Here is a 56,814-nt window from a genome sequence, read left to right as displayed (position 1 = left end):
TCGGCCCGATCGTCAAAACCGTCGAAGTGAGCCTTGTCAACCGGGACAACATGAACGTCAGGATGCTCGTCGGGCGCTCCGCGCTCGACGGGTCCTTCACCGTCGATCCCGAGCTTTCCTATGTCCAAGGCAAGGTCGGCCGATGAGGATCGCCGTCCTGTCCCGGGCGCCCCGGTCGTACAGCACGTGCCGGATCCGTGAAGCGGCCCGCCTGCGAGGACACCGGTGCCTCGTCCTCGATACGCACCGGTTTTCGATCCTCCTCGAAAAGGGATCGCCCGAACTCTTCTATTCCGGCCGAAGGATCGGACACTACGACGCCGTCATCCCACGGATCGGAGCGTCGATCACGTTCTTCGGATCGAGCGTCGTCCGTCAGTTCCAGCAGATGAACGTGTTCGTCGCGAACACGGCCAACGCGATCAACAACTCGCGGGACAAGCTGCGCTCGCTCCAGATCCTGAGCAAGTACGACATCGGCCTGGCTCCGACGTCGTTCGTGCGGGGACGGGAGGACATCTTGCCCGCGATCGAGCGGGTCGGCGGCGCGCCTGTGATCATCAAGGTCCTCGAAGGGACGCAAGGCGTCGGGGTGATCCTCGCCGAGAGCCAAAAGGTCGCAGAAGCCATCATCGAGACCCTCCAAGGCGCGAAGCAGAACGTCTTGATCCAGAAGTTCGTCGCCGAAAGCAAAGGCAAGGACATCCGGGCCATCGTCGTCGGCGACCAAGTCGTGGCCGCGATGAGACGGACCGCTACCGGCCAAGAGTTCCGGGCCAACGTCCACCGGGGAGGCAAGGCCGAAGCGGTCCAATTGGAGCGGTCCTACGAGCGGACGGCGGTCCGTGCCGCCCAGATCTTGGGACTCAGGATCGCCGGCGTCGACATCCTTGAGGCTCAGGACGGGCCCCAGGTGATCGAAGTGAACTCTTCGCCCGGTTTGGAAGGGATCGAGACGTCGACAGGCATCGACGTCGCCGGCGCGATCGTCGACTACGTGTCCGAACAGGTCGAGTTCCCCGAGCTCGACATCCGAGAGCGGCTCATGGTCACGAAGGGCTACGGCGTATCGGAACTGACCGTAGGATCGGACTCGCCCCTCGCGTCGAAGGCCATTCGAGACACGGGGCTGCGCGAAGAGGACGTGGTCGTCTTGACGCTCGAACACGGGAGCGAGACGATCCCGAACCCTCCCGAGACCCGGATCCTTCAGCCGGGCGACAAGCTCCTCTGTTTCGGCAATCTCTCTGCGGTCAAGGGCCTTGTCCCGCAGCGCAAGCGCCGCCGTAAGAAGCGCTCGTCCGACAAGCCGTGATCCGACCCATCGTCCTTGGACGCGCCGCTCCCCCGGTATGCTCCGCCCTGCATGAAGCTGCACGAGTACCAGTCGAAGGACCTCCTTGAGAAGTACGGCGTGGTCGTCCCCAAGGGCCAAGTCGCGACCGATGGGCCGGGTGCCCGAGCGATCGCGGAGACCTTCGGTGGAAAGTGCGTCGTCAAAGCACAGGTCCTGATGGGCGGCCGAGGCAAAGCGGGCGGCGTCAAGCTGTTCGAGTCCTCCGAGGAGGCGGGCCGGTTCGCAGGGGCCCTGATCGGACAGAAGCTCGTGAGCGTCCAGAACCCGCAAGGCATGGTCGTCGAGAAAGTCCTCGTCGGCGAGCTCGTCGATATCGCGGAGGAGTACTACCTCTCGGTCCTTCTCGACCGGGCGGCGCAAAAGCTCATCGTGATGATCAGCCGCGAAGGCGGGATGGACATCGAGCAGGTCGCTCACGACCGGCCAAACGCGATCGTCCGCCTTGAGGTCGACCCGGCCTGGGGTCTCGCCGACTTCGAAGTCCGCAAGGCCCTCGCGGACGCCGACATCCCCGATAAAGCGAGAAGGCAAATGGGCTCGATGGTCAAGGCCCTCGTAAAGGCGTATTTGGAGTCCGACGCCGATCTGGTCGAGATCAATCCCGTCGCCCTGACCCCAGATGGAAAACTGATCGCCGCCGACGCGAAGGTCGCGATCGACGACAACGCGTTGTTCCGGCACACGCAATATGAAGCGACCAAGGACGATGCGGCCGAGGACCCGATCGAAGCGGAAGCGTCACGGCGGGGCATCGCTTACGTCCGGCTCGGCGGCGATATCGGGATCATCGGCAACGGCGCCGGACTCGTGATGTGCTCGATGGACGAAGTCAAGGCGGCAGGCGGACAGCCCGCAAACTTCCTCGACGTCGGAGGTGGAGCCCAAGCAGACCGGGTCAAGTCCTGCGTGGAGCTCGTCCTCATGGACAGTGACATCAGGGGCCTCCTGATCAATATCTTTGGAGGCATCACCCGCGGCGACGAAGTCGCCAAGGGCATTCTTGAGGCCTTCGACACGATCGACGTGTCCATTCCGGTCGTCGCCCGGGTCGAAGGGACGGCGGCCGAAGCCGCGCTCAAACTCCTTGAAGGGACGAAGATCGTCGGCGCGTCCACCATGCAAGAAGCCGCCGCGAAGATCGTCGAACTGACGTCGGCCTAACGGCCGGGCCGAAAGCCGGGCCTGCCTCAGTGGCTGGGGCAGGCTTTACCGCACCGGCAGTCGTTCCGGTAGCACTCCATGAGCGCCCGGAGCTGCTTATGGGCCCGATGAAGCCGGGATCGGACGGTTCCTACGGGCGCATTGATCTTCTCGGCGATCTCGCGGTACGGGACGCCTTCGACGTCGGCCATCCACACGAGCTCGCGCTGTTCGCGCGTCAGTCTGTCCAGCGACCATTCCAGGTCTTCGCTGACGAAGCGGGACACGAAGGCGTCTTCCGGACTGGCCTTGGGGTCGGACGACTCGAAGTACACCGGGTCGTCGCTACCGTCCGCGTTGAGAGGCGCATCGTAGGACACGGTCTTCACGCGACGGTTCCGCGTCCGCTTCAAGTCCAAGTAGAGCCGCGTGACGATCCGGAACACCCAGTTTTCGAACGGCCTGTCGCCTTCGAACTGGCCGAAACCGCGGTAGGCGCGGAAGAACGCTTCTTGGGCCAGGTCGGCCGCGTCCGTCCGGTCTCCCGAAAGGCGGTACGCCAGGTTGAAGACCTTCTTGTACGTCCGGGCCATCAGTTCGGTGAACCGGCCCGCATCACCCTGATCAATGAGACTTTGTCGTGCTTGAACCACTGTACATAACTGTAAAGTCGGTTCAGCCCCCGAAAGGTTCCTGGCCCTAAGCCCTTCCTACGCCGCTTGGAGCAGGTTCCGTGGCAAGAGCCTTGACGAAAGGACGTTTTCGTCTTTGGCCGCCAAGACGACCGCCCGCTCCATCGTGTTCTCGAGTTCCCGCACGTTGCCCGGCCACGAGTAGTTTCGCAAAAGCAGCAAGGCGTCGTCGCCGACATGGGTCAGGTTGCGGGCGTTTTCGGCGCTCGACCGGGCCAAGAAGTGTTCGGCCAGCGGAAGGATGTCTTCCCTGCGCTCCCGTAGCGGAGGGATGTGGATTTCGACGACTTGCAGCCTGTAGAGCAGGTCCAACCGGAAATCGCCCGTTTCGACGGCATGGTGGAGGTCCCTGTTCGTCGCGGTCACCAGACGGACGTCGACTTTGACAGGTTTCGTACCTCCCAGCCTCTCGAACTCGCGCTCTTGGAGGACCCGAAGGAGCTTGACTTGGATCGTCGCCGGAATCTCGCCGATCTCATCGAGGAACAACGTGCCCTTGTCGGCCAGTTCGAAACGGCCCGGTTTGGCCCCTTGAGCGCCCGTGAACGCCCCTTTCTCGTAGCCGAAGAGTTCGCTCTCGAGGAGCGATTCGGGCAGCGCCGCGCAGGAAACAGGCACGAAGGCTTCGCCGGCGCGCGGGGACAGTTCGTGGATCAGCCTCGCGACGACCTCCTTTCCTGTCCCGCTTTCACCCGTGACGAGGACGGTCGCCCGCGAATCGGACACTCTTTCGATGGTCGCGTACACCTCTTGCATCGCCGACGATTCGGCGATGAACGGCGTGCGCTTCGGAGACGACTTTGCCGGACGTTTGGCCTTGGCCCCGACTTCTTCGTCCATCGCAGCGGCAAGGATGCGCTTCAAATTCTCGAGGTCGAACGGCTTGGTCACGAACTCGAACGCGCCGTTCCGGATGGCTTGGACAGCCTGTGGGATCGTGCCGAACGCGGTCATGATCACGACAGGAACGTCCGGCCACGATTGGGCGACGGTCGTCTGGAGTTCATAACCGTTCATGCCCGGCATGGTGACGTCGGTCAAGACGCAGTCAAACGACGACTCTTTAAGCTTAGCCAGGGCTTCTTCGGCACTGGCCGCCGTGGACGGGCTCCAGCCGTGACGGTCGAGGGCCGCCTCTAGGATCCGACGGATGTTCAGCTCGTCGTCGACGATCAAAACCTTCTTCTTCGCACTCATGCCGCACTCTTTCTCAAACTGATTTCGAACCGTGTTCCCTTACCGGGCTCGGACCGGACGTTGACCGAACCACCGTGGGCGTCCACGATCCGTCTGACGTTGCACAGTCCGAGACCCGTCCCTCCGGCCTTTGTCGTGAAGAACGGGGCGAAGAGCTTCGCCACGGTCTCGCCGTCCATACCGGTCCCGTCGTCGCACACCGTCACGACTCCGCCACGGATCTGGACTTGGACCTCTCCCTTACCGCTACAGGCTTGAAGCGCGTTGCGGACAAGGTTATGGAGGACTTGCTCGATCCGGCGGACGTCCATGGGAATTGTCGGCTCGTCGGCACCGGAATCTAAAGTCAGCTTCACTTTCGACTGTTCGAATTCTGGCGTCCAAAGGTCGACGACGCGCCGCACGACGTCCTTCAGGGACGTCTCGACGAACTCCAACTTGAGCGGTCGGGAGATCTCGAGGAAGTCCTCGCACAGCCGGTTCAGTTTGTCCGCTTCGTCCTCGATGACCTTGGCGTAGTCTTGGGCGAACGAAGCGTCGAGCCCGATCAACTGGGCCGCGCCCCGGATGCCCGTCAGAGGGTTCCGGATCTCGTGGGCGATCGCCGCCGTCATCTGACCGATCTCGGCGAGCCTTCGCAGCCGCGCCGTCTCGACCTGGGCCCGTTGGAAATCGCTGACGTCCTGGACCGTCACCACCGATCCGCCTTGGCTCAAGGGCACGGCATCGAGGATCCACGTCCGGTCGCTCGCATCGTCGTACGCCCGCTCGCTGCCTCGACCTCCGGACGCCATTAACCTTCCAACGGCTTCTCGGACAGACTTCGGAGAAATCTCCGAAGTCGCGACGTCGTTCGCCCCGTTGATGACGTACACCTTGCCCGAGACGCTGCCGAGGACGGCTTCGAGCTGCTCGACCTTGTAGTTCTGGGCGTCCAGGGAATCCTTGAGAAGGCTGACCAGCTTCGCGTTGCCGACAGCGAGGGCGACGAAGGCGCCGAGACGCACGGCCAGTTTGAGGTCGCGGTCCTGAAAGGCGGGTTCTCCTGCCGATCGACTGAGGTTCAGCACGCCCACCCGTTCGTCCGAGAACCCGAGCAACGGCACGACCATCGAACTCGCGATGGCGTCGTTCCGGACCGCTCCGCGCCCCGAAAGGACGGGATCGTCGGAAGGGTCGCCGATGATCCTCGGCTTGCCTTCGAGAAGGACGGTGCCCGCGATACCGTGCCCGATTTCGATGCGTGCATCCGCGCGGAGACCTTCTTGGCTTCCGGCCTTGGCTTTGAGCCGGATCGCCCCGTCGTCGTCCATCAGGAAGACCGAGCCGCCCGACGCGCCGAACCACCCCGCGCACCGCTCAAGGGTATGTGCGATCCAAGCCTGCAACCCCGTGCGGGTCAGCAGGCCGATGTCGAACAGCTCAAAAAACTCGGCTTCACGGAACCGGTCCGATTGGGGCATACTACGAAAATGATCGGCATGCCGCGAGCCTGGACCAAGGCCTAGCCTCCCGACATGATGTTGGGGCTCCACCGGACGTCGGGCTCATGGGCGCAGACCGACAACTGGTTGAAAAAGGTCCCGAGCGCGTCGCCCGCCTGACGGGCGGTAACGGTCTCGGAGGGCCCGGTAACGATGAAGCCGACGGGAGCCAAGAAACCCCATTTCGCCAATCGTTCGGCGGGTCCGCGCACTTCGGGACCGTTGTGGGCAGCGATGTGCCCGCTCCGGAGGGGGTGGGGCCTCGGCGTGCACTGGAAGCGGGGGCGATAAGCCTTGAAAAGGGCGTCCAAGGTCAAGATGACCTCAGAGCGTTTCAAGGGTCGGGACGGATCGGCGACCTTCGGCGCTTCAGGCTCCTTCATTCCAAGGACGCGGTTAGCGGCCCGTTCGAGCTTCCAAGCGGCGGTCAAAAACTCCTGCCTCGTGACGGGTCGTGCGGAGGCGGCGGTCTGCGGGATTGCGGTCGAAGCGGCCAGCCCGAGGGCGAGAACGGCGAACCCTTTCATAGGCGCGTCACGGCCCCGCTTTTCTCGATCAACGGCAGTTCCTCAAGGGCGCGCCCTGTCCCGATCGCGACCGAATGGAGGGCGTTGTCCGCCACTTTGACCGGGATGTCCGTGACACTACTCAGCAGACGGTCGAGCCCTCTCAAAAGTGCCCCGCCCCCTGTCAGGGTGATCCCCGACTGGATGATGTCGCTCGCCAGTTCCGGAGGCGTCTCTTCGAGCACGGAACAGAGCTTTTCAGCGATCTGCCGGACCGGCTCCGTCAGGGCTTCGCGCACTTCCTCGCTCGAAACCTCGACCGTTTTGGGCAGTCCGGCGACCAGGTCCCGGCCCCGGATCGGCATCCGAAGCTCGGTCTCCATCGGGTAGGCCGATCCGATCCGGATCTTGACTTCCTCCGCCGTCTGATCGCCGATCGCAAGGCTATAGGCGTTGCGGATGTGCCGGACGATCGCCTCGTCCATCTTGTTGCCGCCGATGCGCAGGCTCTGGCTGATCACGATGCCGCCGAGCGAAATCACGGCGATGTCCGTGGTCCCGCCCCCGATATCGATCACCATGTTGCCGGACGCCGAAGCGATCGGGAGGCCGCATCCGATCGCAGCCGCCATCGGCTCCTCGATCGTCATGGCTTTTCCGAACCCGGCGGCGTGGGCGGCTTTGATGACGGCCCGGCGCTCGACGTTCGTGACCCCGCTGGGAACACAGAGAAGGACGGTGGGTTTGAAGAACTGACCACGGGTCGTGACCTTCTTCCGAAGGAACTCGAGCATCTTATGCGTCGTGGTGTAGTCCGCAATGACACCGTCCTTGAGCGGGCGGATCGCTTGGATGTTGCCGGGCGTACGACCGATCATCTCCCGGGCGGCGTTGCCGACGGCGAGGACCTTCTTGTTGGTCGTGCTCATGGCCACGACAGTGGGCTCCATGAGCACGATCCCTTTCCCGCGGCGGTAGACCAGGATATTGGCGGTCCCGAGGTCGATACCGATTTCTTGGACGATACGCAAACTTCAGACCAGTTTACGGCCCGCGGCCGTGTCCGTTGCTTCCGGTTGGCCTATCCGTTCGATATCGGCGCCGAGGGAGGTCAGGCGCTCTTCCAAGCCTTCATATCCACGATCGATGAAGTGGACGTTCTTAACGATCGTTTCGCCGTCCGCGGCAAGGCCCGCCAGGCAGAGGGCGGCCCCTGCCCGCAGGTCGGAGGCTTCGACCGTCGCTCCGGTCAGTTTGTCGACACCGTTGATGATCGTCAGGCGACCACGGTCGGAGAGGTCCGCCCCCATCCGGTTGAGTTGGGGGACGTGGCCCGTCCGGCTCTCGTACAGCGTCTCCTCGATGACGCTTTGACCTTCGGCCAGCGCGAGAAGCGCGGACATCGGCTGCTGGATGTCCGTCGGGAACCCAGGATAAGGCATCGTCCGGATCGAGACGGCCCGGGGGCGTCCCGATTGTCGGATACGGATCCAGTCCTCGCCTTCGGCGATGTCCGCTCCGGCCTCGCGAAGCTTGCTGACCAGCGCCGTCTGCGGCTCGGGCCAAATCCCGGTCACGGTCACTTCGCCGCCCGTGATCGCTCCGGCCAGCATATAGGTGCCCGCCTGCAACCGGTCCTCCGGGATGCGGAACTCGCCACCCGTCAGCTCCTTGACGCCCGTCACCGTGATCGTGCTCGTACCGGCGCCTTCGATCCGTGCGCCGAGGCGGTTCAAGAAGTCGGCAAGGGCGACGACTTCAGGCTCCATCGCCGCGTTGCTGATCGTGAACGACCCTTCTGCCAAGGTCGCCGTCGCCATCAGGTGTTGGGTCGCGCCGGCACTTGGGATCTCGAAATGGATCTCGCCACCGTGAAGGGACGGCGCTTCAGCGACGTACCGACCGCTTTCCATCCGGATGTTCGCACCCATGATGGACAGGCCCTTCAGATGGAAATCGACCGGACGCGAACCGATGTTGCAGCCTCCCGGCATCGGAATGTCCGCGTGGCCGATCCGGGCCAGAAGCGGCCCCAGAAGATAGAAGCCCGTGCGGATCGGGCGCATCCGTTCCTCGTCCGCGCGCCAGAACCGGAGTTCGCTGCAATCGATGAAAAGCGATCCTTCGCGCCACTCGACGACGGCGCCGAACTCTCGCAAGAGTCCGATCTTGATCGCGACGTCGCTGACTTCGGGAACGTTGTGAAGGACGATCGGCCCGCGTGAAAGCACGACGGACGACAAGATGGCCAAGGCTGCGTTTTTGCTTCCTGGAACCGTGACCTGGCCGCTCAGGGCACGTCCGCCCCGAATTCGCAAAACTGTCATGCTCAAAAGTACACCCCTCCGTGGGTCTGCGGCATTTTACCGTCTTCTAACCCAAGGCCGAAGCTGTAAAGATTTCTACCAGGAATGCTTCGGCGCGCTCCTTTTCGGCCCCCTGGACAGTTTAGAATATCAGATGGTGACCCTTTTCGGTTGTGACCGGTGCGGAGGGACGTGGCCCCCGATGTGGGACGACACGATACCTGCGACGTGCCCGGATAAGCCCTTCAGAGGCCTGCACGCCGTGTCGTGCGGGCCTCTGTCGCTTTTGGGGGGACGGGCCGATGGCTGAAGTGCTGTTGCTCAACGCCAATTACGAACCCCTCAACGTGTGCCACGTCCGCCGGGCCGTCACCCTCGTGCTGCTAGGTAAAGCCGATGTCCTCGAGAACTCGGGCCGCGAACTGAGAACGTCCGGTGGCCGATTGGACGCGCCGTCGATCGTGAAGATGCGCTATCAGGTCCGGCGACCGATCCCACAGCTCAGGCTCTCGCGCCACTCCATCCTGGCCCGGGACAACTATAGCTGCCAGTACTGCGGCACGAAGAAAGAACTCACCATCGACCACGTCGTCCCACGGTGGTGCGGCGGGCCCCATACGTGGGACAACCTTGTCGCCTGTTGTCGGAAATGCAACCTTAAGAAAGGGGACAAAACGCCGCAACAAGCGAATATGAAACTGAGGACAAAACCGAAGCGGCCGCACTACGTGCCTTACCTTTCGCTACCAAAGTACTTGAAAGCGATCCAAAAGGAAGAGTGGCAGTTCTATCTTCCCGTCTTCGACGAGTTCGTGACGCCATTGGTCAGTTAACGGCCTCACGCTCCGTCACACCGTGACTTCGAAGACGTTCCTGGCCGTCTCGTGCAGCCGGATCCGGACGAGTCGGCCCGGAACTTGGCCTTTCAGCCTTTCAAAGATCGCACCCGCGACCACTTCGCTCGTCGTGTTCAGTCCCGACAGTTCGGGGACGTCCAGTCCCAAGTTCCGATGGTCGTAGCGGTCGATGATTTCGGCCTGGACGACCGCGTCCAAATGCTCGAGGTCGACCAAGAACCCCGACTTGGGATCGGGCGTGCCCGTGACCGTGACCTCAAGGACATAGTTGTGCCCGTGTCCGTTCGGGTTGTGGCACTTCCCGAACAGCTTCTCGTTCTCGGCGTCGGTCAACGTCGGAACGTGGAGGCGGTGCGAAGCTGCGAACTCGTAGACCCTCGTGATCGTCGTCATGTCGTCTTCCTTGGCCCACTCCCCATAAAGGAGCGGCGTCTCTTCGAGCTTGAGCCTCGATAGGGCCGCTCTGCCGTGCAGTCCATCGAGTTCACGGGCGAAATACACGAGGAGGTTCTCCAGACTCGGCACGCGGCTCGAGAACTCTTGGACTTCGTCGTTGATGCTCTTCTGGTCGAAACGTTCGACGACACGCTCTTGAAGGACGTCGTCGATGCGCTTGATGTTGACCACCATCCCGGTCTGCGGGTCGACCGTGCCCTGCGCGGACACCCAAAGGACGTAGTTGTGGCCGTGGTTGAAACGCGAGGCCCAACGGCCGAACAACCGGAAGTTCCCACCCTCGTCCAGATCCGGATCCCAGTACCGATGACCCGAACTGAAGGCCACTCTCCGCGTCAGCGTCACCGTCTGGGGCACACCGTCAGCATACGCTACCGGAACGGCTCGCCCAAGGCTGCCGGCGCCGATGCCCCCTTGCCGGCGAACACCAAGACGCCCAAAGCCAACACGTACGGGAGGGCGAGGAAGAACTGCGGGGGCATCGCCGATCCCTGGGCCTGAAGCGTGTACTGGTAAGCGTCCGCCGCACCGATCAAGACGGAGGCTGCGAACACCCACCAAGGTTTCCAACGTCCGAACGTCACCATGGCAAGCGCGACGAACCCTCGGCCTGACGTCATGTTCTCCGCGAACGACCCGGCCACGCCAAGACAAAGATAGGCCCCCGCGAGCCCGGCGAAGGCGCCGCTCACGACCGCGCCCAGCCACCGGAACGTTTCGGGCGAGTAGCCCGCCGCGACGACCGCTGGAGGGTATTCGCCCGTCGCCCTTAAGGCCAGACCCCTCTTCGTCCTGAAGAGCCAATAAGCAGCGGCGACCACGGCCAAGATCCAGATCAGGAGGACGAGATCCGCGCCCCACGGCGCCCTCGGCACGGTCGGAACGCTCAGGAGCTGCCCGGACGCGCCGTACTTCGAGCGGTAAAGCGTCCCCGTCAATCCCAAGCCTAAGAGGTTGACGGCCGTGCCGCAGACGACTTGGTCCGCCGCCGACTTAAGGGTGAACCATCCCTGGAAGAGAGCGAGGCCGGTTCCGGCAACGACCCCTGCGGCAAGGCCGACATAGGGCGAACCCGTCGCCTGGGACACCGCCATTCCGGCATAGGCGGCGGTCAGCATCATGCCTTCGAGGCCGATGTTGAGGACACCCGACTTCTGTCCGACCGTTTCGCCGAGAGCGGCCAATCCGACCGGTGCCGACGTCCTCAGGACGAGGAACACGGCGTCAAGCAACGGAGGCCTCCCGAGGGCGCGTGCGGGCCGTCACCGCCACGACGCCGAGTACGGCCACCGCCTGGATCACGAAAACGAGCGTCGTTCCCGCCGACTGGAACCGGGCCAGACCCTCGCAGCCCGCCATCAGAGCGCCGAAGTAAAGCGCCGCCAGGAGCACGCCCGGTGCTTCAAGCCCACCGATCAGCGCGACGGGAATGGCCAGAAACCCCCAGTTCTGGGCAAAACCGTCCCTCAACTGACCGATGAGTCCGGCGTAGTCGACCGCTCCGGCCATACCGCACAGCAGTCCGGAGAGCGCCATGGCGAGCATCTTGATCTTGTCCGGGTCGTAACGGTTGGCTCTTGCGACGCGTGGACTTTCTCCGACCAGCTTCATGAGGAACCCCGGGGCCGTGCGGGCCAAGACCACCCAGACGACGGACCAAGCGGCCAGAGCGAGGAACACGCCCGCGTGGAGGTCGGTCCGTGCATCCGGGCGGAACAACATCGCTGCGTGGGGTAAGGCGTCCGTTTGCGGCAGTTGACGTTTGGCTTCCTGCAACGGTCCACGGACGCTCCACGCCAACGCCTGTAGGGCGATGAAGTTGAGGAGGATCGTACTGATCACACACTGGACGCCTCTACGGACCTGAAGCCACCCGGCGAAGAGCGCGGCCGCCGCACCAACGAGCGGACCGGTGACGAGAACGAGTGCGCTCAAAGCTGGCCCACCCGCGAACGAGCAAACCTTTGCGACGGCCGCGCCGCCGATTCCGGCGGCCACGTACTGGCTCTCGCCCCCGATGTTGTACATTCCGGCCCTCCATGCGAACGTCACGCCTAAGCTGCACAGCAACAACGGCGTCGTCCGGACGAAAGTACGGGACAGAGCGAACGAATCTCCGAACGCGCTCTCGACGATGAGGCGTACCCCCTCGCGGACGTCCACCTGGAACACGGCGAGGGTCAACACCAGGGCCAACGGTAGCCCGACGACCGTAACGACGACGCGCTTCAGGACGTCGCCTCCCTGAGCGTCCCGAAAAGCTTCCCGCGCCCTAGAAAGGCCGTCGTGGTGCAAAGAGCGGACAACTCGTCCGTATCCGTGGAGACCAAGACGACGGCTGCACCGTCCTTCGCCGCCTCCAGGATCTTCGCGTGGACGAACGCCGACGCCCGGATGTCGAGCCCCCGGGTCGGATTGACGACGATCAGGAGTCTCGGCTTCCGACTGAACACCCTTGCGAGAAGGACTTTTTGACGGTTGCCGCCGCTCAGGCTCGCGACGGGCGACTCTTCCGACGCTGCTCGGACGTCGAACTCCTTCATGAGCGATCTCGCCCGAGTGCGGAACGCCCTTAAGTCCAGGAACGGACCTCTTCGGGCCTCGGGCAGGTCCAGCGCACCGACCATCGTGTTCGCCATGACCGAGAGATTGGCGGCTAAGCCGTCCGTTTGACGGTCTTGCGGGACGTATCCGATCTGACGCGGGTCGGGCCCCTCGACAGATCCCGTTCGGACGGTTCTGATTCCGGCCAAGGCCTCGGCCAGTTCGACTTGGCCGTTACCGTCCACGCCGCCGATCCCGAACACTTCGCCGGACCGGACGTCGAAGGTGACACCTTGGACGGACTCTTGTCCCTGGTCGCCCGACACCCGCACGTCCCTGACGGAGAGGACGACGGGACCGGAAGATCCCTGGTCCCGGGAAGGTGGCGTCAACGTCTCTCCGACCATCCACTCAGCGATCCTGTCGACGTCGGCCTGCTCCCTGAGGGTCGATCCGACCTTTCGACCGTGCCTGAGGACCGTGATCCGGTCGGCGACGGCCATGACTTCGCTCAACTTGTGGGCGACGAGGACGACGGCGACGCCGTCTGCGGACAGATTCCGGACAAGGTCCAATAGCTCGTCGACTTCGCGTTCGGAAAGGACGGCCGTGGGCTCGTCGAGAATGAGGAGCTTCGCCTCACCGGACAGCGTCTTGAGCAGTTCAAGCCGTTGCCGGGCGCCTACGGACAAGTCTCCAGCCCGGGCATGCGGATCGACCTCCCAGCCGAGTCGGCGGGCCCGGTCGAACGAACTCCGCCCCTCTTCGACCAGGTCGACCGTGCCACGCAGACCGTCCATCGTCGCGAGGGCCAGGTTTTCAGCGACCGAGAACGCCGGGACCAGCATGAAATGCTGGTGGACCGTCCGGATCCCCGCCGAGCGCGCTGCTGCCGGATCCCCCTCGACGGAACGGCCCTCGGCGTCAGTGACCGCACCCGCGTCTGTCCGGACGAAGCCTCCCATGACTCCGACGAGCGTGCTTTTTCCCGCCCCGTTTTCGCCAAGGACGGCGTGCACTTCACCAGGCCAAACCTGAAGACTGACGTCCTCGAGGGCTTGGACGCCTCCATAGCGCTTTGAGACGTTCTGGAGGATTAGGACAGGACGGTCGGGGTGGGCCAGGTCCGATTCATACCCGGTCCCCACGGCTTGCACGAGCCGCGGTTCGGCCGTCAGAATCCAGTCCATGAACGGCGAGACGGTCCACTTCGACGGCAACGGGCAGACGTATTCGGGCTACTTGTCCCGAAGCGCCGCAGGCACGGGGCCTGGCGTCATCGTGATCCAAGAGTGGTGGGGTCTCGTCGGACACGTCCGCGACGTGGCCGACCGGTTCGCCGAAGCCGGCTTCACGGCGCTCGCGCCGGACTTTTATCACGGCAAGACGACGGCCGAGCCGGACGAGGCGGGATCATTGATGATGGCTCTGGAAATCGACGAAGCGGCCCGTGTGATCCGGGGCGCGGTCGACAGGTTGTTGGAGGACGACGGGACGACGGGCCACAAGGTCGGCGTGGTCGGGTTCTGCATGGGCGGCCAACTGAGCATGTTCGCCGCCTGTATCGACGAACGGATCGGGGCGTGCGTCAATTTCTACGGCATCCATCCAAGCGTCAGTCCCGACTTTTCCCGCCTGCAATCCCCGCTTCTCGGTTTTTTCGCCGAGCATGACGACTATGCGTCTCCGGCTGCCGTGGCCGGACTCCAGCGGGAACTGGAAGAGAAGGGACGGGTCTTCGAGTTCAAGACGTTCCCAGACACGCACCACGCTTTCTTCAACAGCGACCGCCCGGAAGTCTATAATCCTCAGGCGGCGGGAGAAGCGTGGCAAGAGACGCTCAAGTTCTTCCGGACCCACCTGAAGGAGAGCTGAATCAACCGCGGACCCATCGGACCATCACCGCGCGGACCAGGAGGCCGCCGACGAACGTCAGCGTTCCCCAGACGACCGTGCCGAAGGTCAACCCCATGATCAGGAACATCCCGGCGTCCTCCCTGGCCCCGCGCACGAGCATCGAGATTCCGACGACGTTGAAGATCCAGACGAGCAACGACGCTAGGGCGACGGTCGGCACGCTGGGAGCTATGAAAAGCTTCACAAACTTCCGACCTTGCTCCGAGGCCAAACCGCTTTCGTGACCCGCCTTGACCCTTCTCTCGGCGTAGGCCAACACGATGTAGATCCCGACCGCCGCAACGATCGCGATCGGCCAACCCGTCTGGACGCCGCGAGTCAGCATTCTGCCCGCGGGCGAGACCGGATAGCCCGGCCAATTGGCCGCCAGTCGGCCCAAGAGGAGAAGGGCCGATTCCTGGCAAACGGCGATGACGACCGAGCGGACGACCCCGTTCCTGAACCCCAAGGCTCCCGTCGGCGCCAGGGCCTCGGCCGTCTCCGGCGTCATACCGTCCTCAGCGGCTCCAAGGCCCGCTTCGAACCCTCTGGCGGTTCGGCCCAGCGACCGTCCTCCTTCAAGAGCCGGACAAGCTCGGCGACCCCTTGCTCCTGAGGGATGCCGTGCTTCACCGCCTCCCGCTTTCGGTAAAGCGTGATCTTGCCCCCCGCCGCGCCCACATAGCCGTAATCAGCGTCGGCCATTTCGCCAGGGCCGTTCACGATGCACCCCATGACGGCGATGTCGAGCCCGACGAGGTGCTTCGTGGCGTCACGGACTTCCCGAAGGACGGTCGGAAGGTCGAATTTGGTCCGCCCGCACGACGGGCACGCGATGTACTCCACTTGCGTCTTGCGGAGCCCGCAAGCCTGAAGGATCTCGTAGCAGACAGGGATTTCGTTGACCGGGTCCTCGGACAGTGAGACCCGGATGGTGTCGCCGATCCCCTCCATCAGGAGCGTCGCGATTCCGGCCGTCGATTTGACCCTCGCATAGGGCCCGTCGCCCGCCTCGGTGACTCCAAGGTGGAGCGGGTAGTTCAGACCTTCCTCGTCCATCCGGCGAGCCATGAGCCGGTTGGCAGCGATCTTCACCGGGACGCGGCTCGCTTTGGCGCTGACGTTCAGGTTTTCGAAGCCGTGCTTTTCGCAGATTCGAAGGTATTCGAGCGCGCTCTCCACCATTCCTTCCGGCGTGTCCCCGTAAGTGACCAGGAGCCGCTCGCTCAAAGAACCATGGTTGACCCCGACCCGCATCGCCCGGTCATGCGTCTTGCACGCTTCGATGACGGGGACGAAGCTCTCTTCGATCGCGGCAAGCTCGTCGGCCCATTCCTCCCGGCCATAGGCCAATTCGGCCCGCAGGCGGTCGATCTCGCCTTGACCTCGGCCACGAAGGTCTGCCGCTTCTCCCGACTCTTGAGGCGAGACCTCTTGAGACCGCGTCCCATGGCGCTTGAACACGAACAAGCCGGGGTTGACCCGGATCTCGTCGACGTATTTCGCCGCCTCGACCGCGATCGCAGAACCTTGATGATGGACGTCGGCCGTCATCGGTACGTCCTGATACTTCTCACGGACCCGCGCTTTGATCTCTTCCAAGCATTGGGCCTCTCCTAGGGTCGGGGTCGTCACCCGGACGATCTCCGATCCGGCTTGGTGAAGGGCGATGATCTGTTCGACGCACGCCGCGACGTTGCGCGTCTCTTCGGTGATCATGCTTTGGACGACCACCGGGTGACCGTCGCCCATCGTGACCCGGCCGACGCGGCAGGGCCTCGTGACCCGACGGGGAAGGAAGGGTTCGGGCACCATGAGCACTTCGATTCTACAAGGCTCCTGTCGCCGCTGCCGTGGGCCGTTGGGATTCGGCACGGATGCTCGCCTCCGCCGCGATCCGGCCCGCGATTTCGCGGAAGGCCGTAGCCTGCGGACTTTCGGGATCGGCGACGATCGAGGGCAGGCCCCGCTCTGAAGCGGAACTGACGGCCGGGTCAATGGGCACGGAACCTAGGAAGGCGGTGTCCAGGCTCGAAGCCAGTTCCTGGCCGGACGTTCCGGCGAAGATCCGGGCCTCTGTTCCGCACCCGGGGCAGACGAACGTCGCCATGTTCTCTACGACGCCGAGCAGAGGCCTCTGGAGGGCAATGAACAATTGGGCGGCCTTGCCCGCGATGTTGGCCGCCACACTGTGGGGCGTCGTCACGAGCACGACTCCGGACGACGGAACGAGCTGTGCCAAAGACATCGGCGCGTCGCCCGTACCGGGCGGCAGGTCGACGAGAAGGTAATCGAGTTCGCCCCAGTCGACGTCCTGCAACAGTTGGGCGACCGTCTTGTGCACCATCGGCCCGCGCCAAAGCACGGCCTGGCCCTCGTCCAAAAGGAAGCCGATCGACATCATCTTGACCCCGAACCGTTCGATCGGCACGATCTTCTGGTCTCGGGTGAACGGCCGTTCGTTCTGGACGCCCATCATGAGGGGGATGCTCGGGCCGTACACGTCGGCGTCCAAAAGGCCGACCCTGGCTCCCTGTCCGGCCAAAGCGACCGCGAGATTCACGGTAACGGTGCTCTTGCCCACTCCGCCCTTACCGCTTCCGATCGCGATGCACTGACGGACCCCTGGGATCAGGTCTTCGGCATCGGTGGGCTTTTGACGGACTTGCGCCGTCATTTCGACTTCGACGTTCTCCACTCCCGGAAGCGCGCTCACGGCTTCCAAGCACTGGTCGCGAAGGATGTCCTTGACCGGACAGGCCGGCGTCGTCAGTTCGACTTTGAACCGGACGTCTGCGCCGTCAATGGTCACGTCCTTGACGAAACCCAGGGCCACGATGTCGCGGTGAAGGTCGGGGTCTTCGACGGCACGCAGGGCTTCGAGCACCTGGTCCGGAGTGACGCTCATAGACCGATTATGAGGCGATCGATGCGAGGGACTTCGGGATGACGAAACGGTTCAGACCGTGGTCTCTCCACCGGAACGGCTCTGGTCCGGTGTCGACCGGGTGGCCTGCAGGTTCATGCCGCGAACGCGACCTGCAGGTCTTTCTTCAACAAAGCCCTGGCCCGGAACAGCCACGACTTGACGGTGCCTTCCGGCTTCTTCAGCGCCTCGGCGATCTCCATGACCTCCATGTGGCGGTAATGGCGCATGACGATGATCTCGCGGTAGCGGTCGGGCAGGCGCGTGATCGCTTGCTGGACCGTTTCGCTTTCCTGCCGGGACTCGACGCCCCACTCGACGTCCGCACTCTCGTCGAAGAGGGCGTGTTCGTGCTTGTCGATGCTTTCTAAGGACCGTCGGCGGTCCCGGATCAGGTCGACGCAGCAGTTCGAACAGATCCTCATAAGCCAGGGAAGGAACGGCCGTTCGGGGTCGAAGGAGCCGATCGCCCGGAAGGCCTTGACGAAGCTCTCCTGGGTCGCGTCGTTCGCGTCTTCGGGATCCCGCAGCATCCGGAGCGCGTGCGACCGCACCGCCCGGCGGTGGGCTTCGGCCAGCGCTTCCATCGCCGTCCGGTCTCCCTGCTGGGCGCGGCGGACGAGCTGCTCTTCCAATTTCGGAACCTCGGATATTCGATTTGTGCTTGGCACGCCTGTACTATAATGCGAAATTCTGAAGTCCTAGGTCAGAAATCCTAAAAAACTAGGACCGAAATGTCACAGGCCCTATTGCCGGCTTTGCCAGGCGACCCCTGATGGTTCTGCCGGTCTCCTGCCGATCATCCGACTATGTGGCTGAAAAGGGGCGTCCGTTGGGCCGCCGTGGGCGGGCCGCTCGCTCTGATCGTGGCGATCGCTGTGAACGGACGGTACGGCACGCCCTCCTTCGACGACGTCAGTTTTGGGCCTGAGGCCCAAGCCCGGCTCTTGAAGTACGCGCCTTTGGTCGCGGCGTCCGAGGCGCTGGATTCCGACGACCGACAGCCCGAGGAACGGCAGATCGTGGCCGTGGCCGACGCGTGGATCGCCGAAGCCGAGTCAGGGAGCCTGCGGCCCGTCAAACCGGTCGAATACGACGATCCGAACCAGGACTCCGTGCTGTCCCAATTGAAGGACGCGAAAGCGAGCGTCCTCTTCCATTTGGAGCACCTTGCCAAGTCCGAGCCGTCTCCGGACAAAGCCGCGTCCTACCGGCTGAAGGCCCTGAAGATCGCGTCGGTCTCGAAATACATCGATTTCGCCTCCGTCCAGGAGTTCGGAACTTGGCAAGCCCGACTCCTAGCCGAGTTGCGCCGTCAGAAGCCGTCGCTCTCGGCTCGGACGGTGTCCGAAGTCCAGACCGTGGTCCGGCCGTTGCACGTCGACAAGGACGCCTTGATGGACATCCTCGTCAATTTGCGGAACCTGCACCGTCGCTATATGGACCGGACGGAGACCGAGAACCTACCGATCGAAATCGGTTCAGGGTACGGCCTGATGGTCGCGGCAGTGGACACGGGCCCCGGAGCAGGGAGCGAACAGCTCCGCGAATCGATCTCTGAGCGCAAGATCCCTTCAAAGATCCTGGGGACGGCGAACATCACGCGCGTCGCCATGACGGCCGAGCAAAAGTTCGAGAACGAGCGCGCCGCGGCCGTTCGTGAGTTTCAGTCCGTCAAGTAGACGAGTCCGTTCCGTCGTTCGAACGTGAACTCGCCGCTCTTCGCGACCGTCTTCACCGGGTCCGAGTCGTCCAGCTTCCAAGTCGCTTTAGCCCGCAGGTCTTTGACCTTGATCTGCACGGGCAAGCCGTAGTGGTCGGCGGCATCGAGAGCCAGATCAAGGAGCGTGCCCTCGTCGGCGACGTCGTTCTTTGCACGCCCAGGAAGGGCGACCCAGACCGACTCCGAATCGCCTTCGATCCGGAGCACGGTGCCGGCGGCACCGTCGTTCCTCAAGGGGAAATCGAGCTTTTTGCCGCCTTGGTCGATCTTGCCGACCAGGCGGCCGGTGGACTCTTCTTTGATGAAGACCGAGCCGTCCGAAGCGCCGCGAGTCACGTGGACGCCTCCTTCTTTCGCCGAAATGGCCAGCGGCTCGACGGTATGGCCACCGACGAGTTCGGCCGTGCCCACCGTACCGCGGGACCGAAGCGAGACCACGGTCGCGGTCACAGCGACGACGGCTGCGGCGCCATAAAACGCCAGGCGCAACGAGCCGAACCGACCGGCCTTGGCTTCCCGCTTCGCGTCGAAGACGCTCTTGTCGACCCGGGCCATGATCTTGTCGTGCAGGCCGTACGGGACCTCGATCTCCTCTTTCGAGAGGGTACCGACCTCGTCCCAGGTTTCTTTGAACCTGGCGTATTCGGCCTTCAGTGCCGGATCCGCCTCCATCGCGCGCTCGAGGGACGAGCGAAGCGACGGGCTCAGGGCTCCTTCCGAATAGTCTGAGAACAGCTCTTGGGCCTTGTCCGCGTTCATAAAAGTTCTGGATGGTTCGACTTCAGCCCACGTTGAAAAGTTCCACGTCTTTCGCCAAGTGGTCCCGAAGGGCGATCCGGGCCCGGTTCAAACGGCTCTTGACGGTCCCGATGGGAAGGTCGAGGGCTTCGGCGATGTCCTCGTAGGACAGGTTCTCGACGTGGTACATGACCAGCATCGCCTTTTGATACTCGGGCATTTTGCCGAGCGCTCCTTGGACGGCAGCCTCGCGCGCCGTCTTCTCGGCTTCTTCGTCAGGCCCGGCGGCATCGTCCTGAATCTGGCGTTCGACTTCGCCGGACTCGAGTTGCATGGAACTTTCAAGGCTCGTGTTGAACCGGCTCTTGTCCCGTTTGCGGTGGTCAAGGTAACAGTTGGTCAGGATCCGGTAGAGCCACGTCCCGAACGCGCTCTGGCTCCGGAACTTACCGATCGAATTGAAGACCCTGACGAACGCTTCTGCCACGACGTCGGCGGCTTCGTCCGGGTCACGGGTGAGCCGGAACGCATATTGGTAGGCCTTGGTCTCGTACTGCCGCACGAGGGCGTCGAAAGCGGACCTGTCCCCGCTTTGGCACTGTCGGATCAAAAGGGCGTCGTCGTAAGCCTGACTCATGGACTGATGCGCGGACGTGACTTCGGCGACGTCGCCTGGTCGAGGGCCCGCTCTTCTTCTGCACTCAAATGCCGGTCGGGAGTACCGTTGACCAAGGCCTTCCCGTAGACCCGGCAACCTTCCCGTCCGACCTGGCTCGTCACGACCGCACCGTTGCCTTCCTCGTCGTACAGCGCCATGCTGAAGCTCTGGCTGCCTCCGACGTCGTCAAAGGCGTCGTAGTTCACGAGTCCAAGGTACCTTTTCGACGTCCGCATTTTGCGCTCCAGGACGTCGATCCGCTCCCCGGCATCGTTCAGACGCGCCAAGAGGTCCGACCGTTCGTGCAGGTGCTCCTGAAGTAGGGACTCCAAGTTCTCGGATCCTGAACCTTGCATCAGGGCCGCCCACCGTCTCTCCGCCTTCTTTTGACGCATCACCGTCCAAACGAGCACGGCCGTCTGAGCCAGTACGATCACCGACAGGCCCGCGACCCAGGCTCCCGGGGATTTGTCGAGTGAACGAAGGAGGTTCTCCATGCGCGCCGGCCAGGTCCGACCGATACTTGAAGTATAACCGCTATGTTGGCCGAGCCCACCTTCAGACCGAGAACCCGGCGTCGAGTGATTCTCACCGGGTTCGGAGCCTTCTTGATCGGGATCCTGGCCTTCGTCGTCTTCTTCTTCTTCAATTTCAGGACGGTCGAAGTCAAAGGGGAGTCGATGGAGCCCACCTTTTCCCAGGGCGACCGGCTCCTCATGTCGACCGCCTACTGGCTCGTGGGCGACATCAAGCGCGGCGAGATCGTCGTGATCAAGACCGAAGACACGGGTGAGACCCTGATCAAGCGCGTCAAAGGGCTCCCTGGCGACACGATCGACTTCCTCCTCATGCCTTACAGTTGGAAACTGAGCATGGGCGAGTACAAAGTGCCGGCAAGTTCGCTCTACGTTCTCGGGGACAACAGGCCCGTTTCGCAAGACAGTCGGGACTTCGGAGCCGTCCAAAAGTCGGACGTGCTCGGCAAAGTGGTCGTCTTCGGGAACGAGCCGTGGCTCTTCGGAGTCGTCGGCGTGGCCGTCCTGTCGCTCGTGGCATCGGGCGTCGCCGCCATGACCGACAAAAAGACGGCCAAGAAGGAGGATCCTTGAGCAGGTTTCCGACGGGAAAGTACGGACGGCAGAACCTTGAGTTCTTCCCGGCGCCGTTCCGTGCCCCCTTGAGGGCCTTCGCGGCACTCGTCTTCCCTTGGTGCGACGACCAAGTCCTGATCTGCAACATCCAAGACCGCGGCTGGTGCATCCCCAGCGGGCGCGTAGAGCCGGACGAATCGTCCCTCGAAGCCGCCGTCCGTGAAGCGCGCGAGGAGGCGGGAGCGATCCTCCAGGACGTCATCTATCTCGGTTGCTACCGGATCACGGAACGAGGCGAAGTGCGGTGGGCCGACGTTTACGCCGCACGGGTCAAGGAACTCGTGGAGATTCCGGCGGAGTTCGAATCGATGGGCCGCCGCATCTTGCCGCTGGCCGAACTGCCAGAGACGTACCATCTCTGGAACCCCCTGACAGAGGCCGTGTTCAAGTATTCCGAGCAGATCCTCAAGCGTCACGCGGCGGCTTTGGGGTTCCTTAACGGAAAGTGAGCCTCAGTCGTCGATCAATTTCAGCTGGCCGCTGGTGACGGTCGCTAACTGGCCGACGCCAGGCGCTTCTTCGAAGGCCATTTTGCTGAGCCCCTCCGGAACAGGGATCGGGTACTCGCCGTTAAAGCACGCGAGGCAGAAGCGGCCCTTGTCCTGACCGACGGCGGCCGTCGCGCCCTCGACGCTCAGATAGCCGAGCGACGTCGCCCCGAGATGCTCGCAGATTTCGTCGGTCTCCATGATCGCAGCTGCAAGCTCGCCCTTGCGCGCCATGTCGATGCCATAAAAGCAGGGGAACTTGATCGGGGGAGCCGTGATCCGGACGTGGACCTCCTTCGCCCCGAAATCGAACAGCATGCCGACGATCTGGCGGGTGGTCGTCGCACGGACGATCGAATCGTCCACAAGGACGATCCGTTTGCCTGCGATCTGGCCGGGCAACGGAGCCAGTTTCATGCGGACGCCGAGCTCGCGCATCCGCTGGTCAGGCTGGATGAAGGTCCGATGGATGTAGCGGCTCTTCATCATCGCCTCGTGGAAAGGGATGCCAGCGACTTCCGAAAAACCGTGGGCGGCCGGAATTCCGCTGTCCGGGACCGGAACGACGACGTCGGCCTCGACCGGGTGCTCCTTGGCGAGTTCCCGGCCCATGTTCTCCCGGACCTTATAGAGTTCTCTGCCGTACATCACCGAATCCGGACGAGCGAAATAGATGAACTCGAAAAGGCACATGGATTCCGCTTCGGACGGGACGGCTTGGGCGAACCGCATGCCGTCCTTGTCGATCACGACGACTTCACCTGGTTTCAGGTCGCGGACCGGAGTCCCGCCGATCGGGAAGAACGCGCAGCTTTCGCTCGCGACCATGAACCCCGAACCGACGTTTCCGGCCACCAACGGTCGGATCCCGCTCGGGTCGCGGAACCCAAGGACCATGTTCGGGGTCAAGACGGTGACGCTGTAAGCGCCCTTGGCCCGCTTCATCGTTTCGGCGACGGCCTCGACCGGCCCGAGGTGCATGTGTTTGACCAGGAGTCGGGCGATCACCTCGCTGTCCGCGGTGGTGTCAAGGCGCTCGCCTTCGGCCTGGAACTCGTCACGGAGTTCCTTCGCGTTGATGAGGTTCCCATTGTGGGCGACCGCGATCTCCCCGACGACGCTCGTGCAATAGATCGGCTGGGCGTTCCGGAGGACACTGGAACCGCTCGTGCTGTACCGGGTGTGTCCGATCGCAAACCGCCCCTTCAAGGTGGCCAGGACGTCTTCGTTGAAAACCTGGTTGACCAGGCCCATATCCTTGTGCATCCGGACGCGATGGCCGTCCCCGACGGCGATACCCGCCGATTCCTGACCCCGGTGCTGCAAAGCGAAGAGGGAAAAGAAGGTCAGCCTGGCCGCATCTTCGTCCGGCACGAACAACCCGACGCAGCCGCACTCTTCCTTGGGTCGGTCGACGTGCCACTCGTCCTGATGCGCCACGAGGGAAGTATATCTGTCGCCGCACCGGCCCGGGGCGAAAGACGACCCCCGTTTCCCTTATCCGCCGAAGCGGCCGCTGCCCGAGGCCGGGGCCGAAGGGCGGCTCAGGTAGCATCCTGTCCTGATGAAAGCCGCCGTCCTGACTTCCGCCCTCGCGGTCCTGCTGCCGGCCGCGTTTCTGCCGTGCACAGCCTTGGCCCAGCACACCGACCCGCACGCAAAGGCCGAACGGCACAAGTTCGATCCGAAGCGCGACGCTGCCAAGGACATCGCCGAGGCCGTCAAGCTGGCGAAGAAGCAGGACAAGCGCATCCTTCTGGACGTCGGAGGCGAGTGGTGCGGTTGGTGCCACAAGCTCGATGCATTCTTCCTGACAAACTTGGAAGCGGCCAAGATCCTCAAGGACAAATACATCGTCGTGAAGGTCAACTTCAGTCCCGAGAACGAGAACAAGGCCGTCCTGTCGAAGTATCCGAAGATCAACGGGTACCCGCACCTGTTCGTCCTGGACAAGACGGGCAAGTTGCTCCATTCCCAAGACACGGGCCTCCTTGAAACGGGAGACCACCACGATCCCGCGAAGGTCATCCCGTTCCTCAAGAAGTGGTCCTGAGCCGATTCAGACTTCGACGGTCGCCTTGACCGCCCCGGCACGTTCGTGTCGGGCCGTCAGATCGTACGTCCCTGGGCCGCTGACGACCCATTCGAACACCGCGATATCCTCGGTCGGGTCGCTGTGCCAGCCGAACCCCCCGATGGGGACATGGCTCCAACCGACGAGCTGACCCTTGTCCTCCCGCAACCTCCCGGACACGAGCCACGACGGTTCCGTCCCTTCTGTCGCCCAGTCTTCTCCCCTTCGGACGATCTCCCCGACGACGCCGCGGCACAGCTTCTTGTCGAGGGCCATCTTCGTCACGTTGGTCGGAAGCCAACCCGAGTTCTGGACCGCGAACCGGATCCGCACGGCGCCGCCGTCGAGCTTCTCCGTTCGGACGTCTCGCAAAGCGAGGCACGGGCCCGTGGACGAGTGCCACAGCGCCCAGTCGGCGAGAGGCCCGACTTCGTTCTCCAGGAAGTCCGGTGGAGGGTTCCGGAACGCGTAGTGCGGGTCCCAACCACCGATCTCGACGTCGCCCAATTGCGGATGGACGTAGGGCCGCCAATCCTCGTAACCATGGCCCCCAAGGGCCTCGTCGGACCATTTCAAGAGCTTGACGTCGTCCTCGAACGGGTGGGTCCGGAACCAATCGATGTACTTGTAGTCCGTGATCCCGGCCTGACGCTGTGGGGACCAGATTTCGACCGTCCAAGCATGGACACCCCGGTGCTCGTACATCCAATCGTCGAAGACCCCGGTGATGACCTCTTTAGGGTGGTACTTGAACTCGTGGTAGTTGCTGATGGCCGGGTATCCCGTCATCTTGTGGCCGTTCGCCCCGAGCTCTTGGTACGTCCAAAGGTCTTCAGCGGGGATGTCGTCGTCCGGCATCCGGCTCGGAGGTCGCAGGAGCACGCCGCTGAACGTGTGGAAACTCATCGCTCCACAGATGTTCGGCCGGTCACTGATGGCTTGAACGATCGCGCGGACTTCGGGCTCGCTCGTGGGATAGGGCCCCGCTCCGTACTGCTCGCCTTCCAGCCGCCACGCGCTGGGGAAGTTGCGGTTCATATCGAGCCCTTCCTTGACTTTGCGCGAACGGATCGACAGCCCGTCATAGTTGTGGAGCACGCCTTCGGGCAAGAGGCGGTAGTACTCGCCGCCGACCTCGCCAGGTTCTCGCCGTTTCAAAAGCCGAGGTTCGTCTTCGGCCACTTTCCACGGGCCGTTGGGATCTTTGACGCGCATGCTCAGGATGCGGCCGTCGCCGTCCATGTCCCGACGTTCGAGGCCATAGAGGTCGTCCTCGTCGTACGGATAGGGGCGAGTAGAACTCCGGACGATCCGAGGCGTGTCTTCGAGGGCCCACTCGGCCCCGTCCGGGTTGAACCTCGGGACGAGATAGAAGGTCCGGTCCTTCAGGAGCGCGGCGGCAGTCGGGGCCTGTTTCTTTCCGACGAGTTTGTCCAAGATCATCAGCACGGTCGTGCTCGCGCTGACTTCGCTCGCGTGGATGTTGCCGTCACACCAGAACGCCGGCTTTTCGCGGTGGTCTCCGCCATCGGTGACCGTCACAAGCCAGATGTCCCGACCCTCGTGGCTTTTCCCGATCGAGTCCAGCGCGACGAGACCCGGGTACTCGTCGACGTAAGCACGGAGGATCCGTGTCAGGTCGTCGTACCTGTAATAGCGGTCGTAACGGACGTCCGGCATGAGCGGACGTTACCCCTCCGTCACGCTCAGCCCATGGCCTGGCGAACCTTCTTCTTGCCCGAAGCCGCTGCAGGCTTCGCAGCCTTGACCGGAGCGGCCTTCTTGGCGTCCGGGACGGCCTTGGCGACCGTCGACTTCTTCTCCTTGACCTTCTTCTCGGCCTTGGGCCGGGCCTTGGTCACGACTTTGACGGTGCTCTTCGACGCCTTCGTCACGGCGGCCGTCGCGCTCGAGCGGCCCGAAGCAGTCCCGGCCTCTTCTCCCAGAGTCGCCCGCAACATCCACGCCGTCTTGTCATGGGCTTTGCGCCTTGCGACCATAAGGTCGAGAGATCCTTCGTCGCCGGCCTCATCGGCCACTTTGATCGCGGTCTGGGCCCGTGCGGCGAGCTTCTCGTGGCAGGCGGCGAGGTCGGCGACCATGCCAGGTGCGTTCGTGGCTTCGCCCTCGGACAGCACCGTCGCTTTCAAGAACCCGCCGAGCGTGCCGGGAGTTTTGAACCCGAGTTGGCGGATCCTCTCTGCGACCTCGTCGACGGCAAGGAAGAGCTCTTCGTACTGCGTCTGGAACAAGGCGTGAAGGCCCGGGAAATCGGGGCCGACCACGTTCCAGTGATAGTTCTGCGTCTTGGCGAACAGCACGTACGAATCGGCCAACACGTCGGATAAAGCGTCAGCGACCTTCTTCGTTCCCATAACGGATGGTTTACCTGATCGCAAATGAACGGGCCTCCGGAGTGCACTAGGCACCCCGGAGGCCCGGGTCGTCGTCAGGCGAAGATCACCAGCGGCCGCCGCGGCCGCCACGGTCACGACCGCCACGGTCGCGCCCGCCGTCACGGCCACCGCCGTAACCACCGCCGCCGCCATAGCCGCCGCCACCACCGTAGCCGCCACCACCGCCGCCGCCGCCGAAGCGGCCACCACCGCCACCGCCGCCGCCCGATCGGGGCTCGCGCGGCCGCGCTTCGTTCACCGTCAGGGGCCGGCCGCCCAAGGGCTTGCCGTTGGTGGCCTCGATCGCGGCCTCCATCTGGTCTTCTTCGACGTCGACGAAACCGAAGCCTCGTCCCTCGACGATCCTAGCGTTGCTCGCTCCGTAAGGTGCGAACAGTTCTGTGAGACCCTTCTCGTCCGTCGAGTAGGGCAGGTTCCCGACATACAGGGATTTCGTTGCCATTGTCTGATTCACTTGCGCAAGCAGAGGCCATGCGCGTGGCCGTGCGGATTCGGATCGGTGCAGTCACGGCCTTGGGCATTGTGAGCAGACTGAAGCGAAGCGTACTCGCTTATTATGCGCCACTTTGTCCGAAACACGATGGGGGTCTGAGCTATAGGCAGGCCCAAAATCGTCCAAAATGGGAATGACCATGCACGATCCGAACAGAACCCGGCTCGGAGCGCCACCGGATTCCGACCCGAACCGGACCATGATGGCCGCTCCGCCCGTGGCCGATCCGAACCGGACGATCATGGGTGCGGCCCCGTCGTTGAACACGACCGTCACGATCAAGCCCGTCCAGTGCCCGGTCTGTAAGTCCTTCAACCCTCCGGGGCTCATGTTCTGCAACGATTGCGGACTCATTTTTGAAATGGCCCTCGACGGCGACGCCTTCGGTGCACCGGCCGTGCAACTACCGGTCCTCGTCGAAACGACGGGACGGGAGTACCAGCTTCGACCTGGGATCAACGTCGTCGGACGCGCCGGGGACATTTCGGTCGAGGATACGCGCGTCAGCCGTCGGCACTGTCAGGTCACTCTGGAAGGCGGGATCCTGATGGTCGAGGACCTAGGGTCGACGAACGGGACTTCGCTCGGGGGCCAGAAGCTCGCTCAAGGTGAACGCAAGGCGCTCGCCAACGGGGAGAAAGTGTCGCTCGGCGGTTTCGAACTGACCTTGTCGATGCCAGGTGAAGGGTCGAAGACCGTCCAAGCCATGAGCGGACGGACCGCCGCCATTTCGGTCGCCCCGACCGTCAGCGACGCCGTGGCCTGGCTCGTCCTTCCGGACCGGGAGGTCCCTTTGGCGCCGGGGACGCACTCCTTCGGGAGGCGGGACACCAACGAGATCTGCATCCCGGACCCCTATGTCAGCGGCAGCCACGGGACGGTCGACGTCACGGACGAAGGCGTGTTCTTGACCGACACGGGTTCGACGAACGGTACAGTCCTGAACGAGGCCAAGTTGGCGCCGAACATGCGCACCAAGCTCGGCCCTGACGACGTCATCAAACTCGGAAGCCTGGAGATCGGCATCCGCTTTAAGACCTGAGCCGATGGAAGAGACCACAGCCGAATTCGACGTCGTCGACCTGGTACCTGCCGCTGAACTCCGGATCCGGACGGCCGTGTCGGTCGGAGCCAAGACCGACCTGGGACGGGTCAGGGAGAACAACGAGGACAAGTACGAGTTTTACGTTCCCGACGACGTCGCCAGGCTTGCCACCAAGGGCCTCGTGTTCGTGGTGTGCGACGGTATGGGCGGCCACGAAGCCGGCCAGATCGCCAGCGAACTCGCCCTGAAGACCTTCATCGACGTCTATCTCAACCATCCGGCCTCGGACACCGAGGTCGCCCTGCGCACGGCGGTCGGTGCCGCCAACCGCTTCGTCCTCGACGTCGCCCGGGCCGTGCCGAGCCGACGCGGCATGGGCACGACCTTGAGCGCGCTCGTCCTGCTGCAAGATCAGGGCTACATCGCGCAGGTCGGCGACTCCCGGGTCTATCGGCTGCGGGAAGAAGCCCTCGAACAACTGACGCGGGACCACACCTGGGTCGAAGACATGGTCCTTCTAGGATCGATGAGCCGGACCGAAGCGGAGAACCACCCGAACCGCCATATGCTCACGAGGGCGATCGGGACAGAAAGCGACGCCGAGCCGGACGTGTTCACGTTCAGTCTTCGCGAAGGAGACGTCTATATGCTCTGTAGCGACGGCCTGACGAACCACGTCGAAGACCCCGAAATCGCAAAGATCTTGAACGGGAACGGGCCGAGCGAATCCGCGTGGAAGCTCGTCGGCGCCGCGTTGGTGGGTGGCGGAAGCGACAATACGACGTGCATCGTCGTCCGGTTGGACGGCCTGACCGCCGTCAGCGAGGAAACTCGACCCTAAAGGTCGTCCCTTCGCCGAGCTTCGACTTGACACTGACCTTGGCGCCGAGGGCGCCGGCCAGCTCCATGACGACCTTGGTCCCGAAACCGGTGCCCGCCGCCCTCTGCCACGACGATGACGCCGTTCCGGCCAAGATCGACCGGATCGTGGCGGGCGGAATGCCGGGGCCTTCGTCTTCGACTTCGATCACGTGGGCACCCTCCTCGAACCTGTGGCGCACCGTCACGGCTCCGAAATAGGCTTCGTCGTTCCCAGCGTTGGCTGCGATCCACTCGTCGTCGACCATTTCGGCGACGGCCTTGATCGCGTTCCCGACCAGGTTTTCGACGATCCGGATGACGTAGAGGTCGTCGAACTCGGCCTCCGGCGCCCCTCGGTCCAGTTCGTAGAGGATCCGGACGTGCGACTTGCGCGCCGCAGATTCCATGAACTGCGCGCTCTCTTCGACGACCGAGGCCAGCGACGCCCGCTTCAGCTTGGGCGTCAGTTTCTTCCCCGCGGCCAGGTCGTTGATCAAACGGGCGTACCGATAGACGCGCTCGGAATACGGTGCGAAGACCTCCTCGAACGAACTCTCGAGCATCTCGAGGTGGAAACACGCCTCGGCGTTGGTCGGGATGCAACCAAGGGCTTCCCGGAGCCCGTTCAGGTTCCTCCGGAAGTCGTCGATGAACGTGATCAGCACGCCCGCTTTGTTCGCCAGGTCGTGAGCCGCCCGGCCCATACCTTCAAGGGACGCGACCCGGGTCTGCTGCGCCAAGAGTCGCGAATTCATGATCGCGAGGGTGCAAACGTCCGAAACCGACTCAAGGACGGCCTCGTCGGTCTCGTTGAACGCTCCGGACCGCTTGTTCACTAGTTGGACGATCCCGAGCGGCTCCAGGCCGGCGATGGCCAAGGGCAGCGTGATCATCGTCCGGACGGTGATGCCGGTCTTCTCCCGAATGCGCAGGCGGCCCGGTTGTCCGTCGTCGGAAAACGTGTTGATCCGGACCTTGGCCGATTTAAAGACCTCGCCCGCAACGCCATAGTCGTCAGGGATGTCGAGGCGCTCGAGCCGCTCGGCGACGGTTTCCGGATAAACGTAGGCGAACTTCAGCCTGTTGAGGGCGGGTTCATGGATATAGATGGTCCCGCCTTCGGCGCCGACGGCCTCCACGCACAGCTCGAGCACGTCGCGCAGGACGACGTTGAGGTCGGCAGAACTGGCCAACTTTCGAGTCGCCAGGTGCACGGCCTCGAGCATTCGTGAGGTTTCGGCCAGCGTCAGCATCCGTTCTTGACTGTGGGCAGGGACCTTGGTCCCCCTCTTCAACGCTGATTATGGACGTTTTGTTCCCGAACGTGCTAGCGACGGACGAAAATTTCCCGCAATTGTGCCGGTCGAAACGGACATCTCGAAAGACGTAGCATGAGAGGTTCCGCAAAGGGCCCCCCAGGTAACCTGGACCGTTGATATGGCCGACGGCATTTACTTCGGGAAAGCAGAACAACCCGTCTTGCTTACTCCTAAATTCGGGAACAGGCACGGATTGATCGCCGGGGCGACGGGCACAGGAAAGACCGTCAGCCTCCAGACCCTCGCCGAAGGGTTCAGCCGACTCGGAGTGCCCGTCTTTATGGCCGACGTCAAAGGCGATCTTGCGGGCATCAGTCAGCCAGGAGGCGGGAACCCTAAGCTCGAAGCCCGCGCCGAACAGATCGGTTACAGCCTGGAGTACTGCGCCTTCCCCGTCATGTTCTGGGACCTCTACGGCGAACAAGGGCATCCGATCCGCGCGACGGTCAGCGAAATGGGCCCGCTCCTTCTCAGCAGGCTTCTGGAACTCAACGAGACGCAGGAGGGCGTCCTGAACGTCGCGTTCAAATACGCCGACGACAACGGGCTCGTCCTTCTCGACCTCAAAGACCTGCGCGCCATGCTCCAGCACGTCGCCGACCATAGCAAAGAACTGACGACCGCCTATGGCAACGTCAGCTCGGCGACGATCGGAGCGATCCAGAGGTCGCTCCTCGTCCTCGAGCAGCAAGGCGCCGAACAGTTCTTCGGTGAGCCGGCCCTCGACCTCCATGACTTGATGCGGGTCGGGTCCGAGGGACGGGGGACGATCAACATCCTCGCTGCGGACAGGCTCATGCAGAGTCCACGGCTGTATTCGACCTTTTTGCTTTGGCTCCTTTCCGAACTGTTCGAAGCCCTCCCCGAAGTCGGTGATCCCGACCAGCCGAAGCTCGTCTTCTTCTTCGACGAGGCACACCTCCTGTTCACCGACGCGCCCAAGGCCCTTCTCGAAAAGATCGAACAGGTCGTGCGGTTGATCCGGTCAAAGGGCGTCGGCGTCTATTTCATCACTCAAAACCCGATCGACGTCCCCGACACTGTCCTCGCCCAATTGGGCAACCGCGTCCAACACGCCCTGCGCGCGTTCACGCCGCGCGACCAGAAAGCGGTCCGCGCCAGTGCCGAGACGTTCCGCCCCAATCCGGCCTTTTCCACGGAGGAGATCATCACGCAATTGGCGGTCGGTGAAGCGCTCGTGTCGTTCCTCGAGGAGAAGGGCACCCCGATGGTCGTCCAGCGGACCCTTGTCGCCCCACCCTCGTCGCGACTGGGGACGGTCACGCCGGACGAACGGCAACGGACGGTCGATAAGAGCCCCTGCCAAGGTAAGTACGAAGAGGCCGTCGACCGCGAGTCCGCCTATGAAGTGCTGGCTGCACGGGCCGAGGCGGCCGCACAAGAGGCCGAGCAGGCCCCAGCAGAGCGCCAACCTGCCAGAACGCGGCGTGACCCGAACTCTGCGGGCGAGATCATCGGCTCGATGGCGAAGTCGTTGGCACGGTCGGCGGGGACGCAACTGGGCCGCCAGTTGATCCGCGGCGTCCTCGGCGGGCTCTTCAAAGGCCGCTAAGGGATTTACGAGGTGCGGCCGAACCGGTCTTTTGGCTAGAATGGCGGGAATGACCATCCCGGCGACCGTACGCGACAACCCTCTGTTCAAGAACCTGACCGACGATCAGGCCGCTGCCCTCTTCGCTTTGGCGTCAGAGCGACGAGTGGACGGGGGCGACACCGTCGTCCGTCAGTTCGACCGCAACACGGACCTTGTCCTTGTCCTCGAAGGCACCGCCGCCATCCGGACGTTTTCCGGCGAAACGGTCGCCGAGGTCGGCCCTGGCGCCGTCCTGGGAGAAGTGTCGCTCGTCGATTCGGAGCCGCGTTCTGCCAACGTCGTCGCAAAGGGACAGTGTAAGGTCGCGGTCATTCCGTCGGCCGACCTTCGGGGACTGCTCGAACACGACCACGCGCTCAAGGCCCAGGTCATGGAAAACCTGGGGCGGATCCTTGCGTGCCGCCTCCGCGCGGCCAACGTCCACTTGGACGCGGCCTCGACGCGGCGCTAGACCGGCACAGGACGGGTGGCCATCGTCCGACCGACGGCCTGTGCGATCCGCGCCAAGGGTTCGACCATCTCGTCGAACTGAGGGAACGTCAAGCTTTGCGGGCCGTCCTTGATCGCATGGTCCGGGTTCGGATGCACCTCGATGATGAGGCCGTCCGCCCCGGCCGCGATCGCCGCCCGTGAGAGGGCCGAAACCAGGTCGCGCTTTCCTGACCCTTGCGAGGGGTCGACGATGACGGGCAGGTGCGAGAGCCCGTGAAGGACGGGCACGGCACCGATGTCGAGCATGTTCCTCGTTTGGGTCTCGAACGTCCGGATCCCGCGTTCGCACAGCATGATCGCCATGTTCCCGCCCGTCGCGACGTATTCGGCCGCTAAGAGGAGTTCCTCGTACTTCGCCGTCAGGCCCCGCTTGAGGAGGATCGGTGTCCGGGACTGGCCGACCTCTTTGAGCAGGTCGTAGTTCTGCATGTTGCGGGCCCCGATCTGCAGGACGTCGGCGTATTGGGCCACGAGTTCGACCTTTCGGACGTCCATGACCTCGGTCACGACCTTCATGCCGAAACGGTCGGCGGCCTGACGGAGGATCTTCAAACCGGGAACGCCCATCCCCTGGAACGAGTAGGGCGAAGTCGACGGTTTATAGGCGCCGCCCCGGAGGATCTTGGCGCCGCGGGCGGCGACTGTCTCGGCCGTGGCCATGACCTGCTCTTCGGATTCGACCGTGCACGGGCCCGCCATCATGACGACCTCGTTGCCTCCGACCTTTACGCCTCCGACATCGACGACCGACCGGCCCGGCTGTGACTCCGTGGAGACGAGCTTGTAGGGCCGCGTGATCAGGAGGACGTCTTCGACCGACTCGTGGGCTTTGAGCTGTTCAAGGAAATCGACGTTCCGGTGCTCTTCCCCTCCGACGGCACAGACGATCGTCTTCTCGACTCCGAAAACGGGCAAGACCTGATATCCGTGGTCTTCCAGTTCCTTGGTCACCTTGGTGACGGCGTCCGGATGCCCCTGCCTCAGGACGATGATCACGCCGTCACCTTGCCTTTCGTCGTCGTCAGGACGGCCTGGACGAACCGGTCGACCTCAGAGGGAGTCCCGACACTGACGCGGATGTGGCGGGGAAGCCCTAGGGCCGTACAAGGTCTCACGATGACGCCTTGGTGCAGCAATTCTTGGGCCAGGTCCGCTGCAGGCCCTCCCGTGTCGAAGCAGACGAAATTGGCGTGACTCGGGATGACTTCGAAGCCTTGGCCGGTCAGGAAGTCCTCGATGCGCCGACGACCCTCCTTGGCCGACCGGACCGTTTCGGCCAAATGGGCCACGTCGTCCAAGGCGGCCAGGGCGGCCTCTTGAGCGAGGCTGTTGACGTCGAACGGGCTCCGTGCCGACTCGAAAGCCTGGACGACTTCGGGATCGGCAAACCCGAACCCGACCCGGATGCCGGCCAGGCCGTAAGCCTTGCTGAACGTCCTCAGGACGGCGACACGTCGTCCCGACCTGAGCAACGAGAGACCGTCGACGTGTCCTTCGTCCCCGTCCGCGAACTCGAAATAGGCTTCGTCCAAAACGACGAGGACGTGCCCGGGAAGCGCATCGACGAACGCTTCCAGTTCCTGTCCGGACACGATCGTCCCAGTGGGATTGTTTGGGTTCGCGACGAAGACCATCCTCGTGTCCGGGGTGACGGCCGCGGCCATCGCAGGCAGGTCGTGACGGTAGTCGGCCGTCAGGGGCACTTTGACCAGTTTCGCGCCGTTGACCTGCGCAGCGGCCTCGTACCGGATAAAGCTGGGATCGCCCATGACCATCTCTCGGCCAGGTTCGAGGAAGACGTCGCCTAGGATCCCGATGATCTCGTCGCTCCCGCAACCGAGGAGGACGTGGTCCGGAGTCAGGCCGTTCCGTTCGGCCAACGTGGCCCGCAACCGGTAGGACCGGGCGTCCGGATAGACGTTCATGGTTTCGGCAGCCCTTTTGGCCGCCTCGACGGCGCGGGGGGAAGGCCCGAGCGGGTTTTCGTTGCTCGCCAGTTTCACGAGGTCCGAAAGGCCAAGTTCGCGCTGGACCTCTTCGATCGGCCGACCCGGAGGATAAGGCCGCATCCGCTGGACGGCGGGGCGGATGGAGTAGGACATACCTGGATTGTGGCAGGGGCGCCGACCCCCGACCGGGAGGTACCTTCGCGTCCGTGCCGGAGGCTCAGTCCGATCGTGCGGGCCTCGTCCCGGACGGACGTCCAAGTTCAAACGACGGTTCCGCTCAAACCCCAAAGGTGGCCCTGGGTGGCTTTGACCGGGACGATCGATCCGGCCAGTCCAGGGCCGCCCTCGAAGTGCATCATCCGAAAGCACCGCGAATAGCCCTGAAGCAGTCCAGGGTTTTTCGGCGTCGGCCCTTCGACAAGGACCTCGAAGGTCTTACCGACCTGCGAAACGTTCGATTCGCAGGTGATCCGGGTCTGCACGGCGATCAGGCGGTCTAACCGGGCAGAGGCCACGGAAGCGTCCACTTGGACCATTTCCGCGGCCGGAGTGCCGGGACGCGGCGAATACTTGAACATGAACGCCCCGTCGAACCGGAACCGCTCGACGGCGGCCAATGTGGCTTCGAACTCCTCGTCCGTCTCGCCCGGGAAGCCGACGATCACGTCGGTCGTCAGGCTGACGGACGGGACGGCCCTCCGAAGTTCGGCGACGATGTCGGCATAGGAGTCGACGGTGTATTGCCGCTTCATCCGCTTGAGAAGGTCGTCGTGCCCTGCCTGGAGCGGCATGTGGCAATGCTCCATGACCTCCGGCACGTCGCGGATCGCCGTGATGACGTCCGATTTGAAGTCACGAGGATAGGGAGAGGTGTACCGGACCCGCTCGATACCGGGAACGCCGGAAACGAGCCGGAGCAGGTCGGAAAACGGAACGCGGCCCTCCGCGAGGTTCTTGCCATAGGAGTTGACCGTTTGGCCGAGCAACGTGACCTCTTTCGTCCCCAGTTCCGCGAGCCGCCGGACTTCTTGGACGATGTGCTCGGTCGGACGGGACCGCTCGCGCCCTCTCGTCGTCGGGACGATACAAAACGTGCAGAACTTGTCGCAACCGTACTGGATCGGGACGAACGCTTTGAGCTTGCCTTTTCGTTCCAAGTTGCGCTGAGGGACGTCGGTGACCACGGCCCCTTTCCGCTCGGGCAGTTCGGTGCGGGCTGCGAACTTCCGACTCTGAAGGGTCTCTTCGACAAGACCCGGAATCGAGGAGACTTGGGCCGTACCGACCACAAAGTCGACGTGCGGATTGCGCTTACGGATCTCGTCGGCACGAAGCTGGGCCATGCAACCTGCGACACCGATGACCATGTCCGGCCTGACCAGCTTGAGAAGGCGCAACTCGCCCAAAAAGGAGAACGCCTTGTCTTCGGGCTTCTTCCTGACGCTACAGGTGTTCAACAGGACGACATGGGCTTCCTGAGGGCTCGAAGCGGGCCGTAAACCGAGGTCTTGAAGGTAGAGGGCGATCTGCTCGCTGTCCTCTTCGTTCATCTGGCAGCCCCAGGTCTGGACGAAATAGGTCCCGCGGACGGTCCCTTTGGGACGTCCGCCGGTCAGCGCTTCAGGGCGGAGAAGGGACACGGACATGCCGGGAACGGCCTATGATACCGGTCGGTTCAATCCGGACAGTGAGCCGCACATTCTATAATCCGGACGTGAGCGCCACCGCGGAGACGATGCCGACCGACGTTTCGGAGCCGGCCCGTAAGGTCAATTTGTTGACCGGCATCTTGGGGATCGTAGGGATCTTCATCGCCGGAGTGCTCAGTATCGCAGAGCTGTTCTCGAAGGAGGTCCCGTGTGGCGGTACCCGGGGGTGCGCCGACGTCGCCCAAAGCGCGCAGTCTCATTGGGGGCCCGTCCCCGTCGCGTTCATCGGGCTCGGCGGATACCTCGTTTTGACCCTCTTGTCCGTCGGACGCGCGGCGACCGGGGGCAAGACCTGGCGCTCTTTGACCAAACTCAGCCTCGCCGGAACCGGGATCGGTTTTCTCGTCAGTTGCTATTTCATGTACGCGTCGTTCGTCGAAGTCGAGGCGACCTGTGTTTGGTGCGTCGCGTCCGCTGTGACCATGACCGTGTCCCTGATCGTGACGTACTGGCTGCACACGCTTCCAGACGCCAAGCCGCGTTGGGGCACCCTGGAATCCATGCTTTATGGGGCTGGACTGGTCGCAGCCATCGGAGGCGTCTGGGGCGTGAACTCCTCGATGTCCGCTGCGGGCGTCCGCGACTTGGACAGTTCGGTCGGCTTGACCCAAATGTTGCCCGTCCCGGCAAAAGTCAAAGGGAACGAAGCCGCGCCCGTCACGATCATCGAGTTCGCCGACTTCAACTGTGCCGCGTGCCGCCAGCAGTACAAGCTCGTAGCAGGAGTCCTGAAGGAGTCGGGCGACAACCTCCGGTTCGCCTATCGGAACCTGCCGCTCGTCGACCTTAAGGGACACGCGACGAGCATGCACATCGCCACCCTCTCCGAACTCGCCGCCGAAAAAGACAAGTTCTGGGAGTTCTACGAGTACGTCTTCCGGGTCGAGAACGAAGAGCGGATCAAGACCGTCGAAGGCGTCAAGCAGGTCGCCGAAGAGGTCGGGCTCACCACCGCCGACATCGAGAACGCGTTGAAGGAAGGCTCGCCGGAAGCCCAAAGGGTCGTCGAGGACTTCAACCTCGCTCTCAGCTACAACATCCGCGAGACCCCGACGTTCGCCGTCTTCGCCAAAGGTGTGCCTGCAAAGGTCGTACCGGGGTCGAAGCTCGAAGCGCTGCTGGGGGCCGAGCCGTACAACAGCCTCCTTCTCGGACGATGACGACCCGAAAGACCGTTTGCGTCGCGATGTCAGGGGGCGTCGACAGTGCGGTCGTGGCCGCCCTGCTCAAAGCCCGTGGCCACGACGTGGTCGGCGTGACGATGCAGATCTGGCAGGAGAGCCAGCGCGACCCGCGCCATTCAGGGTGTTGCTCGCTCGGGGCGGTCGAGGACGCCAGACGTTGCGCCCGGATGCTCGACGTGCCTCACTACGTCGTGAACTTCAAGGACGCCTTCAAGCAGACGGTCATCGACGAGTTCGTCGAGGAGTACGGTAAGGGCCGGACGCCGAACCCGTGCGTCACCTGCAACAAGAAGGTCAAGTTCGAGGCCCTGCTCCAGATGTCGGACGAACTGGGTTGTGACGCCCTCGCGACCGGGCACTACGCCCGGATCCGGAAGCGTGGCGACCGATGGAACCTCCTCCGCTCAAAAGGCGGGCACAAGGATCAGAGCTACGTCCTCTACATGCTGTCACAAGAGCAGCTCGCGAAGACGTGGTTCCCTCTCGGCGAACTTGGGGACAAGGCCGAGACCCGTCGTTTGGCCCGCGAATACGGCCTTCCCGTCGCGGACAAACCTGACAGCCAAGAAGTCTGCTTCGTCAGCGAGGCGGGCGGCTACCGCGAGTTCCTCAGAAAGGCGAGGCCGGACTCGTTCGAACCGGGCGAAGTCGTGGACGGAGAAGGCAAGGTTTTGGCCCGGCACGAGGGTGTCGCCGACTTCACGGTCGGACAACGGAAAGGGCTGGGTGTAGCCGTCGGAAGCCCGCTCTACGTCATCCAGGTCGACGCCGCCTCGCGCCGCGTCACCGTCGGGACGGACGACGAGCTTCGCCGGACCGAGGTCCCGTTAGAGGAAGTCGTATGGAGCGGAGTGTCCGGGCCAGGAGGGCCGATCAAAGTCACGGCCAAGGTGCGTTACAACATGGACGCGAAGCCGGCCACGCTCTACGCGCTACCTGAGCCGACCCTTGTGTTCGATGAACCTGTCAGGGCGGTCACGCCCGGCCAGATCGCGGTCGCCTATCGTGGCCAGACCGTCATCGCCGGCGGAAAGATCCGGTCTTAGTCTTTGAAGCCAGGCAACCGGCGGCCCTTGTAATAGCCGTCCGGAGAGGCGCAATGGTTCTTGGCCGTCGGTTCGCCGCCGACGTTCTTCGTCGAGGTGATTTCGGGAAGGTCGGTGGTGTAGTGGGTGCGGCGCTTGGCCGTGCGCTGGTGCGAAAACTTGCGTTTGGGGTTCGGCATTACTTCTTCTCCCGGTGGAGAGTGACCTTGCGGAGGCTTGGGTTGTACTTGTTCAGCTCCAGCTTTTCCTGCGTGTTCTGCTTGTTCTTGGTCGTGGTCACGTAGTGCTTGTTGTCTTCCGTGCAGACCAGCCGGATGATCTCTCGCTTTTCGCCTTTCTTCTTCGCCATGGCAGCCTCCAGAACGCAGGGGGTCGGAGGGCAATGATGGCAGATTCCGGCCCCTTGCGGCAAGGACCGTGCGGGTTCAGGCTCCCGTCAGCGTCCCGGGCCGCCAGTACGCGTCCCCATAGGGCGTCCTGTCCAGGCGCCCCGTTTCCACGAGGATCCGCCGGAAGTAGGCGTGGTCCATGGTCGCGATCTTGGCTTTGATCGCCTCGTTGACTTCTGGTTCGGTCAGTTTCTCGCCTCTGGGGATCTCTTCGACGAGCAGGTCCAGTAGGGGGCCCCGCAGCGCCTTGCCCTTCTTCATGGGCCAGAACAAGATCCGTCCTTCTTTGTCCAGGCACCGGGAGACGTCCACGGCTTGTATGATAGCGGACGGATGCCCTTCCCTCCGGCCCTGCTCGCCGTCGCCCTGTTCGTCGGCATGCTCGTGTGCGTCGGAACCGGCCGGCGCTTCTCGAAGAACGCCAAAAACCGGGGCGACCGCGAGCCCGATGCAGGTCTGAACATCGTCGAAGGCTCGGTCTTCACGCTTTTGGGGCTGGTCTTGGCCTTCACGTTCAGCCTCGCTGCGGGCCGGCTGGACGCCAGGAAGGACCTGGCCGTCGACGAAGCCAACGCGATCGGGACGGCCGTGATGCGCCTCGACCTCTTGGGAGAACCAGGACGGACGACGCTCAGGCGGTCTTTCTTGGCCTACACCGAGGCCCGGATCGAATTCAACGGCGCCCTGAGCGGGCGCGGCGACCTGGCAGCAGTCACGAGGCGCACGTCCGCTCTTCAAGAGCGGATCTGGACGGACACCGTCGCCGCGACGGACTCGAACTCGCGCGAATCCGACCGGGTCTTGCTCGTGCCTGCTTTGAACGATGTCTTCGACGCGGCCGGTGCGAGGGCGGTCGCGGCCAGGACGCACACCCCCTGGCTGATCGTCGCAATGCTCTTCGTGCTCGCTCTGCTCAGCGCGGTCCTGGCCGGCCGCGTCTCGGAGTATCACGGCTGGCATCCACGGCTCGGTGGCGTCGTGTTCGCCCTCCTCGTCTCCTTTACGGTCTACGTCATCCTCGACCTGGACGACCCCAGGAACGGGCTGATCCGGATCGATCACGTCGACAGGCTCCTCTTCGAGACGAGAGAGTCGGTCAAGGTCAAGCTCGGGCCACAGCGTCGGTGACCGGACACCGTGCCTTGGGTCCGGGCCAGAGGCGTATACTTCCGCCGTTGGCCCGGGTGGCGGAACGGTAGACGCAGCGGACTTAAAATCCGTTGCCCGTAAGGGCGTGAGGGTTCGAGTCCCTCCCCGGGCACCAGCGATTGAAGCCGATCAGCGACCCTAGCGTGCATGCCATGATGTCCACGTCATGGAGCCGATCGTTCGGATCCCACCAGGAGCCGAGGTTGCGGTCTGCTCGGGACTGATCGCGGCGGGGCTGCTCGTCTTGTTGCCGGTCGTCCCCTCTGTGGCGCGATGGATCTATGGCTTGCGCGTCTCGTCGGCCAAGAGCGAAGGTGTGCCATGCGAGGCTCCAGATCCCGGGACTCCGCTCGGATACTGGAACGCAACAACACACTGGATCAGGTTCTCGGCGCTCTTCGTCGCTGCCGGCATCGCTGCGCTCTTCCATGACGGCCGCGTCCAATGGGGTCTGATCATCGGCGTTTCGACGGCCGTCTGGATCGGGAACATGATCCGGCTCGGCAGGCTCAGAGAAGCGATGGCGGCCGCTAGGCCTCACTCAGAAGAGACCGAAAGCCGAAGCTAAGCCGCGGAAACGTCCGGGCGCGCCGACGCAAGGGTCACGCGGTTCCGCCCACCGCGCTTGGACTCATAAAGGGCCGCATCGGCCCGGGCAATGAGGCTTTCCAGCGGTTCGTCGCCGATCATGCAGTCCGCGACACCGATGCTCACCGTCACCGGATCGACACACAAGGACGTGCCTTCCACGGCCGCTCGGATCCGCTCGGCCAGGTTCAATGCGATGTCACTGTCCGCTCCGGCCATCAGGACGGAGAACTCTTCGCCGCCGTACCTTGCGACGGTATCGGTCGAGCGGCAGACCCGCTTGAGCAACACGGCCAGGTTTTTAAGAGCTTCGTCCCCGGTCAGGTGGCCACGGGTGTCGTTGAGGCGTTTGAAATGGTCGACGTCCAGCATCAAGAGCGAAACGGGCCTCGGCCCGAACGCCTCCATGGCATGGGCGGACACATAGGCGTCGTCCAACGCCTTCCGGTTCAAGAGGCCTGTCAAGGCGTCGGTCTTGGCCTGCTTGTCGGTCGTCACGTAAAGCTCCTGATAGTGCAGGGCCTGGATCACAAGTTGGCTCGACAGGTCTGTCAACTGCGGGATCGGATTGGCCGTCGAACCGCCGAAGGCCGTTTCCGGACACTCCATACCGATGACGGACATGCCGTTCGGCAACGTCTGAAGCCTTGACATGACCTTGCTCGACCCGCCCTTGACCGAGATCTCCGCGACGAACCTGTCGTTCGGATCGGCCCCGTCCTCCTCCTTCTTTGGAACGTAGTGGTCGACCTGGATCAGGCTCCGCCAGTCGGCTCCGACGAGCGGCCGATGTTCGAACAAACGGACCATCGCCTCGTTCGCCGCGACGATGGTGCCGTCCGCGTGAGCCAAGGCCAACGCCTCGGACGATCCCTGGACAATGGCGATGAGGGTTTCGTCCCTTCGGTCTCCGGTCTGCTCGCTCACTCGTTGTCTCTCCCCTTAGTCGGAAGTCCGTCAGCGACAAGGCTCGCCGACAAGGGAAAGTATCGGCGGTTTTTGAGAGAGCTTTTAGTCTGACCGACCCTGCACTTCAGGGTGAAGAATGATCAACCTAAGATCGTGCGGCAGTTTCGAGCCGACCTCTCGACATCGCCGAACGGATCGCCGTCACCTTCGTACTCCAGACTCATCCATCCTTCGAACCCGCCTGCACGGAGTGCAGCGACACAGCCGCCGAGGTCGACCGTGCCCTCCCCGATGACGGTGCCTTGGAACCTCGTCCCGGCCGAAGAAACGTAGTGCCCGTCTCCTGGCGCGAAATCCTTGAAATGGACCATCGCGGCGGTTCCGGCCAATTCTGCGACGGCCTGGACCGGATCCTGACCGACCAACAGAAAATTGCCCGTGTCCGGATTGGCCCCCAGGGCGTCGTGGCCGGTTTTGGACCGGACCTCTTCGATCAGCCCCCTCACTTGCCCGCTCTGGCCGGCCAGTCTGCCATGGTTCTCCAGAGCCAGTCGGACGCCCTTGTCACGGGCGTAGTCCGCCGCTTCGGCAAGTCCGTCGACGATCCACGTCCGGGCGTCGTCGAATGTCACGCCCTCCGCCGCGTCTCCGGCGAAGACCCGGACCGTCGACGCTCCGTAGTACACGGCTTCGTCGACTCCGAAGCGGATCCGGTCGGTCTGTTCGGCCCGTTCCTGGGCCGTGGTCTTGACAAAGTTATTGGCGACGCTGAAGATCGGGCAAGGCAGTCCCGCCTCCGATAACGCTTCGAAGACACGTGGCCGCTCTTCGCGGGCGTCCTGATAGAAGAAGTCGAGCAGTTCGACGCCGTCAGCGCCGATGCGGGCCGCTTCCCGGACGAAACCGCAAAGATCGAGACGACCTCCTTTCACGGCCCGGACATAGCACCACATACTGACGGCGAGCTTCATCCGGGTGTCACCGCCGCGCGACGGGTCCGGACGGGTTTCCGTCGCCTTTGAGGGACTTCTGGAGAGGGGTCGCCGCGAAGCTCGCCCAGAAGACGCCGATCGCACACGCGACGACGGCGACCAGCAGGCCGAAGCCAGGTTGCCGCGCCGGGTTCTTCCGGAAGCCCTCGTCGTCGACGAACGCGGCCTGAAGGATGCCGAGGTAGTACGCGACGCTGATCACCGAGTTGACGGCCAGGACGATGGCAAGGACAGGCAGATCGGCGGCGAGCGCGTCCATGAAGATTTGGAACTTTCCGACGAACCCCGCTGTCGGCGGAATGCCGATCAAGGACGCGACGAACACCACGAGACAAGCTACTGCGAGCGGGGCGCGCTTCCAAAGGCCGTTCAAGTCTTGGAACCGCGTGCCCTCCTTGCCGCCCTTGACGGCCAAGCTGACGACCGCGAACGTCCCCAAGGTCATCAGGCAATAAGTCAGCAGGTAGTACGTGACGGTCGACAGGCCGATGCGGTCAGGCGACTTCACGTGGGCCAGCACCGCGACCAGGATATAGCCCGCGTTGGCGATGCTGGAGTATCCCAGGACCCGTTTGACGTCCTTCTGCGCCAGAGCGGCGAGGTTGCCGACGGTCATCGTCAGGATGGCGACCCAGGTGAGCACGGGCATCCAATAACCTTGAAGCGGGGTGGCCGACTCAAGGAAGCGGATCAACGCCCCGAACGCGGCGATCTTACTGACCGCGGCCATGAAGGCGGTCACGTTCGTCGGGGCGCCTTGGTAGACGTCCGGCGTCCACTGGTGGAACGGGACAAGGGCGGCTTTGAACCCGAGTCCGATCAGGACCATCATCACGCCGAACACAAGGGGGGCGCCGATTTCGGCCTGGAAGAAGTCGGCGACCTCGGCGATCCTGGACATGTCGAGGGATCCGGTCGCGCCGAAAATGTAGGCCACGCCCATGAGGAAGAAGGCGCTGGCGAACGCTCCGAGCAAGAAGTACTTGAGGGCGCTCTCTTCGGACTTGGACTCTTGACGGCTCGTCCCCGCGAGACAGTACAGGGCGATGCTGAGGACTTCCAGGCCCAAGAACATCTCCAGCAGGTTCGTGGTCGTGACCATCAACATCCCGCCGGCCGTCGACCAGAGCGCTAGAGGATAAAACTCGGCGAACGCGATCTTCTTTTCGCGCAAGTACCCCTCGCTGAAGAGGAAAGCCACGAAGCAGGCGCCGATCAAGAGCAGTTGAAGGACGAGCGACGTCTGGTCGCGCAGCATCATGTCGGCGAAGGTCTTCGTCGGCTTCGAGCCGAACTGGGACAACACTTGCCAGCCCGCCCAGGCGAGCCCGACCAGCGAGACTGCGACGAGCGGGCCGTTGTTGCGCCTTGGCCAGAACATTTCGACGAACAGGGCCGCGACGCCGGTCCCGATCACGGTCAAGACCGGCATCAAGACCGTCCAATCGATCTGCGGCAACACAGGGATCACTGGACCCCTCCTGCCGGCTTGTCGGCGTCGGCGTGCGTCTCTTCTGTAGGCACGTCCGTTTCAGGAGCGATCTGGAAATGGTGTTGGCCTGGATAGACTAACGAGACGAAGCTGTAATCGCCCATGACTCCGTTGACCGGCCTCGGAGCGACCTGGATCAGGTCGCCGTTCTTCGAGACCTCCAGCCCCGTGTCGGCCCAGGACGGGCGCTTGCCCGCCGGATTGACGGCCATCAGCCGTGCCGCCCCGATCGAACGCTCCATCGGGCCAAGGAACGTGCCCGGGCTCAGGCCTCCCCAAAGCATCAGGACGATCAGACACCCGACCATGCAGACTTCCCAGACCTTGAGGTCCTTCAGCCGCTCGAGCTTCGGATTGAGCTTTCCGTAGAAGACCTTCTGGAACATCCACAGCAAGTACACCGCAGCCAGGATGACGCCGACTCCGGCGACCCAAGGCACCCACGGCCCGATGCCCATGTAGTTGACCGTGGCCGCTTCCCAAGCGCCCATCATCGCCAAAAACTCGCCGACGAACCCGTTCAGGCCAGGCAGGCCGACCGACGACAGCATCACGATCAGGAACAGGGCCGCATAGACGGGCATCTGGGCTTTCAGACCGCCCATATCGGCGAAGAGCCGGGTGTGGATCCGTTCGTAGAGCAGGCCGATCATCAAGAAGAGTGCGCCCGTCGAGATCCCGTGGTTCAACTGCTGATAGGCGCCGCCCATCATTCCCGTGTGCGTCAGGCTGAAAATCCCGAGCATCACGAAGCCCATGTGGGCCACGGACGAATAGGCGACCAGTTTCTTGACATCGGGCTGGACAGCGGCGACGATCGCGCCGTAGACGATGCCGAAGACGGCCAGCGCCATGATGATCGGCACGACCTTCGGCAGGACGTCCGGGAAGAACGGCAGGCACAGCCTCAGAAAGCCGTACGTGCCCATTTTCAGAAGGACGCCGGCCAGGATCACCGATCCGGCCGTCGGCGCTTCGGTGTGGGCGTCGGGCAGCCAGGTATGGAACGGGAACATCGGACATTTGACCATGAAGGCCAAGGCGAACGACCAGAACAGCAGGAGCTGCAGTTTGGGATCGGCCGCCGCCCAGAGTTTGCCGCTGGCGATGTTGCCTTGGATCGCCGTCATATCGAACGTCCAAATCCCAGAGACTTCAGCGTTCAATCTGGCGATGACGATCATCCCGACGAGCATGAAGATGGACGCGGCGAACGTGTAGACGAAGAACTTGACCGCGGCGTAGTTCCGCTGTGCCCCGCCCCAGATCCAGATCATGACCGCCATCGGGATGAGGCTGGCTTCGAAGAAGGTGTAGAACAAGATCAGGTCCAGGCTCAAGAAGACGCCCAACATGGCCGTCAAGAGGAGCATCGTCATGACGAAGTACTCCTTGACCCGCTTGTCGACGTAAAAGCTGAACCAGACGGCGATCACGTTCAAAAACGTGGTCAGGACGACGAGCCACAGGCTGATACCGTCGACACCGAGCCGGAAATGGATGCCCAGTTGATCGATCCATGGCACGAACTCGACCATTTGGAAGTGGTACGTACCCGGTTGGAACCGGCCCAAGACGACCAGGCTCGCGCCCAACGTGACGAGGCTGAACAACAGCGCTGCAGCCTTTACCGCCTTCGGGAACTGGCTCGGGATCAGCGCGATCAGGACGGCTCCCAGAACGGGAAGCGCCAAGAGAAGGCTCAGGATCCCCGGGCCCGTCGGTTCCAGGTTCACTTCGGACCTCCCACCGAAAGGACGTACAGGACATACCCGATGAACGCCGCCGCTCCGACCTGCATCAAGAGGGCGTAACCTCGGACCTTGCCGGTCTGTGTCGCGGTCAACAGGGCGCCGAGGCCTTTCGTGACGCCTGCGATACCCACCACGACCCCGTCGACGATCTTGTCGAAACCTTGGGACAACCAACCGACGGCGGCACCGGCTTTGACGCTACCGTCACTGACCAAAGCGTCATAGCCCCATTGCCGACCGGCCCACTTTTGGACCGGGTTCCACTTCGTAAGGTCGAAGCCCTCCCAGTCCGGTAGTTTCTTGCCCCAGATCCAGAACCCGACAAGGATGCCGCCGACCGACGTCACCGTCGAGAGCACGATCAGCATCGTGTGCGGGACCGGCCCATGGTGCTCGGCCGCTTCCTTGAGCGGGTAGAGCCAGTGGAAGAACCGTTCTTGGTCGTTCAAGATCCCGCCGATCCATCCGAACGAGAAAAGGGCCAGAACGGCCAGCGGCACCCACATGACCCACGGGACTTCCCGGGGTTTGTGCGTCTCGTCCAATTCATGGTGGTGCTCGTGGTCGCCGTGCATCGCGGCGGCCTCGTCATCGTTCATGAAGAAGCCGTGCGGATCGTCGTGGTCGGTGTGGTGCCCATGGCCGTGGTCGTGGTCGTGACCGTGGTCGTCATGCCCGTGGGCGCCCGCCGGCAACAGCTTCCATCGCTCGGCAGGGTTGAAGAAGGTCAAGACCATCATGCGGGTCATGTAACAGGCCGTGAGTCCGGCGACGAAGAAGCCGATCCAGCCCGCGATCTGCCCGGCGCTGACCGGGCCGAGCATCAGAGCACCGTGCCCTGTCGCGTTGACGGCCGGGCCGAGGATCGCTTCCTTCGACCAGAAACCGCTGAAGAGCCACGGTACGCCCGCGATGGCCAGATATCCGACCATCATCGTGGCGAAGGTGATCGGCAAGTACTTCCGTAAGTTGCCGTAGTTCCTCATGTCCTGGTCGTGGGCCATAGCGTAGATGACCGCTCCGGAACCAAGGAACAGCAGGGCTTTGAAGAACGCGTGGGTCAGCACGTGGAACATGCCCGCGTAAAACGCCCCGACTCCGCACGCGATGAACATGTAGCCGAGCTGGGACACCGTCGAGTACGCCAGGACTTTCTTGATATCGGTCTGACCGAACGCGATCGTCGCGCCGATCAAGGCCGTCAAAGCGCCGACCAGTGCGACGACGCCCATCGCCACGGGCGACGCCAGGAACCAGTCGCTCATCCGGTTCAACAGGTAGACGCCGGACGTGACCATCGTCGCGGCGTGGATCAAAGCCGAAACCGGTGTCGGGCCCGCCATCGCGTCCGGTAACCAGACATAGATCGGGAACTGGGCCGATTTGCCGCAGGCGCCTACGAACAGCAGGATCGCGATCATGGTCGCCCAGAACGGGTTCTGAGCAAGGATCGCCGTGGCATGGGGAAGGACGACGTCGTAGCTGAGCCACCGCGGGTCGTCGACTAGGCCGAGGGCGGTTCGGTTCGACGCGATCAAGCTGACCACTCCGAACATGCCCAGTGTAAAGCCCCAGTCACCGATCCTGTTGACGATGAACGCCTTGTTCGCCGCCTTGGAATTGCTGACGTCTTTGAACCAGAACCCGATGAGAAGGTAGGAACAGAGGCCGACGCCTTCCCACCCGACGAAGGTCAGGGCCAGGTTGTTGCCGAGCACCAAGACCAGCATCGCGGCGATGAACAAGTTCAGATAGGTGAAGAACCGGGCGAAGTCCTTCTCTTCCCCCATGTAGCCGATAGCGTAAAGATGGATCAGCGAGCCGATGCCGGTGATGATCAGCACCATCGTCATGCTCAACGAATCGATGCGGAACTCGAACGGGATCCGGACGCTGTCGATGCTGATCCAGTCGAACAAGGTCTTGACGACGAACGGTTGCTTGGGGTCCAGTTGCGGCAACGAACCCGTCAGAATCAGTCCGATCAGGAACGCCCCGGCGATGGGCAGGAACGCCATCGCTCCGGCTACAGGTCGACCGATCTTCGGGCCGAGCCCGTCGATCAGGTTCTTCCCTGCGAAGGCCTGGAACAGGAATCCGGCCAGAGGCAGGAACACGATCCACCACACGAGGTTCCAATCAGGCATACCGGGCCACCTTCTTGACGTACAAAGCCAAACCCACCATCGTCATCCCCTCAGTGCGCTCATATCGTCGACGTCGGCCTGGTTCTTCAGGCGAAAAATGGCCATGATGATCCCCAGCCCGACGGCGACCTCGGCCGCCGCGACCGCCATCACGAAAATGACGGCCATCTGGCCGCCCATCATCGAATTTTTCAGATCGGCCGACCCTAGCCCGGGCGCAGCCCCATATCGGGCGAACGAGAGGAACGTCAAGTTCACGGCGTTCAACATCAGTTCGACGCACATGAAGACGACCACCGGGTTCCGGCGGACCACGACCCCGATGCCCCCGATCGTGAACATGAAGAGACCCAAGGTCAGGTACCAGCTCAACGGAACGCTCGAGTCCATCTAAATCCTCCTTTTGGCCAACAGGATCGACCCGACGACGCCGATCAGCAGCAAGACGCTCGTGACCTCGAACGGCCACGAATAGGTCGAGAACAGCACGGCGCCGACGGCTTGCGGTTTGCCGAGGTCGTCCATCGATCGGACCATCGGCCCACGGTCGGCCGGGCCCTGCGCGCCTGAAAGCGGTGTCGATGGGCCGGAAGGGGCGGCCGTCGAAGCGACGACCGCTTGCGGCGACGCGACCGAATAGGGTTCCTTGACCGAGTCTGAGAAGGGGGTGACGACCTTGGAGAAGATCACGGCCCCCATGGCGAGGCCGAACCCCCAAGCGACGGGCGCTTTCCAGTCCCGCTTCTCCTCGTCCTTCTGCCCGTGGTGGAGCTGCAACATCATGATCACGAACAGGAACAGGACCATGATCGCCCCGGCGTACACCATGATCTGGGTGATGCCGAGAAGCTGTGCTCCGAGCGTGAAGTAGACGAACGCGAGGACGAAGAAATTGAGGACGAGGCTGAGGGCGGAACGGACCGGGTTCTTTCCGAACACCACGACTCCCAGGGCGCCCGCGCCTGCGACCAGGGCGAGGACGAGGAACGCGAGCTTTTCGCCGCTCACTTCCCCTTCACCCCTTGACTCACGGCTCTGGATCGTCTCATGCCTTTTTCGGGTCCACCAACCTGACGGACCGGGTCGGTGCCGGATCGGCGAGCTTGACCTTGCGCGCACCGAACGCCAGATCCGACTTGCGGGCCAACGCCGCGATGTTCAAATAGCCCACCAAGAGCACTCCGGCGGCAGCGGCCCATGCCACCCATCCTCCGCCCGTCCCCCAGAGGCGCGTCGCGATGATCCAGAGAGCGACGACCAAGAAGTTCGCGACCCCGAGCGGGAGCATGGTCTTCCAACCCAAGTTCATCAATTGGTCGTACCGCAACCTGGGCAACGTCGCACGGAGCCAGATGAAGAACGTGATGCCGCCCGCGCACTTCCCGATGAAGACCAGTGGCCCGGCCCAATAGTTGAACCACGCCATCGACTTGAAGAACGCGGCGCCGCCGGCCAGCCACGAGGGCGGAGAAACGGCCAGCGCTTCCCAGTTCACGGGCAGCAGGTTGTAACCGCCGAGGAAGACCGCGGCGAACACGCCGCTCAGCATGAACATCGCCGCGTACTCGCCCATGAAGAACACGGCGAACTTCATGCTCGAATATTCCGTGTGGTAGCCCGCGATCAGCTCGTTCTCGGCTTCGGGAAGGTCGAACGGCGCCCGGTTCGTCTCGGCGATCATGCAGATCAGGAACACGACCGCGCTGACGAACCCGAACGGGGTGAACAGGAACCAGTTTTGAAGCCCGGGCGCGACGCCCCAGAGCGCCTTCTCTTGTTCGCGCACCATGTCCGCCATCCGGAGAGAGCCCGTCGCCAGGGCGACACAGGCCAAGGACATCCCCATCGCGAGTTCGTAGCTGATCAATTGCGCGCTCGACCGGAGCCCGCCCATGAGGGAGTACTTGTTGTTGCTCGAATAGCCCGCAAGGACGACGCCGTAGACGCCAAGACTCGAGATGGCGAGGACGTAGAGGATGCCGATGTCGACGTTCGCGACGGGCGTGAGGTAGCTATAGACACCACCGATCGCGTCGGCGAACGGCAACGTCACCGAACCCCAGGGAAGCGTCCCACCGATCGCAAACGCCGGAAAAAGCGCGACGGCCGGCGCCAGGAAGTAGATCTTGCGGTCGATACTGGCGGGCGTAATGTCTTCTTTCAAGAAGAGCTTCACGCCGTCGCAGATCGGTTGGAGGAGACCGAAAGTCCGGAACTTCCGGCCTTTCAGGAACGGAAACCTGTCCGGGACCGTAATCGTGCCTGTACGGTTCGGCCCGACGCGGTCTTGCATCCAACTGAGGAGACGGCGCTCCCACCAGATCAAACCCGGGACCAAGATCAGCATCGGAACGACCAAGATCACGACCTTGATCAGTCCGGCGACGAAGGGCCCGTACAGGTGCAGACCGAAGAGCGTGGCATCCTGCCCGTTGCTGACCGCCTCAATCCATTGGGGGAAGTTAAAATTCACGTCCGGCTCCCTGACTTTACCTGCCTGGCGTTAGGCTCCGCCGACCTCCGTGACCTGCGGTTCCGCGAGGACGAGGCCTTCCTCGGGGACCCCGTCTGCAACGGCCGAAAACCGGGGGAATTCGGCAGCGAGCGCCGTCAGGACTTCCCTCGGATTGAAGAACGGGGTCGCGGGCGAGAGCCGCAGCAAGAGCTCGCTGAAGATCCGCCACGCAGGCTTGGCGTCGCCGGGAGGCGATACGGCACGTCCGATGTTCTGGACGCGTCCTTCGCAGTTCGTCCAGGTGCCGTCCTGTTCGGCGGGCGCCGCCATCGGGAGGACGACACTGGCATACGCCATCGCCTCGCACTCCTGCGTTCCTTGGACCACCACGAACTCGGCGTTCTCCAAGGCTCCCGCACCGCCCTCGAACGTCGTCGGATCGCACTCCATCAGCCAGAGCGCCTTCACTCGACCTTGTGCGGCGGCCTGAAGGGCGTCGAAAGTGGACGCTCCGCCTTGTGCCGGACGGACGTCGAGAAACTCGGCGCCCTGCGAGTTGGCGCCCGTTGGCCAGACGTCGAACGATCCGCCGCTCGTCGCGGCCCAACCTCTCAGATCGCGAAGGGCGTCCAGTCCCTGGGGAAGGTCGAGCGCGCGGTCCGAAGCGACGACGGCCGTTCCCTGTCCAAGCGCGGACCGGGCTGCCGAAACCGTTCCTGAGTCCCAACCGAGCCGCGACGCAGCGGCATCGTCGCCCGAGAGAGCTTTGACCGCATCCCGTTCGGCTCCGACCGGGAACCGCAGCGAAGCGGCCGAAAACGTGTCGCACTCGTTCGGCGACAGGCTGAGGACGACGACCTTCGCGCCGCGCTTGACGGCCGCCTTGCGGACGCGGAGATAAACGATGGGGAGCTCGGCGGCGAGGTCGCCGAAGACGAGGATGCTCGCCTGTCGCTCGAGTCCGGCGATCGTCATCGACGGCGTCGAAACGTCGCCGTCGACCGCAGACGTCCACCGATGGTCAAGGTGAGGGGAACCGAACTGCTCGCGGACGACCTTCCGGAACAGGTACAGGGCTTCGTTCGACACGCGTGGACCGGTCAGTCCGGCGCATTCGGCACCAGGCCGGTCGAAGCCTTTGGCGATCTCTTCGTACGCCTCGCCCCAAGACACGGGGACGAACCCGTCGCCCTTCCGCACCAACGGGCTTGTCAGTCGGGAGGGACTGTTGTAGTAGCCGTGGCCGAACTTCCCTCGGTCGCACGTCCATTCCTCGTTCACAGCCTCGTTGACCCGTCCGTTCGTCCGGACGTACTTGCCCGCCCTATGGTCGAACCAGACGTTGCAGCCGTTCGAGCATTCGGTACAGACCGAAGGGGTCGTTTCCAAGTCCCAAGGCCGCGCCCGGAACCTGTACTTGCTGCTCGTCAAGGCTCCGACCGGGCAGATTTCGATGACGTTCCCACTGAACTTGGACTCGAAGTCGGTGAGTTGGAAGGTCGACGGCTGCATTTCCGCGCCTCGGAACCGGAACGCCAGTTCGTGTTCGCCACTGACCTCTTCTGTAAACCTGACGCACCGGCCGCACTGGATGCAACGTTCGAGGTCGAGCGTGACGTACCGGCTCAGAGGGAACGCCTTGGGAAGGTGGCGCTTGAGTTCGATGAAACGCGACGTCGAAGGCCCGTAGGCGAGCGTGTTGTTCTGGAGCGGGCACTCGCCACCCCGGTCGCAGACCGGACAGTCGAGGGGGTGGTTGACCAACAGGAATTCCAAGACGCCCCGCCGGTCACGGTGCACCGCCTCCGAGTCGGTCAAGACGACCATTCCTTCACTCGCGGGCAGCGTACAGCCTGCTTGGGGCTTCGGCATCATGCGGACCGACCCGTCCGCCTGCTTGAAGCCGACTTCGACAAGGCACATCCGGCACATACCGACCGGGTCCATCCGGGGGTGGTAGCAGAATACGGGGATTTCCAGCCCGAGCCGCTTGACCGATTCGACGATGAGTTCGCCTTTAGGGACGCTCAGTTCAACGTCGTTGACCGTGATCGTCACTTGGTCGTTCGAGGCTCGCGGTTCTGCTGACATGGCCTAGGCTTAGAACCGTGATACCCGATGGCCCCCGGCGAGTGGGCGGCTTCCGGCCTTCTGACGGCTAAGATATCGGACATCGGACGATGAGCAAGAAATCCCGGCGAAAGGGACACGACGAGGGGCGCCGGGAGCACAAGCCGGTCGGACCGGCGTTACGGGACCTGTATGCCCGCGCCGAGGCGCTCTTGGCCGCGGGACGTCCGGACGAGGCCCTGTCCGTTTGCCGACTTGCCCTCGCATCCGACCCGGTCGACGCCTTCGCCCATGCCTTGGCCGGAACGGCTCTGGCTCAGAAAGGCGACACCGGGGCCGCGCGTCAGGCGTTCCTTTCAGCCTTGAGCCGAAACCCCGGGCTCGCCCTTGCTTCCCTGAACCTGGCCCGCCTCGAGTCTGCCGCTGGACACGGCGAACTCGCCGCAGACATCCTCAAGGCTTCGGCCGAGAGGACGGAGGATCCGGGCACGCTCATGGCCCTTGCCGACTGCGCCATGGGCGCCGGACTCCTGGACACGGCGGAACCGATCGTCGCAAAAGCGGTCGGGCTCCGACCACAGGACGCTCAGCTCCGGTTCCGGCACGCGGTGACCCTTCAGACGCTTCACCGGAACGACGAGGCGGTCAAGGGTTTCCGGGCCGTGCTGTCCCTACAGCCGAACGTCGGGGCGGCCAACGCCAACATCGGTGCGATCTTCGCGGAGTCCGGCAAGTACGAGGAAGCCCGGAACCAGTACGCCCTGGCCGCTCGTTCTGGAGGTCCTGCGAGAAACGGTTTCCTGTTCCGCAGAGCCCTTCTCAGTCCGACCGTGTTCAGCAGCCCGGACCAGATCGATGACGTGCGTGCCCGGATGTCGGAGGAACTGGACGCCTTGGCCCAAGGCGACGTCCGGCTGACAGATCCGCCACACGAGGTCGGCACGGCGAACTTTTATCTGACCTACCACGGACGACCGGACAAGCACCTTCAAAGCCAAGTGGCGCGCACCTATCTTACGGCGTGCCCCTCGCTGGGTTGGACGTCCCCGCACTCCATGGGAGGGGCAAAAGGCCGCCGCGCCAGGATCGGGTTCTGCTCGGCGTTTTTCCGGGACCACACGGTCGGAAAGGTCTATGAAGGCGTGATCCGCGGACTGGACCGCGACGCGTTCGAAGTCGTGGTCCTTTCGACCGCACCGCCACGGGACGACGTCGCTGTCCGCATCGCCCGATCGGCCGATACGTTCGTGGTCCTTCCTTCAGAACTGAAGGCCGCCCGACAAACGGTCGCCGACGAGAAACTGGACGTCCTCGTCTACGCCGACATCGGCATGGACGCGTTCACGTATTTCCTTTCGTTCGCACGGCTGGCGCCGGTCCAGTGCGTCGGTTGGGGGCACCCGGACACGACGGGCGTGCCGAACGTGGACTACTACCTTTCCGCCGAAACGTTCGAACCGGACGGGGCGCAAGACCACTATTCGGAACACCTGGCCCTGCTTCCCCGGATCTACTGCGACCTTCAGCGCCCGCCCGAAGCCAAAGCCCGTGCTTCGAAAGCCGACGCGGGTCTGCCGGAGTCCGGCCGGCTCTATCTTTGCGCCCAGTCCCTGTTCAAGTTCCACCCCGACTTCGATTCGGCCGTCGCCGCTGTCCTGCGCCGGGACCCACAGGGCAAAGTGGTCTTTTTTGAGACGTCCGAGCAGAACTGGGTCAGGATTTTGAAAGAGAGGCTCCAAAGCCGGATCCCCGACGTCGCCGACCAGGTCTTGTTCCTGCCTCGTCTCAGCCCGGACCGCTTCCTGGACGCGCTCGCTTCCGCGGACGCTGTCTTGGACACACGACGGTTTACGGGCGGCCACACCGCGTACCTTGCTTTTTCCGCCGGCGTCCCCGTCGTGACGTGGAACGGAGACCTGATGCGGGGAAGGATGACGGCCGGGTTGTACCGACAAATGGGCATCGAAGGGCCCGTCGCCGACGACGACGACGAATTCGCCGAACTTGCCGTCTCGCTGGCCCAGAACAGCGACGTCGCAGTGGAGTTGAAAAACCGGGTCGCGGCGGCCTCCCACCTCCTCTTCGACGATAAGGGATCAGTCCAGTACTTTTCAGATTTTCTAAGCACTATCTTATAAAGTTTTTTCAATTATCAGTGGCGTTGAGACGGAGCGGGGCTTGATCCGGTCCGTACTGTTGCCGGTCTCTTGAAAATCCACCCTTCAGCCAGGCGCGTTGAGACCGCACGGGTGGTACGCTGGAGGCGGATCGGGCTGATTGGGCCCGGTTCGTGCATCCGAGAGGACATGCGGAGTCCGCACTTTCCAGGACCTCCGGAGCAGGAGTGAACATGCGATTCAGATCGATCAGCCTTTCGTTGGGGCTCGTTTCGCTGGCCGTTGGCCCGACCGTCGCGTCTGCACAAGACGGTCCCCAGCGCTTCTACGGCGTCACGACCATCGGCGAAAAAGGAATAACCCGTACCGTCTCCGAAATCATGCGGAACCCGAATTGGGTCAACCCGTTGAAGTTCGCCAACATCATCATCAAGTCGACCGAACAGGAGGTCGACCGCACTGAACTGCCCCAGAACCCTGAGGCCCTTCAAGGCAGCAGTTGGCCCCCGTATCCCACCGGCAAGAACCCCGAAGCCGGCAACACGGGCAAGGACCACGGTCGTCCTTACAGTCCCCAGACCATCGGCGTCCAGTGGACCGGGAGCCAGGCCGGCAACCTTGTTCCGCCGGACTCGTTCGGCGCCGTCGGGCCGACGCAGATCCTCGTGACCTCGAACAGCCAGGTCAAGGTCTACAACAAGTCCGGAACGCTCGGGAGCCTCAACACGACTCTGGACAGCTTCTTCGCGTCCGTCGGAGGCAACACGTCGGACCCGCGGGCGACGTACGACCGCATCAGCCAGCGCTGGTTCGTCATCTGCATCAACGTCAACTCTCCGAACAAGTTCTATATCGCGGTCTCGAGCGGTCCGACGATCACGAACACGGCGAGCTTCACGTTCTACTCGATCACTAGCCCGAGTTCGTTCGCGGACTATCCGTCGCTCGGCGTCGACGCGAAGGGCGTCTACATCGGCGACAACACGTTCAACACCTCGCTGACCTCCTATCTCGGGACGCACCTTCAAGTCATCAAGAAGTCGAGCATCCTGTCCGGCGGCCCGATCGTGTCGACGAGGTTCACCACGTCGACCGCCACTGGGACGGGACTGTTCTCCCCGCGCGGCGTCGACAACGACGACCCGGCGTCGACCGACGGCTATGTCATCGGTGTCGACAATGCCAGCTTCAGCAAGCTGTGCATGGTGAAAGTGTTCAACGCCGACACGAACTCGCCGACCATTTCCGCGAACATGACCCTTGCCGTTCCGACGACGGTCAATCCGGCCTCTGTGCCGGCCCTGGGAACGACGGGCTCCTTGGACGCTTTGGACGACCGCGTTTACCACGCCCAGATGCACTTGAACCGGAAGACGGGCAAGCGCACGATCTACATGGCCCACAACATCCGTGTCGACGGCAACGGTATCGGTTCCTCCGGCGGCAACCGGAACGGATGCCGCTGGTACGAAGTCGATCCGACGGGCGCGAGCATGGTCCTCGTCCAGGCGGGGACGGCGTACGATCCCGCCGCTTCCAGTCCGCTCTACTATTGGATGGACTCCTGCGCGCAAAGCGGTCAGGGCCATATGGCCCTAGGGCACAACGCCGCCAACTCGGCGACGCGCGTCCAGGTCCGCGCCGCCGGCCGACTTGCCGGCGACCCGCTCGGGACGACGCAATCGTCCACCCTCGCGTTCCAGAGTACGGTCGGCTACAACCTTCAGGGTGGCGGCGTCCAACGATGGGGCGACTACTGCACCGTCAACGTCGACCCTGAGGACGACCAGACGATGTGGACGATCCAGGAGTTCGCTGCTGCCTCCAACGCTTGGGGATGCCGCGTGGTCCAACTGCTCGCACCACCGCCTTCGGCCGTCAACTCGGTCTCGCCGAACGTGCTGAACCAAGGCCAGACGACGAACGTGACGATCAACGGCACGGCGGCGGCCGGTTCGGAGTACTACGACACGGACGCCAGCTACACCAAACGGCTCCAAGTCGCGGTCAGCGGCACGGGCGTGACGGTCAACTCCGTCTCGTTCAGCCACGCGAACCCGCAGCAGATCGTCGTGAACGTCAGCGTCGCAGGCAACGCGACCGCCGGAGCCCGCGACGTCACGATCACGAACCCTGACGGCCAGTCCACTACGGCCAGCGGTGCCTTGACGATCAACGCCGGTTCCACGACGGAAACCCTCGCTCCGGTGAACGGTGCCGTGAACATCGGCCAGTCCAACTCGGGCGGCTTCGGCGACACCGCCGTCGTCGACAACGTGAACTGGCGCGTCTGCAAGTTCGTCGTCACGTCCGCTACGAGCCCGATCGTCCGGGTCCGGTTCGACTACACCACGACCAAGACGGCCCCGACCGCGATCGACTGGGACGTCACGGCCAAGATGGTCCACAGCGGGACCTTCAAGGTCCAG

At 63.4% G+C, this 56,814-nt stretch carries 56 protein-coding genes and 1 tRNA gene (1 of these 57 only partly in view); 20 read left to right on the top strand and 37 right to left on the bottom strand.

Annotated features, from left to right (window positions below):
• The 3 genes in view from JST30_06490 to sucC are tightly spaced (at most 51 nt apart) and all read left to right on the top strand, a layout consistent with a single transcriptional unit that may run on beyond the window.
• Window positions 1-146, top strand: the end of a protein-coding gene (locus JST30_06490) for an ATP-dependent zinc protease (GenBank protein MBS1713968.1). 277 nt of this gene lie to the left of the window's left edge; 146 of the gene's 423 nt are visible here — the last part of the coding sequence; its start codon lies beyond the left edge, outside the window; the stop codon is at window positions 144-146.
• Complete coding sequence (locus JST30_06485) at window positions 143-1,315, top strand: RimK family alpha-L-glutamate ligase (protein ID MBS1713967.1); 1,173 nt, start codon at window positions 143-145, stop codon at window positions 1,313-1,315. The genes JST30_06490 and JST30_06485 overlap by 4 nt, the downstream gene beginning before the upstream one ends.
• 51 nt (window positions 1,316-1,366) lie before the next feature.
• Complete coding sequence (sucC, locus tag JST30_06480; GenBank protein MBS1713966.1) at window positions 1,367-2,518, top strand: ADP-forming succinate--CoA ligase subunit beta; 1,152 nt, start codon at window positions 1,367-1,369, stop codon at window positions 2,516-2,518.
• 26 nt (window positions 2,519-2,544) lie between these two features.
• On the opposite strand, the gene JST30_06475 is transcribed toward sucC, so the two are convergent.
• Genes JST30_06475 through murA form a run of 6 tightly spaced genes read right to left on the bottom strand, consistent with a single transcriptional unit; the run spans window position 2,545 to window position 8,703 of the window.
• The gene (locus JST30_06475; protein MBS1713965.1) at window positions 2,545-3,150 is read right to left on the bottom strand and encodes a sigma-70 family RNA polymerase sigma factor; all 606 of its coding nucleotides are present in this window, start codon (window positions 3,148-3,150) and stop codon (window positions 2,545-2,547) included.
• A gap of 57 nt (window positions 3,151-3,207) precedes the next feature.
• A complete protein-coding gene (locus tag JST30_06470; protein ID MBS1713964.1) occupies window positions 3,208-4,386 on the bottom strand; it encodes a sigma-54-dependent Fis family transcriptional regulator in 1,179 nt (392 codons plus the stop codon).
• On the bottom strand, window positions 4,383-5,849 hold the full coding sequence (locus JST30_06465; GenBank protein ID MBS1713963.1) for a GAF domain-containing protein: 1,467 nt from the start codon (window positions 5,847-5,849) through the stop codon (window positions 4,383-4,385). Before JST30_06465 ends, JST30_06470 begins: the two co-directional genes overlap by 4 nt.
• Before the next feature lie 41 nt (window positions 5,850-5,890).
• A complete protein-coding gene (locus tag JST30_06460; GenBank protein ID MBS1713962.1) occupies window positions 5,891-6,397 on the bottom strand; it encodes a hypothetical protein in 507 nt (168 codons plus the stop codon).
• Window positions 6,394-7,407: a rod shape-determining protein gene (locus JST30_06455; protein ID MBS1713961.1), complete on the bottom strand. Its 1,014-nt coding sequence runs from the start codon at window positions 7,405-7,407 to the stop codon at window positions 6,394-6,396. The genes JST30_06460 and JST30_06455 overlap by 4 nt, the downstream gene beginning before the upstream one ends.
• A gap of 3 nt (window positions 7,408-7,410) precedes the next feature.
• Entirely contained in the window at window positions 7,411-8,703 is a 1,293-nt protein-coding gene (gene murA, locus JST30_06450) for a UDP-N-acetylglucosamine 1-carboxyvinyltransferase (protein ID MBS1713960.1), read from the bottom strand.
• 281 nt (window positions 8,704-8,984) lie between these two features.
• On the opposite strand from murA, the gene JST30_06445 reads away from it, so the two are divergent.
• On the top strand, window positions 8,985-9,515 hold the full coding sequence (locus JST30_06445) for an HNH endonuclease (protein ID MBS1713959.1): 531 nt from the start codon (window positions 8,985-8,987) through the stop codon (window positions 9,513-9,515).
• Window positions 9,516-9,530: 15 nt separating this feature from the next.
• On the opposite strand, the gene JST30_06440 is transcribed toward JST30_06445, so the two are convergent.
• The 4 genes from JST30_06440 to JST30_06425 are packed head-to-tail and all read right to left on the bottom strand — an operon-like array spanning window position 9,531 to window position 13,729.
• Complete coding sequence (locus JST30_06440; GenBank protein MBS1713958.1) at window positions 9,531-10,352, bottom strand: 6-carboxytetrahydropterin synthase; 822 nt, start codon at window positions 10,350-10,352, stop codon at window positions 9,531-9,533.
• Window positions 10,353-10,366: 14 nt separating this feature from the next.
• On the bottom strand, window positions 10,367-11,227 hold the full coding sequence (locus JST30_06435; GenBank protein ID MBS1713957.1) for an ABC transporter permease: 861 nt from the start codon (window positions 11,225-11,227) through the stop codon (window positions 10,367-10,369).
• Window positions 11,220-12,182: an ABC transporter permease gene (locus JST30_06430; protein MBS1713956.1), complete on the bottom strand. Its 963-nt coding sequence runs from the start codon at window positions 12,180-12,182 to the stop codon at window positions 11,220-11,222. Before JST30_06430 ends, JST30_06435 begins: the two co-directional genes overlap by 8 nt.
• A 41-nt stretch (window positions 12,183-12,223) precedes the next feature.
• A complete protein-coding gene (locus tag JST30_06425; protein MBS1713955.1) occupies window positions 12,224-13,729 on the bottom strand; it encodes an ABC transporter ATP-binding protein in 1,506 nt (501 codons plus the stop codon).
• On the opposite strand from JST30_06425, the gene JST30_06420 reads away from it, so the two are divergent.
• The gene (locus JST30_06420; protein ID MBS1713954.1) at window positions 13,728-14,414 is read left to right on the top strand and encodes a dienelactone hydrolase family protein; all 687 of its coding nucleotides are present in this window, start codon (window positions 13,728-13,730) and stop codon (window positions 14,412-14,414) included. The genes JST30_06425 and JST30_06420 overlap by 2 nt on opposite strands.
• Before the next feature lies 1 nt (window position 14,415).
• On the opposite strand, the gene JST30_06415 is transcribed toward JST30_06420, so the two are convergent.
• The 4 genes from JST30_06415 to JST30_06400 form a co-directional block, all read right to left on the bottom strand.
• Complete coding sequence (locus tag JST30_06415; protein MBS1713953.1) at window positions 14,416-14,946, bottom strand: hypothetical protein; 531 nt, start codon at window positions 14,944-14,946, stop codon at window positions 14,416-14,418.
• Window positions 14,943-16,250, bottom strand: coding sequence for a (E)-4-hydroxy-3-methylbut-2-enyl-diphosphate synthase (gene ispG / locus JST30_06410; GenBank protein ID MBS1713952.1), 1,308 nt, complete (start codon window positions 16,248-16,250; stop codon window positions 14,943-14,945). The genes JST30_06415 and ispG overlap by 4 nt, the downstream gene beginning before the upstream one ends.
• 13 nt (window positions 16,251-16,263) lie before the next feature.
• Window positions 16,264-17,343, bottom strand: coding sequence for an Mrp/NBP35 family ATP-binding protein (locus JST30_06405; protein ID MBS1713951.1), 1,080 nt, complete (start codon window positions 17,341-17,343; stop codon window positions 16,264-16,266).
• A gap of 113 nt (window positions 17,344-17,456) precedes the next feature.
• The gene (locus tag JST30_06400; protein MBS1713950.1) at window positions 17,457-18,032 is read right to left on the bottom strand and encodes an RNA polymerase sigma factor; all 576 of its coding nucleotides are present in this window, start codon (window positions 18,030-18,032) and stop codon (window positions 17,457-17,459) included.
• Window positions 18,033-18,170: 138 nt separating this feature from the next.
• Between JST30_06400 and JST30_06395 the strand changes: the two genes are divergently transcribed.
• Complete coding sequence (locus tag JST30_06395; protein MBS1713949.1) at window positions 18,171-19,043, top strand: hypothetical protein; 873 nt, start codon at window positions 18,171-18,173, stop codon at window positions 19,041-19,043.
• On the opposite strand, the gene JST30_06390 is transcribed toward JST30_06395, so the two are convergent.
• The 3 genes from JST30_06390 to JST30_06380 are packed head-to-tail and all read right to left on the bottom strand — an operon-like array spanning window position 19,028 to window position 20,977.
• Window positions 19,028-19,843, bottom strand: coding sequence for a hypothetical protein (locus JST30_06390; GenBank protein ID MBS1713948.1), 816 nt, complete (start codon window positions 19,841-19,843; stop codon window positions 19,028-19,030). The genes JST30_06395 and JST30_06390 overlap by 16 nt on opposite strands.
• Before the next feature lie 22 nt (window positions 19,844-19,865).
• Entirely contained in the window at window positions 19,866-20,459 is a 594-nt protein-coding gene (locus tag JST30_06385; GenBank protein ID MBS1713947.1) for a sigma-70 family RNA polymerase sigma factor, read from the bottom strand.
• The gene (locus JST30_06380; protein MBS1713946.1) at window positions 20,456-20,977 is read right to left on the bottom strand and encodes a DUF4446 family protein; all 522 of its coding nucleotides are present in this window, start codon (window positions 20,975-20,977) and stop codon (window positions 20,456-20,458) included. Before JST30_06380 ends, JST30_06385 begins: the two co-directional genes overlap by 4 nt.
• Window positions 20,978-21,061: 84 nt before the next feature.
• Between JST30_06380 and lepB the strand changes: the two genes are divergently transcribed.
• Both lepB and JST30_06370 read left to right on the top strand, forming a co-directional pair.
• Window positions 21,062-21,589: a signal peptidase I gene (lepB, locus tag JST30_06375; GenBank protein ID MBS1713945.1), complete on the top strand. Its 528-nt coding sequence runs from the start codon at window positions 21,062-21,064 to the stop codon at window positions 21,587-21,589.
• Complete coding sequence (locus JST30_06370) at window positions 21,586-22,080, top strand: NUDIX domain-containing protein (protein MBS1713944.1); 495 nt, start codon at window positions 21,586-21,588, stop codon at window positions 22,078-22,080. The genes lepB and JST30_06370 overlap by 4 nt, the downstream gene beginning before the upstream one ends.
• A gap of 3 nt (window positions 22,081-22,083) precedes the next feature.
• On the opposite strand, the gene purF is transcribed toward JST30_06370, so the two are convergent.
• Entirely contained in the window at window positions 22,084-23,559 is a 1,476-nt protein-coding gene (gene purF / locus JST30_06365; GenBank protein ID MBS1713943.1) for an amidophosphoribosyltransferase, read from the bottom strand.
• Window positions 23,560-23,683: 124 nt separating this feature from the next.
• Here purF and JST30_06360 point away from each other — a divergent pair, with 124 nt between their 5' ends.
• A complete protein-coding gene (locus JST30_06360; GenBank protein MBS1713942.1) occupies window positions 23,684-24,172 on the top strand; it encodes a thioredoxin family protein in 489 nt (162 codons plus the stop codon).
• 6 nt (window positions 24,173-24,178) lie between these two features.
• Here JST30_06360 and JST30_06355 read toward each other — a convergent pair whose 3' ends face one another.
• The 3 genes from JST30_06355 to JST30_06345 all read right to left on the bottom strand — a co-directional run bounded on the left by JST30_06355 (window position 24,179) and on the right by JST30_06345 (window position 27,052).
• A complete protein-coding gene (locus JST30_06355) occupies window positions 24,179-25,873 on the bottom strand; it encodes a carboxypeptidase (protein ID MBS1713941.1) in 1,695 nt (564 codons plus the stop codon).
• A gap of 26 nt (window positions 25,874-25,899) precedes the next feature.
• A complete protein-coding gene (locus tag JST30_06350) occupies window positions 25,900-26,568 on the bottom strand; it encodes a DNA starvation/stationary phase protection protein (GenBank protein ID MBS1713940.1) in 669 nt (222 codons plus the stop codon).
• An 85-nt stretch (window positions 26,569-26,653) separates the two neighbouring features.
• Entirely contained in the window at window positions 26,654-27,052 is a 399-nt protein-coding gene (locus JST30_06345) for an RNA-binding protein (protein MBS1713939.1), read from the bottom strand.
• Between the two features lie 178 nt (window positions 27,053-27,230).
• Here JST30_06345 and JST30_06340 point away from each other — a divergent pair, with 178 nt between their 5' ends.
• Together JST30_06340 and JST30_06335 are read left to right on the top strand one after the other, a co-directional pair.
• Window positions 27,231-28,145: an FHA domain-containing protein gene (locus JST30_06340; GenBank protein MBS1713938.1), complete on the top strand. Its 915-nt coding sequence runs from the start codon at window positions 27,231-27,233 to the stop codon at window positions 28,143-28,145.
• Between the two features lie 4 nt (window positions 28,146-28,149).
• Complete coding sequence (locus tag JST30_06335; GenBank protein MBS1713937.1) at window positions 28,150-28,989, top strand: Stp1/IreP family PP2C-type Ser/Thr phosphatase; 840 nt, start codon at window positions 28,150-28,152, stop codon at window positions 28,987-28,989.
• Here the strand turns inward: JST30_06335 and JST30_06330 are convergent.
• Window positions 28,967-30,304, bottom strand: coding sequence for a GAF domain-containing protein (locus JST30_06330; protein ID MBS1713936.1), 1,338 nt, complete (start codon window positions 30,302-30,304; stop codon window positions 28,967-28,969). The two genes, JST30_06335 and JST30_06330, sit on opposite strands and share 23 nt — an antisense overlap.
• Before the next feature lie 142 nt (window positions 30,305-30,446).
• Between JST30_06330 and JST30_06325 the strand changes: the two genes are divergently transcribed.
• Together JST30_06325 and JST30_06320 are read left to right on the top strand one after the other, a co-directional pair.
• Window positions 30,447-31,901: a DUF853 family protein gene (locus JST30_06325; protein MBS1713935.1), complete on the top strand. Its 1,455-nt coding sequence runs from the start codon at window positions 30,447-30,449 to the stop codon at window positions 31,899-31,901.
• Between the two features lie 49 nt (window positions 31,902-31,950).
• A complete protein-coding gene (locus JST30_06320) occupies window positions 31,951-32,394 on the top strand; it encodes a cyclic nucleotide-binding domain-containing protein (GenBank protein MBS1713934.1) in 444 nt (147 codons plus the stop codon).
• Here JST30_06320 and aroF read toward each other — a convergent pair.
• The 3 genes from aroF to miaB all read right to left on the bottom strand — a co-directional run bounded on the left by aroF (window position 32,391) and on the right by miaB (window position 36,030).
• On the bottom strand, window positions 32,391-33,431 hold the full coding sequence (aroF, locus tag JST30_06315) for a 3-deoxy-7-phosphoheptulonate synthase (GenBank protein MBS1713933.1): 1,041 nt from the start codon (window positions 33,429-33,431) through the stop codon (window positions 32,391-32,393). The two genes, JST30_06320 and aroF, sit on opposite strands and share 4 nt — an antisense overlap.
• On the bottom strand, window positions 33,428-34,537 hold the full coding sequence (locus JST30_06310) for a histidinol-phosphate transaminase (protein MBS1713932.1): 1,110 nt from the start codon (window positions 34,535-34,537) through the stop codon (window positions 33,428-33,430). Before JST30_06310 ends, aroF begins: the two co-directional genes overlap by 4 nt.
• 107 nt (window positions 34,538-34,644) lie before the next feature.
• Window positions 34,645-36,030: a tRNA (N6-isopentenyl adenosine(37)-C2)-methylthiotransferase MiaB gene (gene miaB, locus JST30_06305; GenBank protein ID MBS1713931.1), complete on the bottom strand. Its 1,386-nt coding sequence runs from the start codon at window positions 36,028-36,030 to the stop codon at window positions 34,645-34,647.
• Between the two features lie 68 nt (window positions 36,031-36,098).
• Here miaB and JST30_06300 point away from each other — a divergent pair, with 68 nt between their 5' ends.
• On the top strand, window positions 36,099-37,253 hold the full coding sequence (locus JST30_06300; protein ID MBS1713930.1) for a vitamin K epoxide reductase family protein: 1,155 nt from the start codon (window positions 36,099-36,101) through the stop codon (window positions 37,251-37,253).
• On the top strand, window positions 37,250-38,323 hold the full coding sequence (gene mnmA, locus JST30_06295) for a tRNA 2-thiouridine(34) synthase MnmA (GenBank protein MBS1713929.1): 1,074 nt from the start codon (window positions 37,250-37,252) through the stop codon (window positions 38,321-38,323). Before JST30_06300 ends, mnmA begins: the two co-directional genes overlap by 4 nt.
• Here mnmA and rpmF read toward each other — a convergent pair.
• The 3 genes from rpmF to JST30_06280 all read right to left on the bottom strand — a co-directional run bounded on the left by rpmF (window position 38,320) and on the right by JST30_06280 (window position 39,024).
• On the bottom strand, window positions 38,320-38,502 hold the full coding sequence (gene rpmF, locus JST30_06290; GenBank protein ID MBS1713928.1) for a 50S ribosomal protein L32: 183 nt from the start codon (window positions 38,500-38,502) through the stop codon (window positions 38,320-38,322). The two genes, mnmA and rpmF, sit on opposite strands and share 4 nt — an antisense overlap.
• Window positions 38,502-38,672 (bottom strand): 50S ribosomal protein L33, encoded by a 171-nt coding sequence (gene rpmG, locus JST30_06285; protein ID MBS1713927.1) that lies wholly within the window; start codon window positions 38,670-38,672, stop codon window positions 38,502-38,504. The genes rpmF and rpmG overlap by 1 nt, the downstream gene beginning before the upstream one ends.
• Before the next feature lie 76 nt (window positions 38,673-38,748).
• Complete coding sequence (locus JST30_06280; GenBank protein MBS1713926.1) at window positions 38,749-39,024, bottom strand: DUF2087 domain-containing protein; 276 nt, start codon at window positions 39,022-39,024, stop codon at window positions 38,749-38,751.
• 21 nt (window positions 39,025-39,045) lie between these two features.
• Here JST30_06280 and JST30_06275 point away from each other — a divergent pair, with 21 nt between their 5' ends.
• From JST30_06275 to JST30_06265, 3 genes are all read left to right on the top strand, one after another.
• Window positions 39,046-39,840, top strand: a complete 795-nt coding sequence (locus tag JST30_06275) for a DUF4239 domain-containing protein (GenBank protein MBS1713925.1) — start codon at window positions 39,046-39,048, stop codon at window positions 39,838-39,840.
• Between the two features lie 50 nt (window positions 39,841-39,890).
• A tRNA-Leu gene (locus JST30_06270) sits at window positions 39,891-39,976 on the top strand.
• Window positions 39,977-40,027: 51 nt separating this feature from the next.
• Window positions 40,028-40,429, top strand: a complete 402-nt coding sequence (locus JST30_06265) for a hypothetical protein (protein ID MBS1713924.1) — start codon at window positions 40,028-40,030, stop codon at window positions 40,427-40,429.
• Here the strand turns inward: JST30_06265 and JST30_06260 are convergent.
• The 9 genes from JST30_06260 to nuoG form a co-directional block, all read right to left on the bottom strand.
• Window positions 40,426-41,376 carry a sensor domain-containing diguanylate cyclase gene (locus JST30_06260; protein MBS1713923.1) on the bottom strand — a complete coding sequence of 317 codons (951 nt, stop codon included), beginning with the start codon at window positions 41,374-41,376 and terminating at the stop codon, window positions 40,426-40,428. The two genes, JST30_06265 and JST30_06260, sit on opposite strands and share 4 nt — an antisense overlap.
• 122 nt (window positions 41,377-41,498) lie before the next feature.
• A complete protein-coding gene (locus JST30_06255; GenBank protein MBS1713922.1) occupies window positions 41,499-42,329 on the bottom strand; it encodes a sugar phosphate isomerase/epimerase in 831 nt (276 codons plus the stop codon).
• Window positions 42,330-42,336: 7 nt separating this feature from the next.
• Entirely contained in the window at window positions 42,337-43,821 is a 1,485-nt protein-coding gene (locus JST30_06250) for an NADH-quinone oxidoreductase subunit N (GenBank protein MBS1713921.1), read from the bottom strand.
• A complete protein-coding gene (locus JST30_06245; protein ID MBS1713920.1) occupies window positions 43,818-45,578 on the bottom strand; it encodes an NADH-quinone oxidoreductase subunit M in 1,761 nt (586 codons plus the stop codon). The genes JST30_06250 and JST30_06245 overlap by 4 nt, the downstream gene beginning before the upstream one ends.
• Window positions 45,575-47,743 (bottom strand): NADH-quinone oxidoreductase subunit L, encoded by a 2,169-nt coding sequence (gene nuoL / locus JST30_06240; protein MBS1713919.1) that lies wholly within the window; start codon window positions 47,741-47,743, stop codon window positions 45,575-45,577. Before nuoL ends, JST30_06245 begins: the two co-directional genes overlap by 4 nt.
• Before the next feature lie 42 nt (window positions 47,744-47,785).
• Window positions 47,786-48,133 carry an NADH-quinone oxidoreductase subunit NuoK gene (nuoK, locus tag JST30_06235; GenBank protein MBS1713918.1) on the bottom strand — a complete coding sequence of 116 codons (348 nt, stop codon included), beginning with the start codon at window positions 48,131-48,133 and terminating at the stop codon, window positions 47,786-47,788.
• Window positions 48,134-48,751 (bottom strand): NADH-quinone oxidoreductase subunit J, encoded by a 618-nt coding sequence (locus tag JST30_06230; GenBank protein ID MBS1713917.1) that lies wholly within the window; start codon window positions 48,749-48,751, stop codon window positions 48,134-48,136. It abuts the gene before it with no gap.
• Window positions 48,752-48,788: 37 nt separating this feature from the next.
• Window positions 48,789-50,090: an NADH-quinone oxidoreductase subunit H gene (locus JST30_06225; protein MBS1713916.1), complete on the bottom strand. Its 1,302-nt coding sequence runs from the start codon at window positions 50,088-50,090 to the stop codon at window positions 48,789-48,791.
• Window positions 50,091-50,246: 156 nt separating this feature from the next.
• Window positions 50,247-52,289 carry an NADH-quinone oxidoreductase subunit NuoG gene (nuoG, locus tag JST30_06220; GenBank protein ID MBS1713915.1) on the bottom strand — a complete coding sequence of 681 codons (2,043 nt, stop codon included), beginning with the start codon at window positions 52,287-52,289 and terminating at the stop codon, window positions 50,247-50,249.
• An 89-nt stretch (window positions 52,290-52,378) separates the two neighbouring features.
• Between nuoG and JST30_06215 the strand changes: the two genes are divergently transcribed.
• Window positions 52,379-54,406 (top strand): tetratricopeptide repeat protein, encoded by a 2,028-nt coding sequence (locus JST30_06215; GenBank protein MBS1713914.1) that lies wholly within the window; start codon window positions 52,379-52,381, stop codon window positions 54,404-54,406.
• A 212-nt stretch (window positions 54,407-54,618) separates the two neighbouring features.
• Window positions 54,619-56,814 (top strand): hypothetical protein (locus JST30_06210; protein ID MBS1713913.1); only part of this gene is annotated, 2,196 nt, incomplete at its 3' end.

The organism is Armatimonadota bacterium, from assembly GCA_018268395.1.
Lineage (GTDB): Bacteria > Armatimonadota > Fimbriimonadia > Fimbriimonadales > Fimbriimonadaceae > JAEURO01.
Note: the sequence above shows the minus strand (reverse complement) of the source record. Positions and strands in the feature narration are given on the sequence as shown.

Coding starts and splice junctions, on each gene's coding strand:
- nuoK (MBS1713918.1), bottom strand. CDS start 48,133: ATGGACTCGAGCGTTCCGTTGAGCTGGTACCTGACCTTGGGTCTCTTC.
- murA (MBS1713960.1), bottom strand. CDS start 8,703: ATGACAGTTTTGCGAATTCGGGGCGGACGTGCCCTGAGCGGCCAGGTC.
- JST30_06215 (MBS1713914.1), top strand. CDS start 52,379: ATGAGCAAGAAATCCCGGCGAAAGGGACACGACGAGGGGCGCCGGGAG.
- JST30_06225 (MBS1713916.1), bottom strand. CDS start 50,090: ATGCTGATCTTGGTCCCGGGTTTGATCTGGTGGGAGCGCCGTCTCCTC.
- JST30_06390 (MBS1713948.1), bottom strand. CDS start 19,843: ATGAACGCGGACAAGGCCCAAGAGCTGTTCTCAGACTATTCGGAAGGA.
- JST30_06380 (MBS1713946.1), bottom strand. CDS start 20,977: ATGGAGAACCTCCTTCGTTCACTCGACAAATCCCCGGGAGCCTGGGTC.
- JST30_06470 (MBS1713964.1), bottom strand. CDS start 4,386: ATGAGTGCGAAGAAGAAGGTTTTGATCGTCGACGACGAGCTGAACATC.
- JST30_06340 (MBS1713938.1), top strand. CDS start 27,231: ATGGGAATGACCATGCACGATCCGAACAGAACCCGGCTCGGAGCGCCA.
- nuoG (MBS1713915.1), bottom strand. CDS start 52,289: ATGTCAGCAGAACCGCGAGCCTCGAACGACCAAGTGACGATCACGGTC.
- JST30_06445 (MBS1713959.1), top strand. CDS start 8,985: ATGGCTGAAGTGCTGTTGCTCAACGCCAATTACGAACCCCTCAACGTG.
- JST30_06350 (MBS1713940.1), bottom strand. CDS start 26,568: ATGGGAACGAAGAAGGTCGCTGACGCTTTATCCGACGTGTTGGCCGAT.
- JST30_06325 (MBS1713935.1), top strand. CDS start 30,447: ATGGCCGACGGCATTTACTTCGGGAAAGCAGAACAACCCGTCTTGCTT.
- JST30_06415 (MBS1713953.1), bottom strand. CDS start 14,946: ATGACGCCGGAGACGGCCGAGGCCCTGGCGCCGACGGGAGCCTTGGGG.
- JST30_06485 (MBS1713967.1), top strand. CDS start 143: ATGAGGATCGCCGTCCTGTCCCGGGCGCCCCGGTCGTACAGCACGTGC.
- JST30_06425 (MBS1713955.1), bottom strand. CDS start 13,729: ATGGACTGGATTCTGACGGCCGAACCGCGGCTCGTGCAAGCCGTGGGG.
- JST30_06420 (MBS1713954.1), top strand. CDS start 13,728: ATGAACGGCGAGACGGTCCACTTCGACGGCAACGGGCAGACGTATTCG.
- ispG (MBS1713952.1), bottom strand. CDS start 16,250: ATGGTGCCCGAACCCTTCCTTCCCCGTCGGGTCACGAGGCCCTGCCGC.
- mnmA (MBS1713929.1), top strand. CDS start 37,250: ATGACGACCCGAAAGACCGTTTGCGTCGCGATGTCAGGGGGCGTCGAC.
- miaB (MBS1713931.1), bottom strand. CDS start 36,030: ATGTCCGTGTCCCTTCTCCGCCCTGAAGCGCTGACCGGCGGACGTCCC.
- JST30_06345 (MBS1713939.1), bottom strand. CDS start 27,052: ATGGCAACGAAATCCCTGTATGTCGGGAACCTGCCCTACTCGACGGAC.
- JST30_06335 (MBS1713937.1), top strand. CDS start 28,150: ATGGAAGAGACCACAGCCGAATTCGACGTCGTCGACCTGGTACCTGCC.
- JST30_06460 (MBS1713962.1), bottom strand. CDS start 6,397: ATGAAAGGGTTCGCCGTTCTCGCCCTCGGGCTGGCCGCTTCGACCGCA.
- JST30_06405 (MBS1713951.1), bottom strand. CDS start 17,343: ATGAGCGTCACTCCGGACCAGGTGCTCGAAGCCCTGCGTGCCGTCGAA.
- JST30_06255 (MBS1713922.1), bottom strand. CDS start 42,329: ATGAAGCTCGCCGTCAGTATGTGGTGCTATGTCCGGGCCGTGAAAGGA.
- JST30_06355 (MBS1713941.1), bottom strand. CDS start 25,873: ATGCCGGACGTCCGTTACGACCGCTATTACAGGTACGACGACCTGACA.
- JST30_06465 (MBS1713963.1), bottom strand. CDS start 5,849: ATGCCCCAATCGGACCGGTTCCGTGAAGCCGAGTTTTTTGAGCTGTTC.
- JST30_06275 (MBS1713925.1), top strand. CDS start 39,046: ATGCCCTTCCCTCCGGCCCTGCTCGCCGTCGCCCTGTTCGTCGGCATG.
- sucC (MBS1713966.1), top strand. CDS start 1,367: ATGAAGCTGCACGAGTACCAGTCGAAGGACCTCCTTGAGAAGTACGGC.
- rpmF (MBS1713928.1), bottom strand. CDS start 38,502: ATGCCGAACCCCAAACGCAAGTTTTCGCACCAGCGCACGGCCAAGCGC.
- nuoL (MBS1713919.1), bottom strand. CDS start 47,743: ATGCCTGATTGGAACCTCGTGTGGTGGATCGTGTTCCTGCCTCTGGCC.
- JST30_06385 (MBS1713947.1), bottom strand. CDS start 20,459: ATGAGTCAGGCTTACGACGACGCCCTTTTGATCCGACAGTGCCAAAGC.
- JST30_06310 (MBS1713932.1), bottom strand. CDS start 34,537: ATGTCCTACTCCATCCGCCCCGCCGTCCAGCGGATGCGGCCTTATCCT.
- rpmG (MBS1713927.1), bottom strand. CDS start 38,672: ATGGCGAAGAAGAAAGGCGAAAAGCGAGAGATCATCCGGCTGGTCTGC.
- JST30_06360 (MBS1713942.1), top strand. CDS start 23,684: ATGAAAGCCGCCGTCCTGACTTCCGCCCTCGCGGTCCTGCTGCCGGCC.
- JST30_06395 (MBS1713949.1), top strand. CDS start 18,171: ATGTGGCTGAAAAGGGGCGTCCGTTGGGCCGCCGTGGGCGGGCCGCTC.
- JST30_06320 (MBS1713934.1), top strand. CDS start 31,951: ATGACCATCCCGGCGACCGTACGCGACAACCCTCTGTTCAAGAACCTG.
- JST30_06265 (MBS1713924.1), top strand. CDS start 40,028: ATGGAGCCGATCGTTCGGATCCCACCAGGAGCCGAGGTTGCGGTCTGC.